The 57031-nt window shown below is 69.8% G+C and carries 54 protein-coding genes and 1 tRNA gene; 32 read left to right on the forward strand and 23 right to left on the reverse strand.

Annotated elements, in window-relative coordinates; translation table 11 throughout:
* The first annotated feature begins 133 nt into the window (after positions 1 to 133).
* The 7 genes from ACPU2J_RS20120 to ACPU2J_RS20150 all read left to right on the forward strand — a co-directional run bounded on the left by ACPU2J_RS20120 (position 134) and on the right by ACPU2J_RS20150 (position 5339).
* Positions 134 to 586 carry a MaoC family dehydratase N-terminal domain-containing protein gene (locus ACPU2J_RS20120; protein ID WP_361591156.1) on the forward strand — a complete coding sequence of 151 codons (453 nt, stop codon included), beginning with the start codon at positions 134 to 136 and terminating at the stop codon, positions 584 to 586.
* 1 nt (position 587) lies between these two features.
* Positions 588 to 1016 carry a MaoC family dehydratase gene (locus ACPU2J_RS20125; protein ID WP_136229657.1) on the forward strand — a complete coding sequence of 143 codons (429 nt, stop codon included), beginning with the start codon at positions 588 to 590 and terminating at the stop codon, positions 1014 to 1016.
* Between the two features lie 132 nt (positions 1017 to 1148).
* Complete coding sequence (locus ACPU2J_RS20130; protein WP_361591154.1) at positions 1149 to 1718, forward strand: TetR/AcrR family transcriptional regulator; 570 nt, start codon at positions 1149 to 1151, stop codon at positions 1716 to 1718.
* Positions 1719 to 1833: 115 nt separating this feature from the next.
* The gene (locus ACPU2J_RS20135; protein WP_420079923.1) at positions 1834 to 3312 is read left to right on the forward strand and encodes a DHA2 family efflux MFS transporter permease subunit; all 1479 of its coding nucleotides are present in this window, start codon (positions 1834 to 1836) and stop codon (positions 3310 to 3312) included.
* Between the two features lie 83 nt (positions 3313 to 3395).
* On the forward strand, positions 3396 to 3794 hold the full coding sequence (locus ACPU2J_RS20140; RefSeq protein WP_423833761.1) for a DUF3291 domain-containing protein: 399 nt from the start codon (positions 3396 to 3398) through the stop codon (positions 3792 to 3794).
* Positions 3791 to 4906 (forward strand): UDP-N-acetylmuramate dehydrogenase, encoded by a 1116-nt coding sequence (locus tag ACPU2J_RS20145; RefSeq protein WP_423834988.1) that lies wholly within the window; start codon positions 3791 to 3793, stop codon positions 4904 to 4906. The genes ACPU2J_RS20140 and ACPU2J_RS20145 overlap by 4 nt, the downstream gene beginning before the upstream one ends.
* Before the next feature lie 16 nt (positions 4907 to 4922).
* Positions 4923 to 5339, forward strand: a complete 417-nt coding sequence (locus ACPU2J_RS20150) for a hypothetical protein (RefSeq protein WP_361591148.1) — start codon at positions 4923 to 4925, stop codon at positions 5337 to 5339.
* Here the strand turns inward: ACPU2J_RS20150 and ACPU2J_RS20155 are convergent.
* On the reverse strand, positions 5329 to 6348 hold the full coding sequence (locus ACPU2J_RS20155) for an adenosine deaminase (protein WP_420079921.1): 1020 nt from the start codon (positions 6346 to 6348) through the stop codon (positions 5329 to 5331). The two genes, ACPU2J_RS20150 and ACPU2J_RS20155, sit on opposite strands and share 11 nt — an antisense overlap.
* Before the next feature lie 150 nt (positions 6349 to 6498).
* Positions 6499 to 7725 carry a pyridoxal phosphate-dependent aminotransferase gene (locus ACPU2J_RS20160; protein WP_420079919.1) on the reverse strand — a complete coding sequence of 409 codons (1227 nt, stop codon included), beginning with the start codon at positions 7723 to 7725 and terminating at the stop codon, positions 6499 to 6501.
* A gap of 193 nt (positions 7726 to 7918) precedes the next feature.
* Here ACPU2J_RS20160 and ACPU2J_RS20165 point away from each other — a divergent pair.
* The 11 genes from ACPU2J_RS20165 to ACPU2J_RS20215 all read left to right on the forward strand — a co-directional run bounded on the left by ACPU2J_RS20165 (position 7919) and on the right by ACPU2J_RS20215 (position 22167).
* Positions 7919 to 7991 (forward strand) — tRNA-Trp (locus tag ACPU2J_RS20165).
* Between the two features lie 106 nt (positions 7992 to 8097).
* Positions 8098 to 8379, forward strand: a complete 282-nt coding sequence (secE, locus tag ACPU2J_RS20170) for a preprotein translocase subunit SecE (protein WP_360868063.1) — start codon at positions 8098 to 8100, stop codon at positions 8377 to 8379.
* 84 nt (positions 8380 to 8463) lie between these two features.
* Positions 8464 to 9333 carry a transcription termination/antitermination protein NusG gene (gene nusG, locus ACPU2J_RS20175; RefSeq protein WP_423833762.1) on the forward strand — a complete coding sequence of 290 codons (870 nt, stop codon included), beginning with the start codon at positions 8464 to 8466 and terminating at the stop codon, positions 9331 to 9333.
* A 184-nt stretch (positions 9334 to 9517) separates the two neighbouring features.
* Positions 9518 to 9952, forward strand: a complete 435-nt coding sequence (rplK, locus tag ACPU2J_RS20180) for a 50S ribosomal protein L11 (protein WP_030773771.1) — start codon at positions 9518 to 9520, stop codon at positions 9950 to 9952.
* An 89-nt stretch (positions 9953 to 10041) separates the two neighbouring features.
* A complete protein-coding gene (gene rplA / locus ACPU2J_RS20185; RefSeq protein ID WP_365070156.1) occupies positions 10042 to 10770 on the forward strand; it encodes a 50S ribosomal protein L1 in 729 nt (242 codons plus the stop codon).
* 194 nt (positions 10771 to 10964) lie between these two features.
* Entirely contained in the window at positions 10965 to 11825 is an 861-nt protein-coding gene (locus ACPU2J_RS20190; protein ID WP_423833763.1) for an LppX_LprAFG lipoprotein, read from the forward strand.
* Between the two features lie 88 nt (positions 11826 to 11913).
* Positions 11914 to 12840: a hypothetical protein gene (locus ACPU2J_RS20195; RefSeq protein WP_423833764.1), complete on the forward strand. Its 927-nt coding sequence runs from the start codon at positions 11914 to 11916 to the stop codon at positions 12838 to 12840.
* 250 nt (positions 12841 to 13090) lie between these two features.
* The gene (gene rplJ / locus ACPU2J_RS20200) at positions 13091 to 13621 is read left to right on the forward strand and encodes a 50S ribosomal protein L10 (protein ID WP_030026650.1); all 531 of its coding nucleotides are present in this window, start codon (positions 13091 to 13093) and stop codon (positions 13619 to 13621) included.
* 111 nt (positions 13622 to 13732) lie between these two features.
* On the forward strand, positions 13733 to 14116 hold the full coding sequence (gene rplL / locus ACPU2J_RS20205; RefSeq protein ID WP_365495700.1) for a 50S ribosomal protein L7/L12: 384 nt from the start codon (positions 13733 to 13735) through the stop codon (positions 14114 to 14116).
* Positions 14117 to 14683: 567 nt separating this feature from the next.
* On the forward strand, positions 14684 to 18166 hold the full coding sequence (rpoB, locus tag ACPU2J_RS20210) for a DNA-directed RNA polymerase subunit beta (RefSeq protein WP_361591134.1): 3483 nt from the start codon (positions 14684 to 14686) through the stop codon (positions 18164 to 18166).
* Positions 18167 to 18267: 101 nt separating this feature from the next.
* A complete protein-coding gene (locus tag ACPU2J_RS20215; RefSeq protein WP_360868047.1) occupies positions 18268 to 22167 on the forward strand; it encodes a DNA-directed RNA polymerase subunit beta' in 3900 nt (1299 codons plus the stop codon).
* A gap of 100 nt (positions 22168 to 22267) precedes the next feature.
* Here ACPU2J_RS20215 and ACPU2J_RS20220 read toward each other — a convergent pair whose 3' ends face one another.
* The 18 genes from ACPU2J_RS20220 to ACPU2J_RS20305 form a co-directional block, all read right to left on the reverse strand.
* A complete protein-coding gene (locus ACPU2J_RS20220) occupies positions 22268 to 23359 on the reverse strand; it encodes a bifunctional 5,10-methylenetetrahydrofolate dehydrogenase/5,10-methenyltetrahydrofolate cyclohydrolase (RefSeq protein WP_420079914.1) in 1092 nt (363 codons plus the stop codon).
* On the reverse strand, positions 23356 to 23799 hold the full coding sequence (locus ACPU2J_RS20225) for a hypothetical protein (RefSeq protein ID WP_423833765.1): 444 nt from the start codon (positions 23797 to 23799) through the stop codon (positions 23356 to 23358). Before ACPU2J_RS20225 ends, ACPU2J_RS20220 begins: the two co-directional genes overlap by 4 nt.
* A 22-nt stretch (positions 23800 to 23821) precedes the next feature.
* Positions 23822 to 25060 carry a hypothetical protein gene (locus ACPU2J_RS20230; RefSeq protein WP_420079912.1) on the reverse strand — a complete coding sequence of 413 codons (1239 nt, stop codon included), beginning with the start codon at positions 25058 to 25060 and terminating at the stop codon, positions 23822 to 23824.
* A gap of 211 nt (positions 25061 to 25271) precedes the next feature.
* Positions 25272 to 25652, reverse strand: a complete 381-nt coding sequence (locus tag ACPU2J_RS20235; protein ID WP_401399519.1) for a DUF4913 domain-containing protein — start codon at positions 25650 to 25652, stop codon at positions 25272 to 25274.
* Complete coding sequence (locus ACPU2J_RS20240) at positions 25649 to 27418, reverse strand: type IV secretory system conjugative DNA transfer family protein (RefSeq protein WP_423833766.1); 1770 nt, start codon at positions 27416 to 27418, stop codon at positions 25649 to 25651. The genes ACPU2J_RS20235 and ACPU2J_RS20240 overlap by 4 nt, the downstream gene beginning before the upstream one ends.
* Positions 27415 to 28827 carry an ATP/GTP-binding protein gene (locus ACPU2J_RS20245; RefSeq protein ID WP_423833767.1) on the reverse strand — a complete coding sequence of 471 codons (1413 nt, stop codon included), beginning with the start codon at positions 28825 to 28827 and terminating at the stop codon, positions 27415 to 27417. Before ACPU2J_RS20245 ends, ACPU2J_RS20240 begins: the two co-directional genes overlap by 4 nt.
* A 92-nt stretch (positions 28828 to 28919) precedes the next feature.
* Positions 28920 to 30413 carry an SCO6880 family protein gene (locus ACPU2J_RS20250; protein WP_401399513.1) on the reverse strand — a complete coding sequence of 498 codons (1494 nt, stop codon included), beginning with the start codon at positions 30411 to 30413 and terminating at the stop codon, positions 28920 to 28922.
* A 26-nt stretch (positions 30414 to 30439) separates the two neighbouring features.
* Positions 30440 to 31492: a zeta toxin family protein gene (locus ACPU2J_RS20255; protein WP_420079910.1), complete on the reverse strand. Its 1053-nt coding sequence runs from the start codon at positions 31490 to 31492 to the stop codon at positions 30440 to 30442.
* Positions 31489 to 31734 carry a hypothetical protein gene (locus tag ACPU2J_RS20260; RefSeq protein ID WP_403629441.1) on the reverse strand — a complete coding sequence of 82 codons (246 nt, stop codon included), beginning with the start codon at positions 31732 to 31734 and terminating at the stop codon, positions 31489 to 31491. Before ACPU2J_RS20260 ends, ACPU2J_RS20255 begins: the two co-directional genes overlap by 4 nt.
* Before the next feature lie 17 nt (positions 31735 to 31751).
* Positions 31752 to 32807 carry a zeta toxin family protein gene (locus ACPU2J_RS20265; protein WP_423833768.1) on the reverse strand — a complete coding sequence of 352 codons (1056 nt, stop codon included), beginning with the start codon at positions 32805 to 32807 and terminating at the stop codon, positions 31752 to 31754.
* Positions 32804 to 33049: a hypothetical protein gene (locus tag ACPU2J_RS20270; RefSeq protein ID WP_423833769.1), complete on the reverse strand. Its 246-nt coding sequence runs from the start codon at positions 33047 to 33049 to the stop codon at positions 32804 to 32806. Before ACPU2J_RS20270 ends, ACPU2J_RS20265 begins: the two co-directional genes overlap by 4 nt.
* A gap of 17 nt (positions 33050 to 33066) precedes the next feature.
* On the reverse strand, positions 33067 to 34146 hold the full coding sequence (locus ACPU2J_RS20275) for a zeta toxin family protein (protein ID WP_423833770.1): 1080 nt from the start codon (positions 34144 to 34146) through the stop codon (positions 33067 to 33069).
* Positions 34139 to 34381 carry a hypothetical protein gene (locus ACPU2J_RS20280; protein ID WP_403629435.1) on the reverse strand — a complete coding sequence of 81 codons (243 nt, stop codon included), beginning with the start codon at positions 34379 to 34381 and terminating at the stop codon, positions 34139 to 34141. The genes ACPU2J_RS20275 and ACPU2J_RS20280 overlap by 8 nt, the downstream gene beginning before the upstream one ends.
* A gap of 85 nt (positions 34382 to 34466) precedes the next feature.
* Complete coding sequence (locus tag ACPU2J_RS20285) at positions 34467 to 35681, reverse strand: hypothetical protein (RefSeq protein WP_423833771.1); 1215 nt, start codon at positions 35679 to 35681, stop codon at positions 34467 to 34469.
* Positions 35671 to 36462, reverse strand: a complete 792-nt coding sequence (locus ACPU2J_RS20290) for a hypothetical protein (protein ID WP_420079907.1) — start codon at positions 36460 to 36462, stop codon at positions 35671 to 35673. The genes ACPU2J_RS20285 and ACPU2J_RS20290 overlap by 11 nt, the downstream gene beginning before the upstream one ends.
* 16 nt (positions 36463 to 36478) lie before the next feature.
* Positions 36479 to 36766 carry a hypothetical protein gene (locus ACPU2J_RS20295; RefSeq protein WP_359991995.1) on the reverse strand — a complete coding sequence of 96 codons (288 nt, stop codon included), beginning with the start codon at positions 36764 to 36766 and terminating at the stop codon, positions 36479 to 36481.
* A 180-nt stretch (positions 36767 to 36946) separates the two neighbouring features.
* Complete coding sequence (locus ACPU2J_RS20300; protein ID WP_420079906.1) at positions 36947 to 37189, reverse strand: hypothetical protein; 243 nt, start codon at positions 37187 to 37189, stop codon at positions 36947 to 36949.
* Positions 37190 to 37212: 23 nt separating this feature from the next.
* Positions 37213 to 37764 carry a hypothetical protein gene (locus ACPU2J_RS20305; protein ID WP_423833772.1) on the reverse strand — a complete coding sequence of 184 codons (552 nt, stop codon included), beginning with the start codon at positions 37762 to 37764 and terminating at the stop codon, positions 37213 to 37215.
* A 173-nt stretch (positions 37765 to 37937) separates the two neighbouring features.
* Here ACPU2J_RS20305 and ACPU2J_RS20310 point away from each other — a divergent pair, with 173 nt between their 5' ends.
* Genes ACPU2J_RS20310 through ACPU2J_RS20320 form a run of 3 tightly spaced genes read left to right on the forward strand, consistent with a single transcriptional unit; the run spans position 37938 to position 40658 of the window.
* A complete protein-coding gene (locus ACPU2J_RS20310; RefSeq protein WP_420079904.1) occupies positions 37938 to 38975 on the forward strand; it encodes a peptidoglycan DD-metalloendopeptidase family protein in 1038 nt (345 codons plus the stop codon).
* A 35-nt stretch (positions 38976 to 39010) separates the two neighbouring features.
* A complete protein-coding gene (locus tag ACPU2J_RS20315; protein ID WP_423833773.1) occupies positions 39011 to 39691 on the forward strand; it encodes a hypothetical protein in 681 nt (226 codons plus the stop codon).
* A gap of 55 nt (positions 39692 to 39746) precedes the next feature.
* Positions 39747 to 40658, forward strand: coding sequence for a hypothetical protein (locus tag ACPU2J_RS20320; protein ID WP_423833774.1), 912 nt, complete (start codon positions 39747 to 39749; stop codon positions 40656 to 40658).
* A gap of 16 nt (positions 40659 to 40674) precedes the next feature.
* Here ACPU2J_RS20320 and ACPU2J_RS20325 read toward each other — a convergent pair whose 3' ends face one another.
* Positions 40675 to 43176, reverse strand: coding sequence for a YfhO family protein (locus ACPU2J_RS20325; protein ID WP_423833775.1), 2502 nt, complete (start codon positions 43174 to 43176; stop codon positions 40675 to 40677).
* 368 nt (positions 43177 to 43544) lie between these two features.
* Here ACPU2J_RS20325 and rpsL point away from each other — a divergent pair, with 368 nt between their 5' ends.
* The 4 genes from rpsL (at position 43545) to tuf (ending at position 47906) form a co-directional block, all read left to right on the forward strand.
* Positions 43545 to 43916 carry a 30S ribosomal protein S12 gene (gene rpsL, locus ACPU2J_RS20330; RefSeq protein WP_007265893.1) on the forward strand — a complete coding sequence of 124 codons (372 nt, stop codon included), beginning with the start codon at positions 43545 to 43547 and terminating at the stop codon, positions 43914 to 43916.
* A 2-nt stretch (positions 43917 to 43918) separates the two neighbouring features.
* Complete coding sequence (rpsG, locus tag ACPU2J_RS20335) at positions 43919 to 44389, forward strand: 30S ribosomal protein S7 (RefSeq protein ID WP_007265894.1); 471 nt, start codon at positions 43919 to 43921, stop codon at positions 44387 to 44389.
* 39 nt (positions 44390 to 44428) lie between these two features.
* The gene (gene fusA / locus ACPU2J_RS20340; protein ID WP_361591120.1) at positions 44429 to 46561 is read left to right on the forward strand and encodes an elongation factor G; all 2133 of its coding nucleotides are present in this window, start codon (positions 44429 to 44431) and stop codon (positions 46559 to 46561) included.
* Positions 46562 to 46712: 151 nt separating this feature from the next.
* Complete coding sequence (gene tuf, locus ACPU2J_RS20345; protein WP_030653602.1) at positions 46713 to 47906, forward strand: elongation factor Tu; 1194 nt, start codon at positions 46713 to 46715, stop codon at positions 47904 to 47906.
* Between the two features lie 216 nt (positions 47907 to 48122).
* Here the strand turns inward: tuf and rfbC are convergent, their stop codons facing one another.
* Positions 48123 to 48722, reverse strand: a complete 600-nt coding sequence (gene rfbC, locus ACPU2J_RS20350; protein ID WP_361591119.1) for a dTDP-4-dehydrorhamnose 3,5-epimerase — start codon at positions 48720 to 48722, stop codon at positions 48123 to 48125.
* Positions 48719 to 49594, reverse strand: coding sequence for a glucose-1-phosphate thymidylyltransferase RfbA (gene rfbA, locus ACPU2J_RS20355; RefSeq protein WP_361591117.1), 876 nt, complete (start codon positions 49592 to 49594; stop codon positions 48719 to 48721). Before rfbA ends, rfbC begins: the two co-directional genes overlap by 4 nt.
* Before the next feature lie 82 nt (positions 49595 to 49676).
* On the opposite strand from rfbA, the gene rfbB reads away from it, so the two are divergent.
* The 7 genes from rfbB to ACPU2J_RS20390 all read left to right on the forward strand — a co-directional run bounded on the left by rfbB (position 49677) and on the right by ACPU2J_RS20390 (position 56889).
* Positions 49677 to 50654, forward strand: coding sequence for a dTDP-glucose 4,6-dehydratase (gene rfbB / locus ACPU2J_RS20360; RefSeq protein WP_420079899.1), 978 nt, complete (start codon positions 49677 to 49679; stop codon positions 50652 to 50654).
* Positions 50651 to 51571: a dTDP-4-dehydrorhamnose reductase gene (rfbD, locus tag ACPU2J_RS20365; protein ID WP_420079898.1), complete on the forward strand. Its 921-nt coding sequence runs from the start codon at positions 50651 to 50653 to the stop codon at positions 51569 to 51571. The genes rfbB and rfbD overlap by 4 nt, the downstream gene beginning before the upstream one ends.
* The gene (locus ACPU2J_RS20370) at positions 51568 to 52902 is read left to right on the forward strand and encodes a lipopolysaccharide biosynthesis protein (protein WP_361591112.1); all 1335 of its coding nucleotides are present in this window, start codon (positions 51568 to 51570) and stop codon (positions 52900 to 52902) included. Before rfbD ends, ACPU2J_RS20370 begins: the two co-directional genes overlap by 4 nt.
* A gap of 68 nt (positions 52903 to 52970) precedes the next feature.
* Entirely contained in the window at positions 52971 to 53660 is a 690-nt protein-coding gene (locus tag ACPU2J_RS20375; protein WP_361591110.1) for a glycosyltransferase family 2 protein, read from the forward strand.
* Positions 53657 to 54085: a DUF2304 domain-containing protein gene (locus ACPU2J_RS20380; RefSeq protein WP_389069292.1), complete on the forward strand. Its 429-nt coding sequence runs from the start codon at positions 53657 to 53659 to the stop codon at positions 54083 to 54085. Before ACPU2J_RS20375 ends, ACPU2J_RS20380 begins: the two co-directional genes overlap by 4 nt.
* Positions 54086 to 54091: 6 nt before the next feature.
* Positions 54092 to 54991 (forward strand): glycosyltransferase family 2 protein, encoded by a 900-nt coding sequence (locus ACPU2J_RS20385; protein WP_361591106.1) that lies wholly within the window; start codon positions 54092 to 54094, stop codon positions 54989 to 54991.
* A gap of 32 nt (positions 54992 to 55023) precedes the next feature.
* On the forward strand, positions 55024 to 56889 hold the full coding sequence (locus ACPU2J_RS20390) for a hypothetical protein (RefSeq protein WP_423833776.1): 1866 nt from the start codon (positions 55024 to 55026) through the stop codon (positions 56887 to 56889).
* Positions 56890 to 57031: the final 142 nt, after the last annotated feature.

The following is a 57031-nucleotide window of genomic DNA, read 5'->3' on the forward strand; positions in this document are numbered from 1 at the left end:
AGTCTCGAATACAGGCACCGTCATGAGGTCGTCCCCTTCATTGGGGGCGGCCTCGTGTCGTTTCCGTGCCCGTTCATCACGCCTGTCTTTGTTCCCGTGTGTTTCGTGTCTCTTCATCAGGAGGTAGTGAGTCATGGCTCTCGACCAGTCCTTCGTGGGGCGGAGCTACCCGCCCACCGATCCGTACGAGGTCGGCCGGGAGAAGATCCGCGAATTCGCGGTGGCGGTGGGTGACACCAATCCCGTCTACACCGACCCCGAGGCCGCCAAGGCCTTCGGGCACCCCGATGTGATCGCCCCGCCGACCTTCGTGTTCGCGATCACCTTCAAGGCGGCCGGCCAGGTCGTCCAGGACCCGCAGCTGGGACTGGACTACAGCCGCGTCGTGCACGGCGACCAGAAGTTCGCCTACTCCCGCCCGGTGCGCGCGGGTGACCGCCTCTCCGTGACCTCCACCATCGAGGCCGTGAAGTCGCTCGCCGGCAACGACATCATCGACATCCGCGGCGAGGTCCACGACGAGACCGGCGAGCACGTGGTGACGGCCTGGACGAAGCTCGTCTCCCGCGCCCCCGAGGAGGCCTGACATGGCAGCGCAGATCAAGTACGCCGACGTCGAGGTCGGCACCGAGCTGCCGGCGGCGTCCTTCCCCGTGACGCGCGCCACGCTGGTCCAGTACGCGGGAGCCTCCGGCGACTTCAACCCGATCCACTGGAACGAGAAGTTCGCCAAGGAGGTCGGCCTGCCGGACGTGATCGCGCACGGCATGTTCACGATGGCCGAGGCGATCCGCGTCGTCACCGACTGGGCCGGCGACCCGGGCGCGGTCGTCGAGTACGGGGTGCGCTTCACCAAGCCCGTCGTGGTGCCGAACGACGACCGGGGCGGGCTGATCGAGGTCACCGCGAAGGTCGCGGCGAAGCTCGACGACAACCGCGTACGGGTCGACCTGACGGCCATGAGCGCGGGCCAGAAGGTCCTCGGCATGTCCCGCGCCGTGGTCGCCCTGGCCTGAGCGCCTGAGCGCCTGAGCGTCCGGGTGTACGGGTGTCCGAGGGGGTGGCGTTGCCGCCCCCTCGGGTCGCTGCTCCCTCGCTGCGTACGGCCGGCCTTGACGAAGTTAGTGATTGAGCACTAACTTACGAACATGGCAAGGATGAGCGCAGAGGAGCGGCGCGAGAGCGTCGTCCGCGCGGCGATGCACGAGTTCGCCCGGGGTGGCTACCACGGGACGTCCACCGAGGCGATCGCCAAGCGGGTCGGGGTCTCCCAGCCGTACCTCTTCCGGCTCTTCCCCAACAAGCAGGCGATCTTCCAGGCCGCCTCCGAACGCTGCCTGAAGGACACCCGCGAGCTCTTCGCCGACGCCGTCGAAGGGCTGCACGGCGAGGAGGCCCAGCAGGCCATCGCCAATGCCTACACCCGTCTGATCACCGAGGATCCGGACAAGCTGCAGATGCAGCTCCAGATGTACGTCGCCGTGGCCGCGGCCGAGGCGGCCGGCGACCACGAGTTCGGCGAGGCCGTCCGGAGCGGCTGGATGGAGCTGTGGGACACCGTCCACCTGCCCCTCGGCGGGGATCCGGGCGAGACCACGACCTTCATGGCCTACGGGATGCTGATCAACGTCCTGGCCGCCATGGGCTTCCCGTTCGAGCACCGGGTCTGGGAGGGCTTCTACCCGGCGGCCCGCACCACCGGCCGCCTGGAGAAGTGAGGCCGGGCGGGCCCTGGCGCGGAGCGGCGCACCAGCCGCTCCCGCCTCAGGCTTTGTCATGATCACGAAAGTTAGTAAGTAATAACTAGCTAACCGCGAACCGCAGGGGGACACCATGCACGCGCAGGACACCGACACCGACACCAGACTCCGCGGGCCCGCCGTCTGGGCCCTCGTCCTCACCGGCGTGGCCAGCTTCATGGCCGCACTCGACAACCTCGTCGTCACCACGGCCCTGCCCGCCATCCGCGAGGACCTCGGCGGACGACTGGAGGACCTGGAGTGGACGGTGAACGCGTACACGCTCACCTTCGCCGTCCTCCTCCTGTTCGGCTCCGCGCTCGGCGACCGCTTCGGCCGGCGCCGGCTGTTCACCGTCGGCCTCGCCGTCTTCACCGCAGCCTCCGCCGCGGCCGCCCTCTCGCCAGGCATCGACGCGCTCATCGCCGCCCGCGCCGTACAGGGCGTCGGCGCGGCCGTGATGATGCCGCTCACCCTCACCCTCCTCACCGCCGCCGTCCCGGCCGCGCGCCGCGGCATGGCCCTCGGTATCTACGGCGCCGTCACCGGACTCGCCGTCGCCAGCGGCCCCCTCATCGGCGGCAGCCTCACCGAGCACATCTCCTGGCAGTGGATCTTCTGGCTGAACGTCCCCATCGGCCTCGCCGTGATCCCGCTGGCCCGCCTGCGCCTCGCCGAGTCCACCGTCCCCGGCGCACGCCTGGACGTCACCGGCACCCTCCTCGTCAGCGGCGGCCTCTTCGGCATCGTCTACGCCCTCGTCAACGCCAACTCCGAGGGCTGGACCAGCGCCCCCGTCCTCACCGGCCTCATCGCCGGCACCGCGCTCGTCGCGGCGTTCGTCCGGCACGGCTTCGTCCACCCCGACCCGATGCTCCCCATGCGGCTCTTCCGGGACCGCGGCTTCCTCGGCATCAACCTGGCCGGCTTGCTGATGTTCCTCGGCATGTTCGGCTCGATCTTCCTGCTCAGCCAGTTCCTCCAGGGCGTCGCGGGCTACTCGCCCACCGAGGCCGGGCTGCGCATGCTGCCCTGGACCGGCATGCCGATGATCGTCGCCCCGCTCGCCGGCATCCTCTCCGACCGCATCGGGGGCCGGCCGGTCGTCGCCGCCGGACTGGCCTTCCAGGCGCTCGGCCTCGGCTGGTTCGCGGCGATCCTGAGCGCCGACGTCTCCTACGCGGCGCAGCTCCCGCCGCTGATCCTCAGCGGGATCGGCATGGCCCTCTACTTCGCGCCCGCCGCGAACGTCCTGATGTCCACCGTGGCCGTCGCCGACCAGGGCAAGGCCTCCGGCACCAACAACGCCCTCCGCGAGGTCGGCGGAGCCCTCGGCGTGGCCGTCCTGGCCTCCGTCTTCTCCGCCCAGGGCGGCTACGAGACCCCGCAGGCCTTCACCGACGGCACCGTCCCCGCCCTGTGGATCGGCGCAGGGGCCGTCGCCGTCGCCGCCGCGCTGGCCCTGCTGGTGCCGCGCCGGACCCCGAAGACGGCCCCCGCGGCCCCGTCGTCCCCGGCCGGGCGCGCCCCGGACGCCCCCGCCGCGGTGGACAAGGTCCCGGCCGCCGGCTGACCCGCGGGCCCGCCGCCCCGCCCCCGCCCCGCCGGGAGCCCCGCCCCCGCAGCAGCCGTCACCGTACGGAAGGAGAGCCCGTCATGCCCGACATCCCCTGGTCCATACCGCACCCGCCCGCACCCGGAGCCGAGGTGTACGTCATGGCCTCCCGCTTCGAGACCGCGACCCTCACCGGCGCCGTCCGGTTCCTCCTCAAGGCGCCCGGCATCGTCCGGCAGGTCCGCAGGGCGCCCGGAGCCCACGGCGCTGCCCTGCGGGCCCGCGTCCTCGGCCGGACCTTCCTCACCCTGTCCGCCTGGGAGGACCGGGACGCCCTGTACCGCTTCGCCCGCAGCGAGCCCCACCGCACCAGCTCCCGCGCCGCCGCCGCGTACACGAAGGAATCCGCCTTCACCTTCTGGACCGTGCCCGCCGCCGCACTCCCCATCGGCTGGGAGGAGGCCGAGCGCCGCCTCACCGAGCAGCGGACGGCCTCCTGAGACGCGGTCCGTGGCCCCGCAGGGATGCGAGGGGCACGGACCGTACTCTTGTCCACGTGCAGGAACTCCACGACGCCCCCCTCGCCCCGCTGACCACCTTCCGTCTCGGTGGTCCCGCCGCCCGCCTGGTCACCGCGACCACCGACGCCGAGGTGGTGGCCGCCGTCCGCGCCGCGGACGAGAGCGGCACGCCCCTCCTGATCATCGGCGGCGGCAGCAACCTGGTCATCGGGGACCAGGGCTTCGAGGGCACCGCCCTGCGCATCGCGACCACCGGCTTCACCCTCGACGGCAGCACGCTGGAGCTGGCCGCCGGCGAGAACTGGAGCGACGCCGTCGCCCGCACCGTCGAGGCCGGCCTCGCCGGCATCGAGTGCCTCGCCGGGATCCCCGGCTCGGCCGGCGCCACGCCCATCCAGAACGTCGGCGCCTACGGCCAGGAAGTCTGCGACACCATCACCGAGGTCGTCGCCTACGACCGCATCACCGGCGAGACGGTCACCCTCACCGCCGCCGACTGCGCCTTCCGCTACCGCCACAGCACCTTCAAGGACCAGCCCGACCGCTACGTCGTCCTGCGCGTCCGCTTCGCCCTGGAGGACGCCGGCGGGCTCTCCGCCCCGATCAAGTACCCCGAGACCGCCCGCGCCCTCGGCGTCGAGGCCGGCGACCGGGTCCCCGCCGCCACCGCGCGCGAGACCGTACTGCGGCTGCGCGCGGGCAAGGGCATGGTCCTCGACCCCGCCGACCACGACACCTGGTCCGCCGGGTCCTTCTTCCACAACCCGATCCTCACCGACGAGGCCTACGCCGACTTCCTCGGCCGCGTCCGCGACCGCCTCGGCGCCGACACCGCGCCGCCGGCCTACCCCGCCGGAGAGGGCCGTACGAAGACCAGCGCGGCCTGGCTGATCGACAAGGCCGGTTTCACCAAGGGCTACGGCACCGGCCCCGCGCGCATCTCGACCAAGCACACCCTCGCCCTCACCAACCGCGGCGAAGCCACCACCGAGGACCTCCTCGCCCTGGCCCGCGAGGTCGTCGCGGGCGTCCACGCCGCCTTCGGCGTCACCCTCGTCAACGAGCCGGTGACGGTCGGCGTCAGCATCTGAGGAGCCCCGGCCGCCCATGCTCTGTCCACTGCACGGCGCCGGTACGGACCCCACCCGCCTCGTGGGCCGCACGCTCAGCAGGGTCGTCGCGTCCTGGCACATCAGCGACGGCGAGCGCTCCGAGTCCCCGCTGGACGTGTGGCTGATCGACAGCGTCGGCGACTCCATCCGGATCACCACCGGGTCCGACCAGTGCCTCATCGTCGAGTCCTCGACCCCGCACAAGCCGTACGACATGGGGGAGTGGGGCAGCATCGAGGTCGGCGAGGACCTCGGCGACCATCCCTTCCTGCGCCACCTCGGCGAGACGGTCGCCTCGGTCGCCGAGTTCGCCCTGCCCGAACAGGGCCGCACCCACCTGGAGATCGGCTTCCCCGACGGCCGCCGGGTGCGCGCCGACTGCTACGAGGGGGACCTCCGGCTCACCCGGTGAGCCAGTGGTCGATCCCCGCCAGCAGCTTGGCCTGGACCTCCTCGGGCGCGGCGCTGCCCCGGACCGACTGACGGGCCAGCTCCGCCAGCTCCGCGTCCGTGAAACCGTGGTGGCGGCGGGCGACCTCGTACTGCGCCGCCAGCCGGGAGCCGAACAGCAGCGGGTCGTCCGCGCCCAGCGCCATCGGCACCCCGGCCTCGAACAACGTGCGCAGCGGGACGTCCTCCGGGCGCTCGTACACCCCGAGGGCCACGTTGGACGCCGGGCAGACCTCGCAGGTGACCTGCCGGTCGGCGAGCCGCTTCAGCAGCCGCGGGTCCTCCGCCGCCCGCACACCGTGGCCGATCCGGGCGGCGTGCAGGTCGTCCAGGCAGTCGCGGACCGAGGACGGCCCGGTGAGCTCGCCGCCGTGCGGGGCGGCGAGGAGACCGCCGTCCCGGGCGATGGCGAAGGCGCGGTCGAAGTCGCGGGCCATGCCGCGGCGCTCGTCGTTGGAGAGCCCGAAGCCGACGACGCCGCGGTCGGCGTAGCGCACCGCGAGACGGGCCAGCGTGCGGGCGTCGAGCGGGTGCTTCATGCGGTTGGCGGCGATGAGCACCCGCATGCCGAGGCCCGTCTCGCGGGAGGCCGCGTCCACGGCGTCCAGGATGATCTCGACCGCCGGGATCATCCCGCCGAGCAGCGGGGCGTACGAGGTGGGATCCACCTGGATCTCCAGCCAGCCGCTGCCGTCCCGTACGTCCTCCTCCGCGGCCTCGCGCACCAGGCGCTGGATGTCCTCGGGCTCGCGCAGGCAGGAGCGGGCGGCGTCGTAGAGGCGCTGGAAGCGGAACCAGCCGCGCTCGTCGGTGGCGCGCAGCTTGGGCGGCTCACCGGCGGTGAGGGCGTCGGGCAGGCGCACGCCGTACTTGTCGGCCAGCTCCAGCAGGGTCGATGGTCGCATCGAACCGGTGAAGTGCAGGTGGAGGTGGGCCTTCGGGAGAAGCGTGAGGTCGCGTACGTGCTCCATCCGGTGATCCTGCCGTACCGCCGCGCCCGGCGGGAGGGGGTTTTACCGATCGGGGGCTTGCGCGAACGCCTGAGCGGTGGCGGGGCCGGAAAGGCGAGCGGCGCCGCCCCGGTCGGGGAGACGCCGCTGCGGACCGCGTGAAGCCGGGGACTAGGCCTTGGCCTCGGCCAGGAGCTTCTGGATGCGGGACACGCCCTCCACCAGGTCCTCGTCGCCCAGGGCGTAGGACAGGCGCAGGTAGCCGGGGGTGCCGAAGGCCTCGCCCGGGACGACGGCGACCTCGGCCTCGTCGAGGATCAGCGCGGCCAGCTCGACGGAGCTCTGCGGGCGCTTGCCGCGGATCTCCTTGCCGAGCAGCTCCTTGACCGACGGGTACGCGTAGAACGCGCCCTCGGGGGTCGGGCAGAAGACGCCGTCGATCTCGTTCAGCATCTTCACCATCGTCTGGCGGCGGCGGTCGAAGGCCTTGCGCATCTCGGCGACCGCGTCCAGGTTGCCCGAGACGGCGGCCAGCGCGGCGACCTGGGCCACGTTGGAGACGTTGGAGGTGGCGTGCGACTGCAGGTTGGTCGCGGCCTTGATCACGTCCTGCGGGGCGATGACCCAGCCCACGCGCCAGCCGGTCATCGCGTACGTCTTGGCGACGCCGTTGACGATGATGCACTTGTCGCGCAGGGCCGGGACCAGGACCGGGAGCGAGGTGAACTTCGCGTCGCCGTAGACCAGGTGCTCGTAGATCTCGTCCGTCAGCACCCACAGGCCGTGCTCGGCGGCCCACTCGCCGATCGCGCGGGCGTCGTCCTCGCTGTAGACCGCGCCGGTCGGGTTGGAGGGGGAGACGAACAGGACGACCTTGGTGCGCTCGGTGCGCGCGGCCTCCAGCTGCTCGACGGAGACGCGGTAGCCGGTGGTCTCGTCGGCGACGACCTCGACCGGGACACCGCCGGCGAGACGGATGGACTCGGGGTAGGTGGTCCAGTAGGGGGCCGGGACGATGACCTCGTCACCCGGGTCCAGGATGGCCGCGAAGGCCTCGTAGATGGCCTGCTTGCCGCCGTTGGTCACCAGGACCTGCGAGGCCTCGACCTCGTAGCCGGAGTCGCGCAGCGTCTTGGCGGCGATCGCGGCCTTGAGCTCGGGCAGGCCGCCGGCCGGCGTGTAGCGGTGGTACTTGGGGTTGCGGCAGGCCTCGACCGCGGCCTCGACGATGTAGTCCGGGGTCGGGAAGTCGGGCTCGCCGGCGCCGAAGCCGATCACCGGGCGCCCGGCGGCCTTGAGGGCCTTGGCCTTGGCGTCCACGGCGAGGGTGGCGGACTCGGAGATTGCGCCGATACGGGCGGACACGCGGCGCTCGGAAGAAGGCGTTGCAGAGGTCATGCGAGCAATCGTCCCAGACCCCGAAGAAGCGCCGCACACCGTTTCAGGGAACGGACCGGAGCGTGCCCGGAACCGTGCTGTTCGACGTCAGGGCCGGGTTCACGTACACTCACCTGTCGTTGGACCTCGCCAACCGCTGCAGAGCGTGAGCACTCCGTGCACTCGCCCGGATGCGGTAGGTTGGGGGACGCAAAGGGTCGTAGCTCAATTGGTAGAGCACTGGTCTCCAAAACCAGCGGTTGGGGGTTCGAGTCCCTCCGGCCCTGCTCCACACTCCTTCTCGGATGTGTGTGCGCAGGTACGTACTTTGATGCAACGCCGTGCGGCGCAACCGGGCGCGGTACGGCCACGACCCGGATTCAGGTGAGAGACGTGACGGACGCCCTGGGCTCCATCGACATGCCTGATGCCGAGGACGAGACGCGCGAGAAGAAGGCCCGCAAGGGCGGTAAGCGCGGCAAGAAGGGTCCTCTGGGCCGGCTCGCGCTTTTCTACCGCCAGATCGTCGCGGAACTCCGCAAGGTTGTCTGGCCCACTCGCAAGCAGCTCACGACGTACACCACCGTGGTGATTGTCTTCGTGGTCATCATGATCGCTCTGGTGACCGTGATTGACTATGGGTTCCAGGAAGCCATCAAGTTCGTCTTCGGCTGATCCCCGCGGAGGGCGGCGCCTTGATGGGTGCCGCCCGTTTTCGCATGTTCCACCACCTTTTGTATCCAGGAAGAAGCAGCCACCGTGTCTGACCCGAACCTGAACGTGAGCCACGACTCCGTCGAGTCCGTCGAGGACGAGCTCGACATCGTCGAGGCGGCGGACGCTGTGGACCCCGACGAGGCCGAGCTCGCCGAGGCCGAGGCGGATGTCGCTGCCGAAGAGGCCGCGCTGCACGTCGAGGACGAGGACGAGGCTGACGCCGAGCTCGCAGAGGCCGCCGACGATGTCGAGGTCGAGGCCGAGGCCGGCGAGGAGCCCGAAGAGGCCGAGCCCGTCGACCCGATCCAGGCCCTGCGCGAGGAGCTGCGCCTGCTCCCCGGCGAGTGGTACGTGATCCACACCTACGCCGGCTACGAGAAGCGCGTGAAGGCCAACCTCGAGCAGCGTGCCGTCTCGCTGAACGTCGAGGAGTTCATCTACCAGGCCGAGGTGCCCGAGGAAGAGATCGTCCAGATCAAGAACGGCGAGCGCAAGAACGTCCGGCAGAACAAGCTGCCCGGCTACGTTCTCGTCCGCATGGATCTGACGAACGAGTCCTGGGGCGTCGTCCGCAACACCCCCGGTGTCACCGGCTTCGTCGGCAACGCCTACGACCCGTACCCGCTGACGCTGGACGAGATCGTCAAGATGCTCGCCCCCGAGGCGCAGGAGAAGGCCGCCAAGGCCGCCGCGGAAGAGGCCGGCCTGCCCGCGCCCGCCGTCAAGCGCCCCATCGAGGTCCTGGACTTCGAGGTCGGCGACTCGGTCACCGTCACCGACGGCCCGTTCGCCACGCTGCAGGCGACCATCAACGAGATCAACCCGGACTCGAAGAAGGTCAAGGGCCTCGTCGAGATCTTCGGCCGCGAGACCCCGGTCGAGCTCAGCTTCGACCAGATCCAGAAGAACTGATCCACGCCTCGTGGGCCACGGCTTCTGAGCCACAGCTTCCGGACAGGTCAGACCACCCCTCGCGGGCGGTCTGACCTGCTCGGTTTTTAGCCCCGCACCGATACCCGTTATCGTGGTGCGGTATGCCTCCATCCGGATGACCGGATCGGCGGCTGAAAACTCTCACTAGGACCCGGAGAGAGCAATGCCTCCCAAGAAGAAGAAGGTCACGGGGCTTATCAAGCTCCAGATCAAGGCCGGTGCGGCCAACCCGGCTCCGCCGGTCGGCCCCGCGCTCGGTCAGCACGGCGTCAACATCATGGAGTTCTGCAAGGCCTACAACGCCGCGACCGAGTCGCAGCGTGGCATGGTCGTGCCGGTGGAGATCACGGTCTACGAGGACCGCACCTTCACCTTCATCACCAAGACGCCGCCGGCTGCGCGCCTCATCCTGAAGCACGCGGGCATCGAGAAGGGCTCCGGCGAGCCCCACAAGACCAAGGTCGCCAAGCTGACGGCCGCCCAGGTCCGCGAGATCGCCGAGCTGAAGATGCCCGACCTGAACGCCAACGACATCGACGCCGCCGTGAAGATCATTTCCGGCACCGCGCGTTCGATGGGCGTCACGGTCGAGGGCTGATCCAGCCACCCCCCAGCACCACCAGTGGTAGGGCCAAGCGCTGGCCCGCACCACGACTCCATGCCTGAATCCGAAATACAGGAGCTGAAGTGAAGCGCAGCAAGACTCTCCGCGCTGCGGACGCCAAGATCGACCGGGAGAAGCAGTACGCCCCGCTCGAGGCCGTCCGTCTCGCCAAGGAGATCTCCTCGACCAAGTTCGACAGCACCGTCGAGGTCGCCTTCCGCCTGGGTGTCGACCCGCGCAAGGCCGACCAGATGGTCCGCGGCACCGTGAACCTCCCGCACGGCACCGGCAAGACCGCCCGGGTCCTGGTCTTCGCGACCGGTGACCGTGCAGCAGCCGCGGAGGCCGCCGGCGCCGACATCGTCGGCGACGACGAGCTGATCAACGAGATCGCCAAGGGCAACCGCCTGAACGAGTTCGACGCCGTGGTCGCGACCCCGGACCTCATGGGCAAGGTCGGCCGCCTCGGCCGCGTGCTCGGTCCCCGTGGCCTCATGCCGAACCCGAAGACCGGCACCGTCACCATGGACGTCGCGAAGGCTGTCACCGACATCAAGGGTGGCAAGATCGAGTTCCGCGTCGACAAGCACTCGAACCTGCACTTCATCATCGGCAAGGTCTCCTTCTCCGATGAGCAGCTCGTCGAGAACTACGGCGCGGCCCTGGACGAGATCCTGCGTCTGAAGCCGTCCGCCGCCAAGGGCCGCTACCTGAAGAAGGCCGCCCTGAGCACCACCATGGGCCCCGGCATCCAGCTGGACCCGAACCGCACCCGGAACCTCCTCGTCGAGGAAGACCCGGCTGCTGTCTGAGCCTGACGGCTCATCGAGTGGCTGAACGGGCCCCTCGCCCCCTTCACGGGCGGCGAGGGGCCCGTTTTCCGTTTCCCTGTGCGAACCCTGTGCGATTACTGTCGGCATCGAGACGTACAGTCACTACTGGCAGCGCCCGTAGGCGGAACCGCCGGAGTTCATGCGCTGCCACGACGACACGGGGTGGGGAACGCATGAACGCATACCGCAGGAAGACCGCAGGGGCCGTACTGGCCGCCCTCCTGCTCGCCGGTGGGGTCACGGCGTGCGAGAACGGCAGCGACGCGAAGAAGGACACCGGGGCGTCCGCTCCGGCCAAGGCCGCGGAGAAGCCGGTCGAGGTCACGCCGGCCGCGTACCTGGAGAAGACGAAGAAGAAGTCCGCGGAGATCACCTCCCTCCGGTACAGCATGTCCGGTGAAGCAGCGGGGCAGAAGATCACCGCCGAGGCCGCCATGCGGATCAAGCCCACGGTGGCCATGCATATGACGATGGACTCGCCGGAGAAGCCGGGCGAGAAGGTCGAGATCCGGCTCATCGACAGCGCCATGTACATGGGCGCCGAGGGCAAGTGGCTGAAGTTCGACCTCACGACCCTCGCGCCGGACCAGGCCAAGCAGCTGGACTCGCTGGGCTCGGCCCAGCAGGGGCAGAACCCGGCCGACTCCGCCGACAGCCTGAGCGCCTCCAAGGACCTCAAGAAGGTCGGCGAGGAGACGATCGACGGCCAGAAGACGACGCACCTGAGCGGCACCGTCTCGGTCGACGACCTGCGCTCCGGCAGCACCGCCTCCACCCCGGAGGCCAAGGAGCGCCAGCAGAAGAACATCGCGACGCTGGAGTCCCAGGGCATCAAGTCCCTGACCATGGACATCTGGATCGACGAGAACGACCAGCCCAAGCAGGTCCGTACCCGCGGCGCCGGCACCTCCGGCCCGATGGACGTCACCATCAAGTTCCTGGACGTCAACAAGCCGGTCGAGATCGCCGCGCCGCCGGCCGAGCAGGTCATCGACCTCGCCGAGATGATGAAGGACGGCGAGGGCCCGGCCTGACCGCCGCGCCACGCACCACCGCCGTGCCGCCGCCCGACCGCGGCGGCACGGCGCGCAGTACGCAGAACCATCCACGGGGGAGAAACAGATGAACACGGCTGTCCGGACCCGCGCCGGCATCGCGCTGGCGGGGGCCGCACTGCTCATGGGCGGCCTCACGGCCTGTGGCGAGGGGGCCGCCGCGGGGGACGGGGGCACCTCGGCCGACGCCACGGCGCACGAGCCCGCCACGGCCCTGAAGGCCGCGTACCAGAAGGCCGTGGCGGCCAAGACCGCCCACGCCGAGATCACCACGGTCGCCGCCGACGGCAAGAGCAGCGGCGAGTCCGGCACGAAGGCCTGGTACCCCGCCGGTCACGACGTGGTCCTCAAGGGCGGTGACGAGCCCGACACCCGCTCGATCATGCTCGGCGACACCGTCTACACCCAGCTCGACAAGCCCCTCCAGGGCGGCAAGACCTGGATGAAGATGGACCTCTCCAAGGACGGCAAGCCCGGAGTCCGGCTGAACGGGGACCCGGCCGAGTACCTGGGGATGCTGCTCGGCCAGCAGAAGGCCACCCACGTGGGGGCCGGGACCACCGACGGGGTCGAGGCCCAGCACTACAAGGCCGTCCTGACCAATGCCGAGCTGGTCACGGCGGACGACTCCACCAAGGTCATGGAGGAGCAGCACCGCCAGTACCTGCACGAGGCGGTCCGGCACCTCACCGCCTTCGAGGTGGACCTGTGGATCGGCAAGGACGGCCTCCCCGTCCGCGTCGACAGCGTGCAGACCGACGCCAAGGGCACCGTCAGGACCACGGCGAAGTTCTCCGGCTACGGCACCGCCCCCGCGGTCCAGCCCCCGCCGGCCGACCAGGTCGCCGACTTCCGCGAAGTGATGCAGGGCGTCGACGCCACGCTGTTGGAAACCGACAAGAAGCTCAAGGAGGCGGGGGAGGACCTCAAGGAGGCCGACAAGACGCTGCGCGACGCCGGACTGGGCGGACTCGGCGGTCTCGGCGGCTCCTGAGAGGGCGATTTGCCTCGCCCGGAGCCCTTCGCGTACTCTTCACCAGAAGCCAAAGACCGCTGGTCGTTGCTGTGCCCGTGAGGGCGCGGTGGCCGAAGGATCCGCTTACGTCGGACGACCCGCGCAGGTGACTGTGGAGAGTTCCCGGAACACGTTCCGGTCGAGCTACGCCCTGGCGCCTGCGCCGGGGCGTTTTGTATGTCAGCCCCTTCTGAGCGGTCCTCATCACCCGGAAGGAGGCGAACGCACCATGCCGACGCCCAACAAGGCTGCATCGGTGGCCGAGCTCACGGACGCGTTCCAGAGCTCCAACGCCGCCGTGCTGACCGAGTACCGGGGTCTCACCGTCGCGCAGCTCAAGACGCTGCGTCGCTCCCTCGGTGAGAACGCCCAGTACGCCGTGGTGAAGAACACGCTGACCAAGATCGCGGCCAACCAGGCCGGGATCACCGCGCTGGACGAGCACTTCGCTGGTCCGACCGCGGTCGCCTTCATCACCGGTGACCCGGTGGAGTCGGCGAAGGCTCTGCGTGACTTCGCCAAGGAGAACCCGAACCTCATCATCAAGGCCGGTGTCCTTGACGGTAAGGCTCTCTCCGCCGACGACATCAAGAAGCTTGCGGACCTCGAGTCCCGCGAGGTTCTGCTCAGCAAGCTGGCCGGCGCGTTCAAGGGCAAGCAGTCCCAGGCTGCCTCGCTCTTCCAGGCGCTGCCGTCGAAGTTCGTCCGCACCGCGGAAGCGCTTCGCGTCAAGCTCGCCGAGCAGGGCGGTGCCGAGTAATTCGGCTCGCGCATTGATCCGCGCCGCCTAGTGCGCGGGTCGTAGCGGGCCGTTACGCCCGCCTCTATAGACACATCGGCACCTGCCGAATTAGTGGAAGGATCGCCCATCATGGCGAAGCTCTCTCAGGACGACCTCCTCGCCCAGTTCGAGGAGATGACCCTCATCGAGCTCTCCGAGTTCGTGAAGGCCTTCGAGGAGAAGTTCGACGTCACCGCCGCCGCGGCCGTCGCCGTTGCCGGTCCGGCCGGCCCGGGTGCCGTTGCCGAGGTCGCTGAGGAGAAGGACGAGTTCGACGTCATCCTCGCGGGCGCCGGCGACAAGAAGATCCAGGTCATCAAGGTCGTGCGCGAGCTGACCTCCCTGGGCCTCAAGGAGGCCAAGGACCTCGTCGACGGTGCGCCGAAGCCCGTCCTCGAGAAGGTCAACAAGGAGGCCGCTGACAAGGCCGCCGAGGCCCTCAAGGGTGCCGGCGCCTCCGTCGAGGTCAAGTAACACCTCCGAGGCCGCCTGACGGCCTCCCCAAGGGGCGATCACCCGTAAGGGTGGTCGCCCTTTGGCGTACCCGCAGTGCCTGACTTGCCCTGGTCCCGTTGGGGAGTAGGGTGATCATCGTTGCCCCGACGCAGGGTCCGGAGATGATCCGCTCGGAGCAGGGGGCCTTGACGAACGGGTCGCGGCGCGCAATTCTCAGACCCGTCGAGAGGTCGATCGCCTCGATCCGAGATCCGAGGCATGGATCGACTACGAAGAGGGCAGTACTGATACGCGCTCTGTACACGAGAGCCGCAGCGTTGGACGCAGGATCGAACGACATGGGGAAGGCCTGTTGCCGGTTTCCGGAAACGCGGTCTGGACATCAGTGAGCCAAGTGGCTACACTGACCCTTTGCGCTGCCTGTTAGCTGTCCCCTGCCCGTCGCCAGGGACATGCCCACGCTTGAGCACACTTGATTGATCCACCCTGACCTGGTGTTTTGGCCGGAATCGGGGGGCCCCGTCTTCTGTGTCTGCTGGGACCGGTACGCGCGTAGTGAGTCCGAGCCCTCGGAAGGACCCCCTCTTGGCCGCCTCGCGCAACGCCTCGACCAATACGAACAACGGTGCCAGCACCGCCCCGCTGCGCATCTCCTTTGCAAAGATCAAGGAGCCGCTCGAGGTTCCGAACCTCCTGGCGCTGCAGACCGAGAGCTTTGACTGGCTGCTCGGCAACGCCGCCTGGAAGTCTCGCGTCGAGTCGGCGCTTGAGAGTGGACAGGACGTCCCCACCAAGTCCGGTCTGGAAGAGATCTTCGAGGAGATCTCGCCGATCGAGGACTTCTCCGGGTCGATGTCGCTGACCTTCCGCGACCACCGCTTCGAGCCGGCGAAGAACTCCGTCGACGAGTGCAAGGAGCGCGACTTCACGTACGCGGCTCCGCTGTTCGTCACCGCCGAGTTCACGAACAACGAGACCGGAGAGATCAAGTCTCAGACGGTCTTCATGGGCGACTTCCCGCTCATGACCAACAAGGGCACCTTCGTCATCAACGGCACCGAGCGTGTCGTGGTGTCGCAGCTCGTCCGTTCCCCCGGTGTCTACTTCGACTCCTCCATCGACAAGACGTCCGACAAGGACATCTTCTCCGCCAAGATCATCCCGTCCCGGGGTGCCTGGCTGGAGATGGAGATCGACAAGCGCGACATGGTCGGCGTCCGCATCGACCGCAAGCGCAAGCAGTCCGTCACCGTCCTCCTGAAGGCTCTCGGCTGGACCACCGAGCAGATCCTCGAGGAGTTCGGCGAGTACGAGTCCATGCGCGCCACCCTGGAGAAGGACCACACCCAGGGCCAGGACGACGCGCTGCTCGACATCTACCGCAAGCTGCGCCCGGGCGAGCCGCCGACCCGCGAGGCCGCTCAGACGCTGCTCGAGAACCTCTACTTCAACCCGAAGCGCTACGACCTCGCGAAGGTCGGCCGCTACAAGGTGAACAAGAAGCTCGGCGCCGACGAGCCGCTCGACGCCGGGGTGCTCACCACCGACGACGTCATCGCCACGATCAAGTACCTGGTCAAGCTGCACGCCGGCGAGACCGAGACGATCGGCGAGTCCGGCCGTTCGATCGTGGTCGAGACCGACGACATCGACCACTTCGGCAACCGTCGTCTGCGCAACGTCGGCGAGCTCATCCAGAACCAGGTCCGCACGGGTCTGGCTCGTATGGAGCGCGTCGTGCGCGAGCGCATGACCACCCAGGACGTCGAGGCGATCACGCCGCAGACCCTGATCAACATCCGGCCGGTCGTCGCCTCCATCAAGGAGTTCTTCGGCACCAGCCAGCTGTCGCAGTTCATGGACCAGAACAACCCGCTCTCGGGCCTGACCCACAAGCGCCGCCTGTCGGCGCTGGGCCCCGGCGGTCTGTCCCGTGAGCGGGCCGGCTTCGAGGTCCGAGACGTCCACCCGTCGCACTACGGCCGCATGTGCCCGATCGAGACCCCCGAAGGCCCGAACATCGGTCTGATCGGCTCGCTCGCGTCCTACGGCCGCGTCAACGCGTTCGGTTTCGTCGAGACCCCGTACCGCAAGGTCATCGACGGTGTCGTCACCGACGAGGTCGACTACCTGACGGCCGACGAGGAAGACCGCTTCGTCATCGCGCAGGCCAACGCGGCCCTGTCCGACGACATGCGCTTCACGGAGAACCGCGTCCTGGTCCGCCGTCGTGGCGGCGAGATCGACTACATCGCCGGCGACGACGTCGACTACATGGACGTCTCCCCGCGCCAGATGGTGTCCGTCGCGACCGCGATGATCCCCTTCCTCGAGCACGACGACGCCAACCGTGCCCTCATGGGCGCGAACATGATGCGCCAGGCCGTTCCGCTCATCAAGGCGGAGGCCCCGCTCGTCGGCACCGGCATGGAGTACCGCTGTGCGGTCGACGCCGGCGACTCGATCCGCGCGGAGAAGGACGGTGTCGTCCAGGAGGTCTCGGCCGACTACATCACCGTCGCCAACGACGACGGCACGTACACCACGTACCGCGTCGCCAAGTTCTCCCGGTCGAACCAGGGCACCTCGGTCAACCAGAAGGTCATCGTCAACGAGGGTGACCGGATCGTCGAGTCCCAGGTCCTCGCCGACGGACCGGCGACCGAAGAGGGCGAGATGGCCCTCGGCAAGAACCTGCTCGTCGCGTTCATGCCGTGGGAAGGCCACAACTACGAGGACGCGATCATCCTGTCGCAGCGCCTCGTGCAGGACGACGTCCTCTCCTCGATCCACATCGAGGAGCACGAGGTCGACGCCCGTGACACCAAGCTCGGCCCCGAGGAGATCACCCGGGACATCCCGAACGTCTCCGAGGAGGTCCTCGCGGACCTCGACGAGCGCGGCATCATCCGCATCGGTGCGGACGTCGTCGCCGGCGACATCCTGGTCGGCAAGGTCACGCCCAAGGGTGAGACCGAGCTGACCCCGGAGGAGCGTCTGCTCCGCGCGATCTTCGGTGAGAAGGCCCGCGAGGTGCGTGACACCTCGCTCAAGGTCCCCCACGGTGAGATCGGCAAGGTCATCGGCGTCCGCGTCTTCGACCGCGAGGAGGGCGACGAGCTTCCCCCGGGCGTGAACCAGCTGGTCCGCGTCTACGTCGCCCAGAAGCGCAAGATCACCGACGGTGACAAGCTCGCCGGCCGTCACGGCAACAAGGGTGTCATCTCCAAGATCCTCCCGATCGAGGACATGCCGTTCCTCGAGGACGGCACCCCGGTCGACATCATCCTGAACCCGCTGGGTGTCCCGTCCCGAATGAACCCGGGACAGGTCCTGGAGATCCACCTCGGCTGGCTCGCCAGCCGCGGCTGGGACGTCTCCGGTCTGGGTGAGGAGTGGGCCGAGCGACTGAAGGCCATCGGCGCCGACCGCGTCGAGCCCGGCACCAACGTCGCCACCCCGGTGTTCGACGGCGCCCGCGAGGACGAGCTCGCCGGCCTGTTCGAGCACACCATCCCGAACCGCGACGGTGACCGCCTGGTCCTCCCGTCCGGCAAGGCGCGCCTGTTCGACGGCCGCTCCGGTGAGCCGTTCCCGGACCCGATCTCGGTCGGGTACATGTACATCCTCAAGCTCCACCACCTGGTCGACGACAAGCTCCACGCCCGTTCGACCGGTCCGTACTCGATGATCACGCAGCAGCCGCTGGGTGGTAAGGCACAGTTCGGTGGCCAGCGATTCGGTGAGATGGAGGTGTGGGCGCTCGAGGCGTACGGCGCCGCCTACGCCCTCCAGGAGCTGCTGACCATCAAGTCCGACGACGTCACCGGCCGCGTGAAGGTCTACGAGGCCATCGTCAAGGGCGAGAACATCCCCGAGCCGGGCATTCCCGAGTCCTTCAAGGTGCTCATCAAGGAAATGCAGTCGCTCTGCCTCAACGTGGAGGTGCTGTCCTCGGACGGCATGTCCATCGAGATGCGCGACACCGACGAGGACGTCTTCCGCGCGGCGGAGGAGCTCGGTATCGACCTGTCCCGGCGCGAGCCGAGCAGCGTCGAAGAGGTCTGACGGGCCTGACGGGGGGCTCACACCCTGAGCCCCCCGTCATCCCCGGGACCGTTCAGACCACTGATCAAGAGACACGACCCCGAAAGAGGGATTGACGCACAGTGCTCGACGTCAACTTCTTCGACGAGCTGCGGATCGGCCTTGCCACCGCGGACGACATCCGAACCTGGTCGCACGGCGAGGTAAAGAAGCCGGAGACCATCAACTACCGCACCCTGAAGCCCGAGAAGGACGGACTCTTCTGCGAGAAGATCTTCGGTCCGACCCGGGACTGGGAGTGCTACTGCGGCAAGTACAAGCGTGTCCGCTTCAAGGGCATCATCTGTGAGCGCTGTGGCGTCGAGGTCACGCGCGCCAAGGTGCGCCGTGAGCGCATGGGCCACATCGAGCTTGCCGCTCCCGTTACCCACATCTGGTACTTCAAGGGCGTCCCGTCGCGCCTGGGCTACCTGCTGGACCTCGCGCCGAAGGACCTCGAGAAGGTCATCTACTTCGCCGCGTACATGATCACGTTCGTCGACGACGAGCGCCGTCAGCGCGACCTGCCGTCGCTGGAGGCCCACGTCTCCGTCGAGCGCCAGCAGATCGAGAACCGCCGCGACGCCGACCTCGAAGGCCGCGCCAAGAAGCTCGAGAGCGACCTGGCCGAGCTCGAGGCCGAGGGTGCGAAGGCCGACGTGCGCCGCAAGGTGCGCGAGGGTGCCGAGCGCGAGATGAAGCAGCTCCGCGACCGCGCCCAGCGCGAGATCGACCGCCTCGACGAGGTGTGGGCCCGCTTCAAGAACCTCAAGGTCCAGGACCTCGAGGGCGACGAGCTGCTCTACCGCGAGCTGCGTGACCGCTTCGGCACGTACTTCGACGGCTGCATGGGCGCCGCCGCGCTGCAGAAGCGCCTGGAGTCCTTCGACCTCGAGGAGGAGGCCGAGCGCCTCCGCGAGATCATCCGCACCGGCAAGGGCCAGAAGAAGACCCGTGCGCTCAAGCGCCTCAAGGTCGTCTCCGCGTTCCTGCAGACCAGCAACAAGCCCAAGGGCATGGTCCTGGACTGCGTCCCGGTCATCCCGCCGGACCTGCGTCCGATGGTGCAGCTGGACGGTGGCCGCTTCGCGACCTCCGACCTGAACGACCTGTACCGCCGCGTGATCAACCGCAACAACCGCCTGAAGCGCCTTCTCGACCTCGGTGCCCCCGAGATCATCGTGAACAACGAGAAGCGCATGCTCCAGGAGGCCGTGGACGCCCTCTTCGACAACGGTCGTCGTGGTCGCCCGGTCACCGGTCCCGGCAACCGCCCCCTGAAGTCCCTCAGCGACATGCTGAAGGGCAAGCAGGGTCGCTTCCGCCAGAACCTCCTCGGCAAGCGCGTGGACTACTCCGCGCGTTCCGTGATCGTCGTCGGTCCGCAGCTCAAGCTGCACCAGTGCGGTCTGCCGAAGGCGATGGCGCTGGAGCTCTTCAAGCCGTTCGTGATGAAGCGCCTGGTCGACCTGAACCACGCGCAGAACATCAAGTCGGCGAAGCGCATGGTCGAGCGCGGCCGCACGGTCGTGTACGACGTGCTCGAAGAGGTCATCGCCGAGCACCCGGTGCTGCTGAACCGTGCGCCCACGCTGCACCGTCTCGGCATCCAGGCCTTCGAGCCCCAGCTGGTCGAAGGCAAGGCCATCCAGATCCACCCGCTCGTCTGCACCGCGTTCAACGCGGACTTCGACGGTGACCAGATGGCCGTGCACCTGCCGCTCTCCGCGGAGGCGCAGGCCGAGGCCCGCATCCTGATGCTGTCCTCGAACAACATCCTCAAGCCGGCCGACGGCCGTCCGGTCACGATGCCGACGCAGGACATGGTCCTGGGTCTGTTCTTCCTGACCACCGACGGTGAGCTCCGTGACGTCAAGGGCGAGGGCCGCGCGTTCGGCTCCACCGCCGAGGCGATCATGGCGTTCGACGCCGGTGAGCTCGCGCTGCAGTCGTCCGTCGACATCCGCTTCCCGGTGGGCACCATCCCGCCGCGTGGCTGGGTGGCGCCGGTCGCCGAGGAGGGCGAGCAGGAGTTCCAGCCGGGCGACAGCTTCCGTCTGAAGACGACCCTGGGCCGCGCGCTCTTCAACGAGCTGCTGCCCGAGGACTACCCGTTCGTCGACTACTCGGTGGGCAAGAAGCAGCTCTCCGAGATCGTCAACGACCTGGCGGAGCGCTACCCCAAGGTCATCGTGGCGGCGACGCTCGACAACCTGAAGGCGGCCGGCTTCCACTGGGCGACTCGTTCCGGTGTCACCGTCGCCATCTCCGACGTCGTCGTTCCCGAGGCGAAGAAGGAGATCGTCGCGGGCTACGAGGCGCAGGACGAGAAGGTCCAGAAGCAGTACGAGCGCGGTCTGATCACCAAGGACGAGCGCACGCAGGAGCTCATCAACATCTGGACCAAGGCGACCAACGAGGTCGCCGAGGCGATGAACGCGAACTTCCCCAAGACGAACCCCATCTTCATGATGGTTGACTCGGGTGCCCGAGGAAACATGATGCAGATGAGGCAGATCGCCGGTATGCGTGGTCTGGTGTCGAACGCGAAGAACGAGACCATCCCGCGTCCCATCAAGGCGTCCTTCCGTGAGGGCCTCACCGTTCTGGAGTACTTCATCTCCACGCACGGTGCCCGTAAGGGTCTGGCGGACACCGCCCTGCGTACCGCCGACTCGGGTTACCTGACCCGTCGTCTGGTGGACGTCTCGCAGGACGTGATCATCCGCGAGGAGGACTGCGGCACCGAGCGCGGCCTGAAGCTGAAGATCGCCGTCCGCGGCGAGGACGGCGTGCTGCGCAAGGCCGACGACGTCGAGACCTCGGTCTACGCCCGCATGCTGGCCGAGGACGTCGTCATCGACGGCAAGGTCATCGCGCCGGCCAACGTCGACCTCGGTGACGTCCTCATCGACGCCCTGGTCGCCAACGGCGTCGAGGAGGTCAAGACCCGCTCGGTCCTGACCTGCGAGTCCGCGGTCGGCACCTGTGCCTTCTGCTACGGACGCTCGCTCGCCACCGGCAAGCTGGTCGACATCGGTGAGGCGGTCGGCATCATCGCCGCCCAGTCCATCGGTGAGCCCGGTACCCAGCTGACGATGCGTACCTTCCACACCGGTGGTGTGGCCGGTGACGACATCACGCAGGGTCTGCCGCGTGTCGTCGAGCTCTTCGAGGCCCGTACCCCGAAGGGTGTCGCCCCGATCTCCGAGGCCGCCGGCCGCGTGCGGATCGAGGAGACCGAGAAGACGAAGAAGATCGTCATCACGCCCGACGACGGCAGCGACGAGACGGCGTTCCCGATCTCGAAGCGCGCCAAGGTCATCGTGCACGAGGGCGACCACGTCGAGGTGGGCCAGAAGCTCACCATGGGTGCCACCAACCCGCACGACGTGCTGCGCATCCTCGGCCAGCGTGCCGTCCAGGTCCACCTGGTCGGCGAAGTCCAGAAGGTCTACAACTCGCAGGGCGTGTCGATCCACGACAAGCACATCGAGATCATCATCCGGCAGATGCTGCGCCGCGTGACGATCATCGAGTCCGGCGACGCGGAGCTCCTGCCGGGCGAGCTGGTCGAGCGGTCGAAGTTCGAGACCGAGAACCGTCGCGTGGTCACCGAGGGCGGTCACCCCGCCTCCGGCCGTCCGCAGCTGATGGGTATCACCAAGGCCTCGCTGGCGACGGAATCCTGGCTGTCGGCCGCCTCCTTCCAGGAGACGACCCGAGTCCTGACGGACGCGGCGATCAACGCCAAGTCCGACAGCCTCATCGGCCTCAAGGAGAACGTCATCATCGGTAAGCTCATCCCGGCCGGTACGGGCCTCGCCCGCTACCGCAACATCCGGGTGGAGCCCACCGAGGAGGCGAAGGCCGCGATGTACTCGGCCGTCGGCTACGACGACATCGACTACTCGCCCTTCGGCACCGGCTCCGGCCAGGCGGTCCCGCTGGAGGACTACGACTACGGCCCGTACAACGGCTGAGTCGCACACGAGCAGTAACCGCAGGGCGGTCCCCCGAGAGGGGGGCCGCCCTGCGGCGTTGTCGGGGACTCTCGGGCGCGGGCGACGGCCGGGGCGGGGGTCAGCGGGTCGGGCCGCTGCTCCGCCGGACGGGAACCTGGGGGCGGGGCACCGCGGGCGTGCCGGTGGTGGGGGAAGCGGGGCCGGGAACCTGGGCGGTACCGGAACCACTGCGCAACCGGGCCGCTTGGGCCCGGGGTGACAACGGCGCGGCCGTGGTCTGTGCCGGGCCGGCCGACTGCGCGCCCGCAGTCCGTACGGCACCGGCAGCAAATGCCTCACGGGGCTGGTACGGGCCCGGGGTGACCTGCCAGGCGGGGGCCTGCGGGTCCACCTCCCGCCGGACGACGCGCTCCATCAGGGTGGCCATCTCGACGGGGCCGATGCCGCCCGGCACGGGGGTGAGGTTCTGCGGCACCCCGTACGCCTCTTGGCGGACATCGCCCAGGACGGTGCCGTCGGCCTGCGGTACGAATCCGGAGTCGATCACGACCCGGTGGTGGGGCCGGATGTGGTCGGTGCCGAGGATGCCCGGGTTGCCGGTCACGGAGATCACGATGTCGGCCTCGCGGACGTGGCGCAGGTCGTCCCCGTAGTCGAGGGTGATCGGGTCGTGCCCGTTCTCCCGGAGCAGTCCGACGACGCCTTGGCCGACGAAGCCCTTGCTGCCGACCACGGCGATTGCGGGACTGTCCCGCGCGAAGGGTTCGGCGACCCGGTAGATGCCCTCGGCGGTGGCGCAGGCCCGGTAGGGCGAGCGGCCCTTGAGGAGGGCGTCGATGTCCTTCCCGGGGTCCATGCGGTCGACGACCGGCATCAGCGGCAGGGGCGGCGGGAACTGCACAATGATCGCGCGGGTGGCGGAGTCCTTGTTGTAGCCCTCCAGGACCCGCCGGAAGCCGGCACGGTCGATCCCGGGCGGCAGGACGACGTGGTCGGCTCGGAGGCCCAGGTGCTCGAAGGCCTTCACCTTCTGCTCGGCGGACACGCGGGATGCCTCCAGCCGTATCCGCCAGTCCGCCGGATCGTTCGCGGCCGGGGTGAACCGGATGATGGCGATCTTCTGGTCCCGGGGCCGGAGGATCTCCGCGTACGGGGCGTACAGCTCGCGCGCCTGGCGCAGGACGTCCCGGCCCGATACCCGTTCCGTCATGCCAGGGGACCGAGCACGGCCAGCACCTCGGGGACGGGTGCCAGCGGACGCCCGCCGAACAGCCGGTTCACCTCGTCGGCGGTCAGTTCCCGGTCGCCCTCATGGTCGTCCGTGTACGCGTTCGCGATCACGTCGAGGGAGACGGCGGTGAAGGTCTCGGGTGCGGGGAGGTAGTGGTACGAGAAGTCGCCGAAGTGGGCGATCCACAGGACGGAGCCGAGCTGTGGGCTGAGGTTCGCGCGGAGCAGCGGAAGGGCTGCTTCCGCGACGCAGGAGAAGTCGTACGTGATCCCGCGGTCGTCCGGGTTGTCGGCGAGCTCGGAGACCACGGCGACGGCCCGGCGGGTGGCGGGGTCGTACACCGCCCGCAGCAGGGAACGGGCCTCGCCGGCGAGCGGGTGGTGCCACCGGAACAGCTGGGTGATCTGGGGAAGCTCCATGAGGTACTCCCTGGGTAGGCGGTCAGTTGTGCTTGAGCGTGGAGACCAGCAGCCCGCCGGCGGGGCCTGAGGTCAGGAACACGGCGGTGTCCTTCAGCGCCCAGCGGGGCACCACGGTGCCCGGCGGGAGGAGCTTGGGAGAGCCGGTACCACTCGCCAGGTCGACCTCGGCGGTGGCTCCGTCCTGCGCGCCGGAGACGTCGCCGTATGCGATGCCCTCGTCGTTGACGGCCTTCAGCCGGATGTCCGCCTTGCGTTCCGTGCCGGCCCCCAGGCAGGTGCCGTGGGCGCGCTGGAGGTCGAAGGCCACGGTGCCGTCGGCGATGAAGCGGCCGTTCGCAGAGGTCACGACGCCGTACGGGATCAGCTCGCAGGGGATGCTCGCTTCGAGTCGGCCGGTCGCCGCGTCGTGCACGGCCGTGGTCGGGTAGCGGAGCGCGGTGCCGTCGGCGCCGTGCCAGCGCGACAGGACGTGACCGCGCGCGGCGGACTGGAAGACGCCATCCTCGCTGTGGCGGTCGGGGGCGGTTCCGGGGGGCGGTGCCGTGAGGACCGACCAGGCACCGGAGACACCGAAGCCCTTGGGCACGAACTCCGTGACGATCCAGCCCTTGCCGGACCTGACGCGGCCGATGCCCTTCGCGCAGGCGTCCGCGCACACCTCCAGAGTGCCGCTCGCGAGGTCGACGGCCACGGCCCCGTGGGAGTTGTTCCCGGTGAGGGGCGGCCCGTTCCAGCGGACCTGGAGGCCGCCGCCGAGATCCTCCACCTGGAGGTCGTCGTCGTGGCTGCCGGTGTTCGGGCCGTACGTACGCACGGGGACGTCGATCTCCCGCAGCGGGGCCACGGCGTCGCCGGAGGCGTCCGCGGGGTAGACCGCGAGGCGGACGATCTCCTTGCCCTCGGTGAGGGCGTCGCCTCCGGTCATGCCGTGGGCCCAGAGGACGACATACTCACGGCCGTCCTGGTACGCGGTCGACACCGACGGCAGCTCCACCCGGTCGCCGTCGTAGCCGGATTTCCCGGCCTCGGACATCGGTGTCGGCGGCTGCCACGGCTTCCCGGTGAACAACGTCCGGCCGGTCGACGCCTGCCGCACCTGAGTGGCGTAGCCGTCCTCGGTGACCGTCACGTAGGCCACGACGTCGGAGCGGGCGCCGACGGCCACCGGTGGCTTCGACGAATACTTCGCGGGCATCCAGCTCAGCGCCTGCTGCCAGCCCCGGTCGGCCGCGTAGGCCGGGGGAACGGACAGCAGCACGGTCGGGGCCGTGGGCGTCGCCGCTGCCGACGGGTTACCGCTTCGCTCCGCTCCGCCCGAGGCGCCGGCCGACGGGCCGTCGCCTCCGGCGCTGCATCCGGCGAGTAGCGCACAGCAGAGCACGGCCGCGGCCGCATTCCTCCGCACAGTTCGATTCCTTCCGTGAGATCGGGCAGAACGCCGCGTACGGCGGGCTGGTGGTGCCGTTGGGTCAGAAGGGGTCGACCACCGGCGCCGGCTTGGCCCGGTGGGAGCCTTCCTTGCACCCGGCGAACGGCCCGGACGGGCTGCGCAGTTCGCCCATGACGGCGCCGAGGTGGTCGCGGTGCCACAGCGCCGGGCCGCTCGGGCCGGCAGCCGGGTCCGTCAGCTCCTGCCAGGCCAGCCACAGACCGTGGAGCCGTGCCACCGCCTCCAGGTGCTCCCACCAGCGGGGGCACCAGGGGGAGGCCGAGCCGACCTCGCGGCCGTAGACGGGCAGCAGGAGGGCGTGCACCCAGGTGACCAGCAGGCGCAGCTCCTCGTCGTACTCGTCGCCGTCGAGGTAGAGGATGAACAGCGGGGGTGCTGCCTCCTCGGCGGGGACGGTCATCGGTGAATCTCCTTCGCCGCGCGGGCCGTGATGGCCCGCACCTCCGCCTGCGCCGCCGCAGAGATGCGGCCGGCACCGGGTTCCTTGTACCAGGGCCGCAGCCGGATCAGTGCGGGCCGGACCCCGGTGGCCATGAGGAGCGCGGTGCCCTTGGGCAGGGCGCGGATCCGGTCCGCCGGAAGGATCCGTTCCAGCCGGTAGGAGGTCGAGCGGCTGCGGCCGTCCTTGCTGCGCGAGTAGCTGACCGTCTTCACGTCCTGTTCGCCGACCAGGCGGGAGATCTTCTCCACGAAGTCGGCGTCGTCGAGGCCCGCACCGAGCAGCTTGATCGTCGCAGCGCCCCAGAGGGCGTCCATACCGGCCTCGCCCCACACCCGTGCTCCCTGCCGGTAGCTCTGGAGCAGCGTGACGATGTTGATGCCGCGCGAGCCGAGGTGTGAGTACAGGTCGGGCAGGTCGGAGATCCGGCAGACGTTCGCGGCTTCGTCGAGGACGGCGGTCATGGGGGGCTCCAGGCGCCCGCCCATGCGTTCGGCTGCCCGTACTCCGGCCCGGAGTACGGAGTCGGCGACGGCTGCGATCACCCCGGCGGCGGAGCCGCCGCCGTCCTTCGACAGCAGGTAGAGGGTGTCGCTGCTCAGGACGTGCCGGTCGGGCCGGAACTCGGGGCGTGCCGGGTCCGGGCTCACCCAGGCGGCGATGCGTGGGTCGAGCAGACAGGCCACGCACTGGCGGGCCGTCTCGTAGATGCCGTCGCGGGTTTCCACGGCGCCCTGGATCGTGCCGCGCAGCTGCTCGGCGAGAGCCGTCATGCCGGCGTCGCGCAGCAGGTCGATCGGGGTGCGGTCGGCGGGGTCCGCCAGCCAGCCCAGCACCTCGTCGATGCCCTTGCCGCCCTTGCTGGCGGCGTGGAAGAGCGCCGTCAGGGTGTTCTGCGCGGCGGAGATCCAGAAGTCCCGCTTGGAGGCGTCGTCGTTGACCGCGCTGACGAAGTGCCCGGCGAGTCTGCGGGCGCCCTCGATGTCGGCCGCATCCGCGAGCATGTCCCACCACAGGGCGCGAGGCGTGTGTGCGATGCCCTGCGGGTCGAACGTCCATACCTGGCCCACGCGTTCCCGCTCGGCGCGGGTCACGCTGTACACGTCGGACTTGTTCGAGGTCAGCAGTACGCTGCCGCGGGCGCGCAGCACGCGGGGGACGGCGATGCCGGTGGACTTTCCGGCGCGGGGGGCCATCAGGTCCAGTTCCACGTCCTCGTAGCTGGAGCGCAGTTCGGGGCCGCCCGGCTCCAGATTGCCCAGCAGGTTGCCGGTGTCGTCGGGGGTGAGTTTCCCGTTCGTCAGCTTCTTCAGAACCGGACGGAGCTCAAGAGCGCGGGCGGCGGCGCCCTTGGGAAGCAGCGGGGCCAGCTCCTTGCGCCCGGCGAGGCCGTCCGACCCACTGCCGAAGCCCTTGCGTACCACCAGCACCAAGGCCACCATGAGCCCCAGAAGCCCCCCGAAGGTGACCGCGATCCCGGCACCCGACGCGCCTGCGGACACGCGGGGCCACAGGGCACCCGGCCCGTCCTGCACCAGCGTGGCGAGGGTGCTCAGAGCGAACGGGGGCGGATTCCAGCCCGCGCCCGCGGCCGCAGCGCCGAGCGTGCCGCCGAGCCAGGCCGATACGAACCCCAGGAACACGGTGGCGGCGACCGCCACGATCAGCCACGGCAGGAGCTCCTCGGCCGAGCCGCCGCCCTGCTTGCGCGGGCCACCCGCCTTCACCGGCCCTCCCCGGACTTCGACAGCGGAACGCCGGCGCTCTCGGTCCAGCGGTTGTTCGTGTTGTGCAGGGTCTTCTCGGTCTCCGTGATCGCCACCTTGATCGGAATGCCCGGGCGGCCACCCACCTTGATCAGGAAGCGGCCCCGGCCGGGCGGCTCGGCATTGGCGGTCGGGTTGGCCCAGCCGGGCGGCGAGGACCAGGAGGACACCAGGTCGATCTCCCGCTCCGACATGCCGATGACCTTGCCCAGCTCCTCCATCTCCGTGCGGGGCAGCCCGGCGCACACCACCATTCCCGCGCGCTCCACGAAGCCCCGGGCCTTGGCCCGGTCGGCCTCGCTGCCGAGTGCCTCGGCGTCCTTCAGAGTGTGGGTGATCTTCGCGTCGCCGAGCCCGAGGGAACGGTTCAGACGGGTCAGGGCGTCGATGCGCTCCACGATGCCCGATGCCGCGCGCAGCGGGCGCCACAGCTCGTCGAGCACGGTGAAGAACCAGCGCTGCGGGGCCAGCCCCGCGTCCGCGAGCGCGTGCGCTGCCGCGACCGTACCGAGCCCGTCCGACCAGGCGGCGAGCATCGCGGCGGCGGTCAGCTGGGTGTCCGCCTCACCGATGCGGGAGATGTCCACGCACACGGCGGGAGCGCTCGGATTGATGCGGGTGGAGGTCTCCGTGGCGAAGGTGTCGCCGAGCGGGCCGTCCAGGATGCCGATGAGCGAACGGTGCAGCGGATCGACGGCCTCCTGGTAGCGCTCCTGGTTGCCGCGGTCCAGGGTGACCGCGCGCACCCGGTCCGGACCCTCGTCGAGAACCCGCAGCAGGTCGGGCAGGAGCGGGGGCTTGCCCGGCGTGGCCCGTTCCTTGAGGTGGTGCAGGCACGCTGACAGCACCGACTGCTCGTGGTCGTCCATGGGGCGCCCGCGCATGATGGTGATCAAGGCCGCCACCATGTTCAGGACGCGGCCGTGCGCCTCCGCCTGGAGAACCCGGCCGGCCTCCCCGCCGATGCGTTCCGCCGCTTCCCCCATCGCGCCCGGGTCGAGGACGTTGATGCCGCCCACGCCGCGCCCGATGGAGATCACCTGGCCGCCGAGGGCCCGTACGGTGTCCGCGTAGTCCGGTTTCAGGTCGCCGAGGACCAGCGGGACCACGCCTGTCGCTGTCATCCCGATCAGCATCCGGTTGACCAGCGTCGACTTGCCCAGGCCGGGCATGCCGAGCATGAACAGCGACGGGTTCGAGATGTATCTGGCCCGGGTGAACCACGAGATCGGGTCCCCGCACACCGTCGCCCCGGTGTGCAGGTGCTGGCCGAGCGGCACGCCCGTCATCGGAGCGCCCGACCCGGCCGCGAACGGCCACAGGCCGCACGCCTGCACGGTCGTGGCCCGCCACATCGCAGGCGGGTCCATGTGTGCGACCTGCCCGCCACCGGGACCGGCCCAGCCACGCGACGGCACGACCGGTTCGCGCGGGGGACGAGGAGGCCGCGGCTGCTTCTTGCTCACAGGGTCTCCCTGAGCTGGTACGGGATGAGGGTGTGCTCCCACGGCAGCAGGCCGACGGGCAGCGTGCAGGTGAAGGCGGCTGCCTGCATGCGGTCGGCGGGGCGCATCAGGATGCGCGAGGAGGCCTGCAGGTTCCTCACGGTGATCGACGCGTCCGCGAGCTGCTCCTCGTTGGCGACCGTGACCGTCACCATCATCGAGAACTCCACCAGACCCGCCCCGGACGCCTCCTCGGCCGCGGTCTGCTCCGCGGCCCGCATCTCGGACGCGGCGCGCGCCTGGACGAGACCACGCTGCGAACCGGCCATGAAGTGGGCGGCTCGGCGGTCTGCTTCCACGATCCGCGCGGACGTCGCGGGGTCGATGGGCCGGTAGACGAGACTGACCCGCTTGCGACGCGTACCCTGTGCCGGCTCCAGCAGGCCGCGGAGCACGCTGGAGCGCACGGTGCCGCGGGGAGCGAGCGTCAGCATCCAGGTGCGCGACACGCCCGAATCGTGCTTGTAGCCGTCGACGGTCTCGACGGCGCTGGCGGGACCCGAGTCGTGCCACTGCATTCCGGTGACACCGTGCTCCGCCCGCACGTTGAGGATGTCCGGGGCGATCGCGGGGTCGTACGCAACCCGGACGATCTCCGAGATCTGCTCCGCGGACAGCGGTGAGGCCGAACCTCCGCCCGCCGCCACCAGCCCGGACAGCAGGGACGGCAGCCGCATGGACAGGTCGGTGATCACGTCGTCGGTCTTGCGGCGCGGACCGGGCACGGCTCCGTAGGTCAGCGCGATGTACGTGTGCATCTCGGAGGACGCGGAGGGGTAGCGTGCCACGACCTCCTCCATCACCGCGCGTGCCGCCGGCGGGGCGTCGGACACGATGCGCGGCAGTACCTCGGCGGCGAGTCGCGTCCCGGTGTCAGGGGCTGTCTCCACGACCACCTGCGCGCCGCGCAGGCCCGGCTCGTGCGAAAGGCGCGCCAGCCAGTCGCCCCAGGAGGCCACCCAGATGTCCACCTGCTGCGGGTCGACGAGGGAGCCGCCGTCCGGCTCGCAGGACAGGACGATCGTGAACAGGTTGCGGCCCGGGTGGTGCAGCACGCCGAACGACCGCCCGTACGCGTCGTTGCCCTCCAGCATCTTCACGCGGGCGAGCATCCCGGGCGGGGAGAAGTGCCCGCCCGGCCGGCGGGAGAGCGGGCCGGAAACGTACGTGTGCGAACCGTTCGCCTTGCGCTTCATCCAGCCGATGCGCACGGCCGCCATCTGGTAGACGTTGCGTCCGTCGGCCGTGCGCAGCGCGAGAGGCCCGACGAGCAGCGCCAGGGGTATCAGTACCCCTATGGCCGCGCCGAGCGAAACCAGCGAGGCGAGCAGTACGACCACGAGCCCGCCGAACGCGACGACGGTCCCGAGCAGGCCCAGTGGCCCGAGCCCGGGCCGGCGCGGGCGCCGCCAGTTGCCGTAGGTAGGCCGCGCCATGGATTCGGTGGCCATGCTTTTCCTTTCGGGTTGTGTCTGCGTCAGCGGGTCCGGCCGGGGGCCGGTGACGTCTGGCGCGGCAGCTGCGGGGCGGGACCCTGTGCCGGCGGAGCGGTGGGAGCTGCGACGGCCCGGGCGGAGCGAAGACGCCCGGCGGCGGCGACGCTGACACGGGTCTCGCCCTGCTGGAAGACCGGAGGCTGAGTGGTGCTCTTCGCCCGGTTCTGCGGGAAGGCCCCCCGGTCGGTGGTGATCAGACCGGTGGCGAGGCCCTTCTCCGCGAGCTTCTCGGCGTTGTCCCGGCCGATGGAGACGCCCCGACCGGTGGAGCTCTGGGCATAGAGATCCCTGATCATGCCCTCGGGGGCCATGCGACCTCCGTAGGCCTCGTCGCCCCGTTCGTACTTCTCCCGGCCCTTCATCCACCGCTCCGCGTTCTGGGCGATGCACTGTTCGAGGGGGACCTCGACGGAGAGGATGACGCGCTGTCCGTACCCGTCCTTGTCGAGCTGGTCCAGCAGGACGACGTTCTTGTCCAGGTTCTTCAGCGTCGCGTCGTACAGGAGGTTGTAACCCTGGCCGCGGGCCCATGCCTCGAAGGTGTCCTGGAGGTAGGCGGATTCCTGGTGGATGAGCGAGGCCATCTCGGACGGTGAGAGTTCACGGCCGAAGGGGAGGGCCATCTGCTCGGACTGCAGGGTGGGCAGGCCGCCGTGCCGGAAGATGGCGACCTTGAACTCGTCCGGGTCCAGAGGGACGTAGTGCCCGAGGTTCACGCCGTGCGCGTCGGCGAGGGCCCGGCCGAGCTCGGAGTCCTGGCCCTGCCATGCGTCGAGGTTCGTCTGTGCGGTGCCCTTGCCGACGCCCGGGGCACCGGCGGTCAGGAGGACGGCCCGTCCGTCGCGAGGACGGTCGGCGTACTTCGCCTGGAACTCCTCCAGCACTGCCCGGTGCAGCTGGCGCCGCTCGCGGCTCCACTGGTGATCCGTCGTGTGCAGTGCGTAGGTGGCGTTCGGGCTACCCGGGGACAGGTCACCTCCTTGCCCCATACGGCTCTGGAGCACCTGGTAGAGCTGCCGGTACTCCTCGTTCATGCCGAGTGCCGCCTACGCCGCAGGTGAATCTCGTCGTAGTCGTCGTCGGTGATGTCCCCGAGCAGGGCCGCGCCGGAGAGCACCTTGAAGGTGTTGTCCTGGTGGGTGGGCTCGCTGTGCGCGGGATCCCAGTCGTCCTCCTCGAAGTCCCACGCCGCGACGGTGTCGAGCATCTCCTCGCGGGGGATCTCGCCGGCGGCGTAGCGCTTGAGGTAGGCGCGCAGAGAAGGCTTTTCGGTCATCTGTCTTTCCTTACGTGTCAACGGGTGCGGCCTGCGGCGGGAGGAGTCCGGTCCGGAGCCTGCGGGGCGGCGCTCCGGGGGGAGGAAGTGAGGGGAGCGGCACCTGCGCGCGGCGAACGGAGGCGTCCGGCCTCGGCGATGCCGAGGGTGGTCTCGCCACGCTGGAACGTGACGGCCCGGTACGGACCGGTGGCTGCGGACACGGTGGGGGCGAAGGTGCCCCGGTCGGTGGTGATCAGGCCGGTGGCCAGGCCCGCCTCGGCGAGCTTCTCGGCATTCTCGCGCCCGATGGAGTGGCCGGAACCGGTGGTGTTCTTGTCGTAGAGGGCCTTGATCATCTGATCGGGGGACATCCGGCCGCCGTAGGGGTCCTCACCCCGCTCGTAGGCGAGTCGGCCCTTGAGCCAGCGGTCTGCGTTCTGGGCGAGCGACTGTTCGCGGGTGACCTCGACAGAGAGGATGATGCGCTGGCCGTACTTCTGCTCGCTGAGCCCGTGGAGCAGACCGGCCGCTTCCTTGTGATTGGCGAGTGTGGCGTCGTAGAGCAGGTTGTAGCCGCGCTCCCGCGCCCACTCCTCGCACTGTGTACGCAGATCCAGGGCCTCCCTGTGGAGGAGCCCGGAGAGCTCGGCGGGGGTGAGCTCCCGGCCATGTGACAGGGCCATCGCCTCGGGGGCCAGCCTGGGCGCACCGCCGACTTCGAAGAGTCGCTCCTTGAAGTCGTCGGGATTGAGGACGACGTAGTCGTCGAGGTCCAGGCCGTGCACGGCTGCCAGTCGGCGGCCGAGGTCCGAGTCCTCCCGCTGCCATCCGACGAGCTGCCCCTGGGTGAACCCCTTGCCCGCTCCCGGAGCGCCGGCCGTCATCAGGACGGCGCGACCGCCTTGGGGTTTGTGGGCACTGTCCGCCTTGAACCGCTCAACGATCTCGCCTTGTATGGCCATGCGCGCACGGTCCCAGTCGGCGTTGCGGCCGAACGCGGCGAGCGTGTCCCCAGGTCCGGGGGAGAGGTCGCCCCCTCGCTTCATCCGCTCCTGGATCTCGGCGTAGAGCCGGCGGTACTCGTCGTTCACTCCCCGTACGCTCCCCGGCGGCGCATGATCTCCTCGTAATCGTCCTGGGTGATGCGGTGCTGGAGCACGCCACCTCTGAGCACGCTGAACGTGTTGTCCTGGTGGATGGGCTCGATGACCAGCTCGTCCCAGATCTCTTCCTCGAAGTCCCATGCGGCGACGGTGTCGAGCATCTCCTCGCGGGGGACGCCGCCTGCCGCGTAGTGCTTGAGGTAGGCGTGCAGAGAGGGCTTTTCGGTCATCGGTCTTTCCTTACGTGTCAATGGGTGCGGCCTGCGGCGGGAGGAGTCCGGTCCGGAGCCTGCGGGGCGGCGCTCCGGGGGGAGGAAGTGAGGGGAGCGGCACCTGCGCGCGGCGAACGGAGGCGTCCGGCCTCGGCGATGCCGAGGGTGGTCCGCTCGCGCTGGTAGGTGGCCGCAGCCGGTGCGGCGGGGCCCGGCGCGGTGCGGGTGAAGTTCCCGCGATCGGCGGTGATCAGCCCGGTGGCCAGCCCGCGGTCGGCGAGCTGCACGGCGTTCTCACGGCTGATCGAATGGCCCTGGCCCGTCGTGGCCTTCCCGTACAGGGCGTCGATCATGCCTTCCGGGGACATCCGGCCGCCGTACGCGTTGCCGCCCTGCTCGAAGGCGACGCGGCCCGTGTGCCAGCGGCCGGCGTTCTGGGCAACGGACACGGCGTGGGGAACCTCCACCGAAAGGATCACGCGCTGCTCGTAGCGGCTCTCCTGGAGGCTCGAGAGGAGGGAGGTGGCCGCCGCTTCGTTCGCCAGGGTCGCGTCGTACAGCAGGTTGTAACCCTCCTGAAGAGCCCACGCCTCACAGCGGTCGCGGAGGATGGACGCCTCGGTGTGCAGCAGGCCGGACATTTCAGCGGGTGTGAGTTCCCGTCCGAAGGGCAGTGCCATGTCCTCCGGGGCAATCGGCGGCAGGCCCCCCGCTTTGAACAGCTCTTCCTTGAAGTCGTCCGGGTTCAGGACGACGTAGTCCCGGAGGTCCAGTCCGTGAACGGCCGAGAGCCGTCGGCCGAGCTCCGAGTCCTCGTGCTGCCAGCGCTGGAGGCTCTCCTGAATGCTGCCCTTGCCCGCACCGGGGGCCCCGGCCGTCATCAGGACGGCACGACCTCCGCGCGGACGACCCGCCTGGCCGGCTTTGAACGCCTCCACGATCTCGGTGTGCATGGCGCGGCGCTCGGGCTCCCAGCGCCGGGCGGGCCGGAACCGGGCCGCCGTGTCGGTGGGGCCGGGGGAGAGGTCCCCGCCCCGCTTCATCCGTTCCTGCAAGGTGGCGTAGAGCTCGGCGTACTCCCCGGGCAGGGTGCTGGTCCCGGCGAGATCAGCCACGCGTGTCCGTCCGTCGTTCGATGTCCCGGACGTCTTCCTCGGTGATCTGGCCCAGTACCTGGGCCGTGTAGACGATCTCGAAGGTGTTGTCCTGACGGATGGGCTCGACGACGAGCTCGTCCCAGACCTCTTCCTCGAAGTCCCATGCGGCGACGGTGTCCAGCATCTCCTCGCGCGAGATGCCGCCCTGCGCGTAGCGCTTGAAGTAGGCGCGCAGGGAGGACTCTTCGGTCATCACAGTTCCTTTCGTACGACGGTGGGCCGGGGCCGGGGCCGGGGGTCCGTGCACGGCTTGCGGGCACGGACCCCCGCCCGCGCGACTACTGGTTGTGGCCCTTCATACCGTCGTTGTCGTCCAGCGAGCCGGCGACTTCCTGCGCCGCGGCGATACCAGCCTGGGCGACCACCGCGGCGGCCTGAACCGCGACGCCTGCGGGGCCTGCCGCTGCCGCCGCACCGCCGGCCGCGCCACCTGCGGCGCCGCCGGCGCCACCGGAAGAGGCTCCGGCGCCGGCGGACGGGGAGCCCTCGGGGCCCTTGCCGCCACCGCCACCTCCGCCGCCACCACCGCCACCACCGCCGCCGGCACCGGAGGCGATGCTGACGGCACCGGAGGCGACGTTGCTCGCGAAGTTCATCGCGACGGTTCCGCCGGAAGTGCTGCCGAGGGCCGCCGTCGCGGGGACGACCAGCTTGAGCAGCGCGGGCAGAGCGAAGACCGAGAGGATCAGCAGGCCCATGCCGGCGATGACGCTGTCCAGATCCGCTTTGCCCTTGGTCATCGACGCCGCGGAGTAGATGATCAAAGCGGCGGCCGGTTTATAGAGGAGCCACGCCGTGATCCAACCGATGTGCTTCTTCCACCAGCCGTCGCCCCAGCCGGTCATCGACGAGGCCGCGGCGATCGGAAGCGTGCCGATCAGCATGATGAGCACACCCAGCCTGACGTACATCAGGATGATCTGGATGAAGCTGGACAACATGATGAGGATGCCGAAGATGATGATGATGCCCGGGCTTCTCATCATGATCGCGCCGGTCAGCTGTTCGGCGGTCTTCCCGAGATCGGCCTTCGCGTAGATCTCCTTCGCGTAGGCGTCGGAGGCCGTGTAAAGGGCCTGGGCGATGACGGGGGCCATGGCGCTGACGAGGATGACCTTCCACATGCCCATGAACGCCTGCTGCATGGACTGGCCCTTGCGCTCATAGGCCATGCGGAACGCGGCGAGGAGAAGGCATGCGACGGCGATGTAGCCGACGATCCAGTTGGTCTCGGCCATGATGGCGTTGAGCCCGGTGCCCTCGCCGGGATTCAGGTTGGAGCCGCTGCCGACGGATAGCCATACGCCGTTGAGGCTCTTGAGGATCTCCTCGACGGCCTTGCCGATGGCATTGGCGAACGCGCCGACGGCACCGTCGGCGACGGTGCTGCCGACTTTCTTGACCCCGGCGCCGAGGCATGCCATGGGGTCGCCGCCGCACTTTTTGGCCGCGTCGATGATCTCGCCGGGGCTGGGGATGTCGCTAAGAGGCACTGCCACTCCCCCAGGGAACGAACCCGTCGGGGCCGCCTACGACCGACAACCCTTCCGTCACCGATCCGTCGAGTGTGGGGCGCAGCTTCCAGTCGCCTTCCTCCCAGACCGTGGACATGGTCGCGACGCCGTAGGTTCCGTCGGACAGGCGCATCAGGATCATTCCTGTGGCCTGGTCCTTGCTGAAGGTCAGGACCCGGAAGCCGACGTAGGTTCCCCGGCTGCCCGGCGCACCGGTCGGCTGCGCCTTGGCGTCCTTGGAGTGGTCGGCGATGAACCGCTCCTTGCCCGGCCCCTTCGCCATCTGCTTCTCGCTGACCGTCTTCCAGTCTGCTCCGCCCAGCTTGGCGGAGATCGCCTGCATCGCCAGGGTGGCCCCCATCGGGGTGCGGGCGTAGCAGGACCAGACGGCTCCGTCGAACTTGAGCGGGCCCGCGGATGCGGACACCGGAAGGAGGTCGGTTTGGTAGACCTTCCACTTGATGTCCGACGGGCTCTGCTGCGGGACGCTCTGATCGCTGTCGTTCGTGCTGCACCCGGCCGGGCGCGCCTCGGCCGCACCCGAAGGAGGTGCGCTCGACGGTGTGTCCGCGGCCTTGGGCGTGGTGGCCGGGCCCTGCGGTGCTCCGGCGTTGGTGTTCGTGTCGTCGCCCGTCAACGCGACGTAGCCGCCGATCAGCACAATCGCCAACAGGAACATGGCCGAGACCAGCCAGCCGCGCTGTTGCCAGAACGGCTTCTCCCATTCGCCGCTGTTCCCGCGGGATCCTCGGAAAGCCATCGGTCAGCCTCCCGGGTCAGTTGAAGACGAACGACACGAGGGGACCGGCCGTCGCGACGAGGACGCAGCCGCCGAGGACCATGCCGAGGCGGCCCATGTGCTCGGAGCCCTCGCCGCGGCGCATCGATATCGCCATCATGGCGCCGGTGATGAGGACGCCTGCCACGCCGGCGGCGGTACCCGCCCACGCCACGATGCCGAGAACGTTGTTCACCTTGCTGGTGAGCTCCGGCGGGGCGTTCATTCCGGGCTTCGGGACATCGGCCGCAAGAATGACGGCGGCGTCTCGGACCTTGCTGAACATGACAACTCCCCCATAGTGGTGTCCGCATCGGCCGGATAGCCGAAAGAACTGCGGTGTTTACATTCGTTTGCCGGCGGCATCATGGCAGGTATCGCCGACTGGTTGATCGGATGAGTTCGGCTGGTGACCGGTCCGGAACGCGTTCCGTGCCGAAGGCTCGTGGTTCCGCCGTTCCGCCATTCAGCCGTTCAGCAGGAAGGCGACGATCGGGCCTGCCGTCACACCGATGATGCACGCGCCCAGCACCGTCGCCAGCTGGGTGAGGTGTTCGTCCGCGTTGCCGGTGCGCAGGGCGATGGCCATGCGCGAACCCACGATCAGGACACCGAAGACCCCGGCGGCGGACACGAGCCACGCCATCCAGCCGAGGACGCGGTCGAGGGGTTCGGTGACGGTGGAGCCGACGGCGAGCATCCATTCCATTGCGCTGCCCCTCTCTACGGGTGTCACTGACTGGTGAGCAGTTTGGACAGAGCCGAGGCGCCCCGGGGTGCCGGGCCCGACAGGTTGCCCATCCGCCAGTCCGGCATCCACGGGATGCGGTGGACCGCCGTGACCGAGCCGATCACTTTGATGCGGCGGGCCAGCTCGGGAGGGAGGCGGCCCGGAGCGTCCGCCACGAGAACCACGGCCTGGAGGGTGACTCCTGAGGGCTGCTCATCTCGTCTGATCATATCCAGTACCTGTGACACCGCCTGGAGCCCGGAAGCGTGGGTGCGGGCGACCAGAAGGATTTTTCCGGACTCTCCGGTCGCCGTTTCGGGCCAGCGTCCCCCGCAGTCGAAGCCGCCGAAGACCGCCGTCAACGTGCTCGCGCCCGCTCCGCCATGGGCGTTCATCCAGCTGAAGGCAGCCTCTCCGGACGCGGTGGCGGTCGCGTGAACTTCCCTTTGCGTAAAGGTCTGTGACGGTTCGGTGGAGATGTTGTCGGATGTGTCGGCGGCCCCCACCGGACCCCGGATCCAGATCTCCGGCCCGCCGGGCGTCGTTTGAGTCATGGCTACGTCTCCCCCCGCGTCGACGCATGTCGGCAACCTCGCGTAGCGTCCAGCATCGACAACTTAGTGCGAATCTCTGGGGATTGTTTGTGACAGTGTCGTGACGCTGGCGCCGGGAGCCCCCCAGGAGACTCGCAGCGGCAGTGGCATTGGAACACGTCGACGGGGGAGTGATGTCGGAAGCGGGGGGCGGCGCGGCCATGTGGGTGGTCGGCGCCGGAGTGGCGGCCGTCATGATGCCGTTCGTCATGTTCGTCGGCGTCAGCGGCAGCGGGGCGGACCCGAACATGGACGTCGTCGCGGGCGGCGCGCTCAATCCGAAGAACGTGCCCGCGCAGTACCTGCCGTGGGTGTTGAAGGCGGGCTCGATGTGCCCGCAGATCACCCCACCGGTCATCGCCGCGCAGATCGAGGCCGAGTCCGGCTGGATCAACGGCCGTACCTCGCCCGTCGGCGCGCAGGGCCTGTCCCAGTTCATGCCCGGAACCTGGGCCGGTTGGGGCCGCGACGACGACGGCAACGGCCAGATAAACCCCTTCGACCCCGGCGACGCCATCATGGCCCAGGGTCGCTACGACTGCGCCCTCGCCCGGGACGTCGAGCGGTACAAGGCCCGCGGCATAGCCGCCGGCCCCACCCTCGACCTCACCCTCGCCGCCTACAACGCGGGACCCGGTGCCGTCGAGGAATACGGCGGCATCCCCCCGTACAAGGAGACCCAGGGCTACGTCGTCGCGATCAAGAACGCGATGGCCAAGTACACGGCCATAGCGGAACCCGGTGGCGGCGGTACCGTCCCCGCCGGACAGAAGATGGCGATGCCGCTGCGCGGCAACTTCCCGGTGACCTCGCCCTACGGCATGCGGGTACACCCCACAACCGGCGTCTACAAGCTCCACACGGGCATGGACTTCGGTGTCCCCGCGGGCCACCCCGTCCTGGCGGCCCAGGAGGGCACCGTCACCTTCGCCGGCTGGAACGCCGCCTACGGGAATCGCGTCATCATCTCGCACGGCACCATCGGCGGCGCACAGGTCGCGACCACTTACAACCACATGTCCGCGCTGAACGTCGGCACCGGCCAGCGGGTCGGCGTCGGCACCGTGGTCGGGCTGGTCGGATCGACGGGCTACTCCACCGGCGCCCATCTCCACTTCGAGGTCCAGCAGAACGGCCAGTACGTGAACCCCGCACCCTGGATCGGCAGATGAGCGGGCCGAACCGGAACAGGAAGGAGAAGGCCGACGTGCGCAGAGGACTCGTCCTGGCCGTGACCGCGATCGTCGCCACCTCGCTGCTGACGGGGTGCGGTCTGCGCGATCTCGGAGACGACAAGGGCTCCGCGGCCTCGCCGCTGCCCGGCGTCTCCGAGACCTTCCCGCTGAAGGCTCCGCCGCCCGCGGGGAAGCCGCTCGACGCCCAGGCGAAGGTGCAGCCCGTACCCGCCCCTGATCCCGCCGACCCGGTCGCTGTCGCCCACGCCTGGCTGACGACGGCCTACACCTACGACACGGCTTACGACAGCAGCCCCCAGGACGCCAACCTGCGCGCGCTCGTGTACCTCACGGACCAGCAGGCCGAGGCCGAGCGTTCCTACCGGCCCGGCGCGGCAAGCGGTGCGGCCTGGGCGACCTGGGCGGAGCACAAGGCGTGGACCACCGTGGAGATCACGGCGGACGACGAGGGGCAAGGACCGGGCGACACGCCGGGTGCCTCGTACCGGACGTTCGCCGTGGACGGCAAGGCGCACGGCCGCGACGGCTGGACGGGCACAGGCCCCCAGCTGACCGCCGTCGTGAAGCTGGTCATGACCGGTCCCGGGACCTGGAAGGTCGCGGGTGCCACGGTGATCCCGGCGGCCACGCCGCCCGGTTCCGTGGCCACGTCCGCGCCGCGGTCCGCCTCCCCCTCCACCACCGCACGCTGAGCAGAGCCGAGGAAGCATGTCCCTTTTCAGTCGACGGGGTCGCACGCCGGAGCCCGTGCCGCAGCCGCTGCCGGCCGAGCCGGTCCGTGTGGAAGTGCACGTCACCGCGGACGGCCGGGTGGACGTGGCCGGCCGGCCGGTCGTTCCGGGGGTGGGGGAACCGGTGCAGGACGCGGTGCTCGACTATCTCCACCGGCAGGTGCTCTCCACGGGGGTACCCGTGCTCGCGACGGTGCGGGACGAGCGGATCGGGTGGATCACGCCGATCCAGGTCCACGCGGACGGTTCCAGCCGGTTCGCCGCGGAGCCGATACCCCTGCCGGAGCACATGCCGCGTCCTCAGGCCGCGAGCGAAGCGCCCGCGCCCGCGACCGTGCCCGCGGTGGCGGAGCCCGCGCCGGCTTCCGCCCCGCAACCCGGACCGGCACCCGTCATGGCACCCGAGCCCGATGCGAAGGCCGTGACCCCTGTGGCAGCCGGTGCGGTCCCTGCTCCGGAGCCCGCCGGTGTCGCATCGCCGCCCCCCACGTCGCCGGACCTCATCGACGGGCCCGTCGCACGCATCAACGAGGCCATTCAGCGCGGCTGGATCGAGTGGGCGGCCGGGCACGCACGGGAGAGCACGGCCACCGCTGCCGAGAGCCTCGGATGGGACGACCCCGGAGTGCTCCGCCTTCGGGAGCTGAACGCGTACGTCGCCTTCGTGGCCGGCGACGTGCGGCGCTCCTTCAACAGCTCGCTGGAAATCGCCCGGATCCGCTCCAGCCGGCAGGATCCGCTGGCCCTGCAGAGTGTCCACAACGCGGCCGCCGCATGGGCGAAGGTGGCCGAACCCGTCGAGGCCATCGCCATGGGCCGGGACCTGGTCGCCCTCTGGGTCCTCGCCGCCCCCGAGGGTTTCGACACCTCGCACCTGGACGCCGCACGGGCCAGGATCGCCCGCCTGGAGGAGCGCGCCGCCCGCTGACCCGGCGGCTGCGGGGTCAGCAGCCCGCGTCCGGCCGGCGCCGCCTGCGGAGGAAGGACGTCGTCGCCGGGGTCAGGAGGGCGAGGAGGGCCAGGGCGGCGCCTGCGAGGCCCGGGGTGAGGCCCTTCGGGGTGAAGGTGCAGGAGATCCGGTCCGTGCCCGGCGGGATCCGGACGGCCAGGAGGCCGTGGAAGTCGGTGGTGGGGGCCGAGCAGCTCCAGCCGGGGACCGCGGTGGTGGCGACGACCGCCGTTCCCGAGGCGCCGCGCGGGAGGGTGGCCTCGATGCCGTGGCCGCTCGGGCGGACCGTCGTGGCGCCCGTGGCGGTGAGGCGGGCGACGGCCGCGTCGAGCGCCGGGCGGTCCAGGCAGCCCACGGGGTGGGTGCCCGCGTCGGCCTTGTCCTTGTGGGTGCGGACGGTGATGTCGAGGGTGCCGGAGGCCGGGACGCGGCCGAGCGGGGTCACGCCGGTCCTCGCGTCTTCGAGGGCCGTCTCCGGGCCGTCGCCGGCCGCGAGGGTGCCGTAGAGGGTGGGGGAGTACCAGTAGGCCTCGGCGCCGGGGGTGCAGCGGGCGGTGTACGTGCGCTCGGATGCCGTGCCGCCGCGGGTGACCTCGGGGACCGCGTACACGGTGGCGCCCAGCACGGTCTCCTGGCGGGCGTAGACGCTGTCCGCCGGGTTCGGGGAGGCGTACGGGCCGCTGCGTACGGTGACCAGCGGGGGAGCGGGGAACCGGTCGGCCGTCCAGGTGTCCTCGGCCTGCCCCGGGCGGACCCGCGCGCCGATCGAGAAGATCGCGTCGAGCACCGGGTTGTCGGCGCCGAAGAAGGTCCGGCCGTCGTTCTTGAAGCCGTACCCGAGGGGCTCCAGGGCCCGGTAGGTGACCTCCGGGAGGTAGCTGCTGTAGTACTGCGGCCCCTCCGCCCGCAGCGCCAGGGCGTCGTTGTACGCGGTCTGCGGCGCGCCCGGGTCGGTGCGGTGGCCGGGCCAGCCCTCGACCCGGCGGACCGCGTCGAAGTGGTCGGCGATCGACCGGTTGGAGGTGGGGATCGGCTTGGCCCAGCGCTCACGGGCCCGGCGGGCGTCCGCGCCGGCCGCCGCGGCCGTGGACTCGGCGAGGACCACGCCCACCATGAGCACGGCCGCGACCGGGATCAGGTACCGGCGCTTCTCGCCGAGCCGCAGCAGGACCAGGGCCAGGACGGAGACGGCGCCGCCGCCGAGCACCGCGTGCCAGGTCCAGCCGCCGAAGTCGTCGGTGTGCCGCAGGGCGAAGGCCGCGACGGCCAGTGCCCCCGCGCCGGCGGCCAGGTGCAGCGGGCGGGGCCGGTGGGCCAGCGCCAGCCAGGCGAGCACCACCACCATCCCGCTGAAGACGAAGGCCTCGCGGTAGGGGTTGCCGTTCGGCACCGCCAGTCCGTGCCACACGTACTGGGTGGGCGGGAACTGGAAGGAGGCCGCCACCAGCACGGTCGCCGCGGCCCACACCAGGCGGGTGCGGCGGGCGATCCGGCCGTTCAGGACGAAACTCAGGGCCAGGACCAGGCCGAGCGAGGCCACGTACAGCCGGGGGCGGCCGCCCCACAGGTGGGTGGCGGGGAGCATGCCCGCGAGGAAGACGTCGAGCCCCACGGGCTGGAAGGCCGCGGCCCGGGTGGGCTGCGCGGCGCCGCTGGACAGGAAGGACGGCAGCAGCAGCGGCAGGGTCAGCAGGATGCCGGTGGCGGCGGCGCCGGCCGCCCGCCACAGGGCGCGCAGCCGTTCGCGGGCGGTCATGCCCCGGGTGGCCATCCGTACGGCGAGCAGGACGCAGGCGGCCATCGTGGCCATCATCGCCGTGTAGAAGTTCCCGAACCAGGCGAGGGCCACGAGCAGGGCGGCACCCGGCCAGCGGCGCCCCTCCAGGCACCACTCGACGGCGATGCCCAGCATCGGCAGGGCGACCAGGCCCCACAGCCACATCGGGATGTACGAGGCGTCGCTGAGCGCCCAGCCGCACAGGCCGTACACCGCGCCGAGCACGCCCCGCTGCCACCAGGGCCCGGGGTTCAGCCGGCCGAGGTACACCGTCATCACGGCGGCCGCCGTGCCCATGGTGAGCGGCGTGACGGCGAAGACGACGAGGTCGACGTGGGCGCGCGGGACGAGGACGGCCAGCCAGGAGAAGGGATTGCCGAGGTAGGTGTGGAAGTCGGACAGGAACTGCTGTCCGAAGCCGCCCCGCCAGGTGAAGAGCAGGTCCCCGGCGGCCTGCCCGTGGACCAGGTCCCACAGGGCCCGGTGGAAGGGCACGTACTGGTTGGCCTGGTCGTTCAGGGCCCGCCCGGTGTTGCCGAAGGGGAAGGCGCCGCGCGCCACCCAGGCGGCGCAGAACGCGGCCGCGGTGATCAGGAAGGCGAGCAGCGGGCCGCGGGCGCGGGGGAGGCGGCGGGTGACGCCGAGGGCGGCTCTGCGGGCGGCCGGCACCCGGCCCGGGGCGGCGGGCCCGGGGTCGACGGCGGTCGGCTCGGGTGCCACGGTGCCCAATGTGCTGCTCCCTGCTGATCGGCTCCCGGGCGCCCAGCGCCCGGGCAAGCTGTCAGTTTAGGGCGAGACGGCGGGCCGGCCGGCCCAGCGGGCCGCGCCCCGCTTGCGCGCGGCGGATTTTCGTGCTGGGCATTTGTTTTGACCTACCTCTGTGAGGTAGGTACGCTCTGACCTTGTGCCTGGGGTGTGCCCTGGGCTCCCGCGTGCGCTTAGACCCGCGGTGAGCCGAGAAGACCACACCGCGAACCCGCGCTTCCCTCGCTTCGGCGAAGGTGTGCAGGATCCGACACACCCGACCGCGTGGGTCGGCAAAGTTCCAGGTTAGCTTCACTACACGGCACACAGAAACCGGAGAAGTAGTGCCTACGATCCAGCAGCTGGTCCGTAAGGGCCGGCAGGACAAGGTCGAGAAGACAAAGACTCCCGCGCTCGAGGCTTCGCCCCAGCGTCGTGGTGTCTGCACGCGTGTGTTCACGACCACCCCGAAGAAGCCGAACTCGGCGCTCCGTAAGGTCGCGCGTGTGCGTCTGACCTCCGGCATCGAGGTCACCGCTTACATTCCGGGTGAGGGACACAACCTGCAGGAGCACTCCATCGTGCTCGTGCGTGGTGGCCGTGTGAAGGACCTGCCGGGTGTTCGTTACAAGATCATCCGCGGTGCGCTTGACACCCAGGCTGTCAAGAACCGCAAGCAGGCCCGCAGCCGCTACGGCGCCAAGAAGGAGAAGTAAGAATGCCTCGTAAGGGCCCCGCCCCGAAGCGCCCGGTCATCATCGACCCGGTCTACGCATCTCCTCTGGTGACCTCGCTCATCAACAAGATCCTCCTGAACGGCAAGCGCTCCACCGCCGAGCGCATCGTCTACGGCGCCATGGAAGGCCTCCGCGAGAAGACCGGCAACGACCCGGTCATCACGCTGAAGCGCGCGCTGGAGAACGTCAAGCCGTCCCTCGAGGTCAAGTCCCGCCGTGTCGGTGGCGCGACCTACCAGGTCCCCGTCGAGGTCAAGCCGGGTCGCCAGTCGACCCTGGCCCTCCGCTGGCTCGTGGGTTACTCCCGCGCCCGCCGTGAGAAGACCATGACCGAGCGCCTCATGAACGAGCTGCTCGACGCCTCCAACGGTCTTGGCGCTGCCGTCAAGAAGCGCGAGGACACGCACAAGATGGCCGAGTCCAACAAGGCCTTCGCGCACTACCGCTGGTAGTCCCAACCCACATCGAGACCGAGAGAAGACTGAGCCGACATGGCTACCACTTCGCTTGACCTGGCCAAGGTGCGCAACATCGGCATCATGGCCCACATCGACGCGGGCAAGACGACCACCACCGAGCGCATCCTGTTCTACACCGGTGTCTCGTACAAGATCGGTGAAGTCCACGACGGCGCTGCCACGATGGACTGGATGGAGCAGGAGCAGGAGCGCGGCATCACGATCACGTCCGCCGCGACGACCTGTCACTGGCCGCTCGAGGACGTCGACCACACCATCAACATCATCGACACCCCGGGTCACGTCGACTTCACGGTCGAGGTGGAGCGTTCGCTCCGCGTCCTCGACGGTGCCGTCACCGTGTTCGACGGTGTCGCCGGTGTGGAGCCGCAGTCCGAGACCGTTTGGCGTCAGGCGGACCGCTACGGCGTCCCGCGCATCTGCTTCGTCAACAAGCTCGACCGTACCGGTGCCGAGTTCCACCGCTGCGTCGACATGATCAAGGACCGCCTCGGCGCCGTCCCGATCGTCATGCAGCTCCCCATCGGTGCCGAGGCCGACTTCCAGGGTGTCGTCGACCTCGTCCGCATGAAGGCGCTCGTCTGGTCCGCCGAGGCCACCAAGGGCGAGATGTACGACGTCGTCGACATCCCGGCCACCCACACCGAGGCCGCCGAGGAATGGCGCGCCAAGCTCGTGGAGACGGTCGCCGAGAACGACGAGACGATGATGGAGCTCTTCCTCGAGGGCGAAGAGCCCACCGAGGAGCAGCTGCACGCGGCCGTCCGCCGCATCATCCTCGGCTCCGGCAAGGGCAAGGGCGAGCCCACGATCACCGCGGTGTTCTGTGGCACGGCGTTCAAGAACAAGGGCGTTCAGCCCCTGCTCGACGCCGTCGTCCGCTACCTGCCGTCGCCGCTGGACATCGAGGCCATCGAGGGCCACGACGTCCGCGACGCCGAGGTCGCCGTGAAGCGCAAGCCGTCGGACGAGGAGCCCCTCGCCGCGCTCGCGTTCAAGATCATGAGCGACCCGCACCTCGGCAAGCTCACCTTCGTCCGGGTTTACTCGGGCCGCCTGGAGGCCGGCACCGCGGTGCTGAACTCCGTCAAGGGCAAGAAGGAGCGCATCGGCAAGATCTACCGCATGCACGCGAACAAGCGTGAGGAGATCGACTCGGTGGGCGCCGGCGACATCGTCGCCGTCATGGGCCTGAAGCAGACCACCACCGGTGAGACGCTGTGCGACGACAAGCAGCCCGTGATCCTGGAGTCCATGGACTTCCCGGCTCCGGTCATCCAGGTCGCCATCGAGCCCAAGTCCAAGGGTGACCAGGAGAAGCTGGGTGTCGCCATCCAGCGTCTCGCGGAGGAGGACCCCTCCTTCCACGTTCACTCGGACGAGGAGACGGGCCAGACCATCCTCGGCGGTATGGGCGAGCTGCACCTCGAGGTGCTGGTCGACCGTATGAAGCGCGAGTTCAAGGTCGAGGCCAACGTCGGCAAGCCGCAGGTCGCGTACCGCGAGACGATCCGCAAGGCCGTCGAGCGTCACGACTACACCCACAAGAAGCAGACCGGTGGTACCGGTCAGTTCGCCAAGGTGCAGATCGCGATCGAGCCCATCACCGAGGCCGACGGCCCGGCGTACGAGTTCGTGAACAAGGTCACCGGCGGTCGTGTGCCGAAGGAGTACATCCCTTCGGTGGACGCGGGTGCGCAGGAGGCCATGCAGTTCGGCATCCTGGCCGGCTACGAGATGACGGGCGTCCGCGTCACGCTTCTCGACGGTGGCTACCACGAGGTCGACTCTTCCGAGCTCGCCTTCAAGATCGCCGGTTCGCAGGCCTTCAAGGAGGCCGCGCGCAAGGCTTCTCCCGTGCTCCTCGAGCCGATGATGGCCGTCGAGGTCACCACGCCGGAGGAGTCCATGGGTGACGTCATCGGCGACATCAACTCCCGCCGTGGCCAGATCCAGGCCATGGAGGACCGTCACGGAGCCAAGATCGTCAAGGGCCTCGTGCCCCTGTCGGAGATGTTCGGCTACGTCGGCGACCTCCGCAGCAAGACCTCGGGTCGCGCCAGCTACTCGATGCAGTTCGACTCCTACGCCGAGGTTCCCCGGAACGTCGCCGAGGAGATCATCGCGAAGGCCAAGGGCGAGTAACTCTTCCGAGTACACGCTTTAGGCTTGTCACCAGAACCTCGGGGGCAACAGGAGCAACCGCTCCCGTTGCCCCGGGGGGACTGGCTTTCCAGCAAAGATCACCTGGCGCCGATGAGTAAGGCGTACAGAACCACTCTCCAGGAGGACCCCCGTGGCGAAGGCGAAGTTCGAGCGGACTAAGCCGCACGTCAACATCGGCACCATCGGTCACATTGACCACGGTAAGACGACCCTCACGGCCGCCATTACCAAGGTGCTGCACGACGCGTACCCGGACCTGAACGAGGCCTCGGCCTTCGACCAGATCGACAAGGCTCCTGAGGAGCGCCAGCGCGGTATCACCATCTCCATCGCGCACGTCGAGTACCAGACCGAGGCGCGTCACTACGCCCACGTCGACTGCCCGGGTCACGCGGACTACATCAAGAACATGATCACCGGTGCCGCGCAGATGGACGGCGCGATCCTCGTGGTCGCCGCCACCGACGGCCCGATGCCGCAGACCAAGGAGCACGTGCTCCTGGCCCGCCAGGTCGGCGTCCCCTACATCGTCGTCGCCCTGAACAAGGCCGACATGGTGGACGACGAGGAGATCCTGGAGCTCGTCGAGCTCGAGGTCCGTGAGCTCCTCTCCGAGTACGAGTTCCCGGGCGACGACCTGCCGGTCGTCCGCGTCTCCGCGCTGAAGGCGCTCGAGGGCGACAAGGAGTGGGGCGAGAAGCTCCTCGGCCTCATGTCCGCCGTCGACGAGGCCATCCCGACCCCGCCGCGTGACACCGAGAAGCCGTTCCTCATGCCCGTCGAGGACGTCTTCACGATCACCGGTCGCGGTACGGTCGTCACCGGCCGTATCGAGCGTGGTGTCCTGAAGGTCAACGAGACCGTCGACATCATCGGTATCAAGGAAGAGAAGACCACCACCACGGTCACCGGTATCGAGATGTTCCGCAAGCTGCTCGACGAGGGCCAGGCCGGTGAGAACGTCGGTCTGCTCCTCCGTGGCATCAAGCGCGAGGACGTCGAGCGCGGCCAGGTCATCATCAAGCCCGGTTCGGTCACCCCGCACACCGAGTTCGAGGCCCAGGCCTACATCCTGTCGAAGGACGAGGGTGGCCGTCACACCCCGTTCTTCAACAACTACCGTCCGCAGTTCTACTTCCGTACCACGGACGTCACGGGTGTCGTCACCCTGCCGGCCGGCACGGAGATGGTCATGCCGGGCGACAACACCGAGATGTCGGTCGCGCTGATCCAGCCGGTCGCCATGGAGGAGGGCCTGAAGTTCGCCATCCGTGAGGGTGGTCGTACCGTGGGCGCCGGCCAGGTCACCAAGATCACGAAGTAATTCGTGTTCTGACCTGGTAGCTCGTTCGACGAGCACCAAGTTGCACTGGAGGGCCCCGGCCCATCGCCTCGGCGGTGGGGCGGGGCCCTTCGGCGTGTGCGGAGCACGGCCGCGCTCCGCGGTGCCGGAGGGCCGGCTGCGGCCCCGTACGTACGAGAAGGGCCGCACCCCTGGACGGGGTGCGGCCCTTCTCGTACGTACGGCGGTGGCGTCGCGTCAGCGCACGCGCAGGGACTCCGTGAACTCCACGCAGGCGGCGTGGTCCGGCAGCAGACCGGTCGCGAGGGCCTCGGCCAGCGAGGGCGCGGCCTCGTCGCGGGCGGACAGCTGCGGCACCTCGGCCGGCCACTCGATGCCGAGGTCGGCGTCGAGGGGATGGACGGAGTGCTCACCGGTCGGGTTGTACGTCTCCGAGCAGAGGTACGACAGCGTCGCGTCGTCGGACAGCGCGCAGAAGCCGTGGCCCATGCCCTCGGGGATGTAGACCGCGCGGCGGTCGACGTCGTCGAGGCGGACGCCCTCCCACTGGCCGAAGGTGGGGGAGCCGACCCGCAGGTCGACGATGACGTCGAGGACGGCACCGCGCACGCAGGTCACGTACTTGGCCTGGCCTCGCGGGACGTCGGCGAAGTGGATGCCGCGGACCACGCCGGCGGAGGAGACGGAGAGGTTCGCCTGCGCCAGGTTCAGCGGGTGGCCGACGACCTCGGCGAGACGGTCGAAGCGGTACCACTCGGTGAACAGGCCGCGCGGGTCGCCGTGCAGCTGCGGGGTGACCTCGAAGACGCCCTCGAGGGAGAGTTCGCGGAACTTCACTTGGCCGCCTCCTCGTCGAGGAGGGTCAGCAGGTAGGTGCCGTAGCCGCTCTTGGTGAGGGGCTCGGCGAGGGCGCGCAGCTGCGCGGAGTCGATCAGGCCGGCCCGCCAGGCCGCCTCCTCGATGCAGCCGATCTTGAAGCCCTGGCGCTCCTCGATGACGCGGACGAACTCGGAGGCCTGGACCATCGACACGAAGGTGCCGGTGTCGAGCCAGGCGGTGCCGCGGTCGAGGATGGTGACGTTGAGCTCGCCGGCCTGGAGGTACGCGTCGTTGACGGCGGTGATCTCCAGTTCGCCGCGGGCGCTGGGCTTGAGGCCCTTGGCTATCTCCACGACCTGGTTGTCGTAGAAGTACAGACCGGGCACCGCGTAGCGGGACTTGGGGCTGACCGGCTTCTCCTCGATGGAGATGGCCTGCCCCTTCTCGTCGAACTCCACGACGCCGTAGGCCGTCGGGTCGGCGACCGGGTACGCGAACACGCGGCCGCCCTTGGCGCCGGTGTGCTCGGCGAGGCGCGTGCCGAGGCCGCTGCCGTGGAAGATGTTGTCGCCGAGGATCAGCGCGACGGACTCGTCACCGATGAAGTCGGCGCCGAGGACGAACGCCTGGGCGATGCCCTCCGGGCGCTCCTGGACGGCGTACTCCAGCCGCAGACCGAACTGCGAACCGTCGCCGAGCAGACGCTCGAACTGGTCGCGGTCTTCCGGGGTCGTGATGATCAGGATCTCGCTGATACCCGCCATCACCAGGGTGGAGAGGGGGTAGTAGATCATCGGCTTGTCGAAGACGGGGAGCAGCTGCTTCGAGACTGCCCGGGTCAGCGGCCAGAGTCGGGATCCGGTACCACCGGCCAAGAGGATTCCACGCATGGGGAGAACCCTATGCGAGAGCCCGTGGGGGAGCGGAGCTCAGGGCATGTGACGTTCGGCGGCCCGCTAGACTCTTCGTATTATGCGCATCCTCGTGACCGGCGGCGCCGGCTTCATCGGTTCAGAATTCGTTCGCCAGCAGCTCGGCGCAGATGCCACGGCGCAGATCACTGTCTTCGACAAGCTGACCTACTCGGGCGTCGAGGCGAACCTCGCACCGGTCGCGGGTCACTCGGGATACGCCTTCGTCAAGGGCGACATCTGCGACGCGGACGCCGTCGACCAGGTGATGCCCGGTCACGACGTCGTCGTGCACTTCGCGGCCGAGTCGCACGTGGACCGTTCGATCGCCGGTGCGGGCCCGTTCGTCATGACGAACGTCGTCGGCACCCAGGTCCTGCTGGACGCCGCGCGCAAGCACGGGGTCGGCCGCTTCGTCCACATCTCCACCGACGAGGTCTACGGCTCGATCACCGAGGGCTCCTGGACGGAGGAGTGGCCGCTGGTGCCCAACTCCCCCTACTCCGCGTCCAAGGCCTCGTCGGACCTGCTGGCCCTGGCCTACGCCCGTACCCACGGCATGGACGTGGTGGTCACCCGCTGCTCCAACAACTACGGGCACTACCAGTTCCCGGAGAAGGTCATCCCGCTGTTCGTCTCCAACCTGATGGACGGCCGGAAGGTCCCGCTGTACGGCAACGGCGGCAACGTCCGCGACTGGCTGCACGTCTCCGACCACTGCCGCGGCATCGACCTGGCCATGCGCAAGGGCCGGGCCGGCGAGGTCTACAACATCGGCGGCGGCACCGAGCTCACCAACAAGGAGCTCACCGGCGTCCTGCTGGAGGCCGCGGGCCTCGGCTGGGACATGGTCGAGCACGTCGAGGACCGCAAGGGCCACGACCTGCGCTACTCCATCGACATCAGCAAGATCGGCTCCGAGCTGGGCTACACCCCGCAGGTCACCTTCGAGGACGGCATCAAGGCCACCATCGACTGGTACCGCGAGAACCGGGCCTGGTGGGAGCCGCTGAAGGCGAAGGCGGCCCTGCAGAAGTGAGTACCGACTCGCCCGCCGGCCGCTGGCTCGTCACCGGCGCCGCCGGGATGCTCGGCCAGGACGTCCTGGCGGTCCTGAAGAGCGCCGGCATCGACGCCGTGGGCCTGCGCCGCGGCGACCTCGACATCACCGACCCGGACGCCGTGCGCGCCGCGGTCGAGGGTGCCGACGTCGTCGTGAACTGCGCGGCCTGGACCGACGTCGACGGCGCCGAGACCGCCGAGGAGGCGGCAACGGCCGTCAACGGCACCGGTGTACGGGTCCTCGCCGCGGCCTGCGCCGCCGCGCGGGCGCGGCTGGTCCACGTCTCCACCGACTACGTGCTCCCCGGCGACGCCGCCGAGCCGTACGCCGAGGACGCCGCGACCGGACCGGTCAACGCCTACGGGCGCTCCAAGCTGGTCGGCGAGCAGGCCGTCGCCGAACTGCTGCCGCAGGACGGGTACGTCGTACGGACCGCCTGGCTGTACGGCGAGCACGGGCCGAACTTCGTCGCCACCATGCTCAAGCTGGCCGCCCAGCGCGACAGCCTCGACGTGGTCGACGACCAGCACGGCCAGCCCACCTGGTCCCACGCGCTCGCCCGCCACCTGGTCGACCTCGGCCTGGCCGCGTCGGCGGGCCGCGCTCCCGGCGGGGTCTACCACGGCACCGCGAGCGGCCGGACCACCTGGATGGGGCTGGCCCGCGAGACCTACCGGCTGAGCGGCCTGGACCCCGAGCGGATCCGTCCCACCACCTCCGAGGCGTTCGTGCGCCCCGCCGTCCGTCCCGCGTTCAGCGTGCTCGCGCACGATCGGTGGGCGCGGGCCGGGCTGGCCCCGCTCGCCGACTGGCGCGAGCAGCTGGCCGAGGCCCTCGCCACCCCGGGCTTCGCGGCCCTGGCCGAACAGGCCCGGGGCGGCCGAGCGGGATGAAGGCCCTGCTGAACAAGTTGAGCGCGGCGCTGCCGCCGGGCACCGTCGCGGTGGCCGGCGGCACCGTCGTGCTCGGCGCGGCCTCGTACGTCCACCTGGGCGTGGCCGGGCACAGCCTGTCCACCGAGGCCATGGCGAACGTGTCGGTGCTGTGGACGATCGTGATGTCCATCGGCATCGGCGTCTTCTTCCCCATCGAGCAGGAACTGACCCGGATCGTCTCCGCGCGCGTCGTCCTCGGCGCCGGCACGACCCCGGTGCTGCGCCGGGCCACGCTGCTGACCGCGGGGATACTCGGCACGACCCTGCTGCTCCTGGCGCTCGCCGCGGGCCCGATCGCGGACCTCCTCTTCCACGGTGACCGGTCCCTGGTGGCGGCCCTCGGCGGGGCCTTCACGGGCATGGCCGTGTGCTACCTCACCCGCGGGGTGCTGGCCGGACTCGGCCGGTTCGGGGCGTACGGCACCCAGCTCGCCGTCGACGGCGGCCTGCGGATCGTCCTCGCCTTCGGCTGCGCGCTGCTCGGCTCGGACTCCGCGCTCGCCTTCAGCCTCGTCCTCGCCGTCGCGCCGGTCGTGGCGACGGCCGTCACCCTGCCGGCGCTGCTGCGCGCGGTGGGTCCCGGCGAGCCGATCGCCTGGCGGGAACTGTGGGGCGGGCTCGGCCTGCTGGTCTGCGCGACCCTGCTGTCCCAGCTGGTCGTGAACGCGGCCGTGATGAGCACCAAGCTGCTGGCCCCCGCCGACAGCGCGCTGATCGCCGCGCTGATGAGCGCCCTGGTCCTGGCCCGGGTGCCGCTCTTCGTCTTCGGCTCGCTCCAGGCCTCGCTGCTCAGCGGGCTGACGGCTGCCTTCACCGCCGGGGACCGGGCCGCCTTCTGGGCGATGCTGCGCCGCATCGCCCTGGTCGTCGGCGCGCTCGGCCTGCTCGGCGGCCTGCCGGCCACGGCCCTCGGCCCGTGGCTCATCGAGGTGCTCTTCGGCGCCGAGGATCCGGTGCTGGGCCGCTTCGACTTCTTCCTGCTGTCCGCCGGCACCGTGGCGTACATGTTCGCGATGGTCCTCGGACAGGCGCTCATGGTCTTCAGGCGGCACAACCTGCAGCTGCTCTGCTGGGCCCTGGGCACGGCCGTCCTGGTGGGCGTCACCCTGCTCCCGGGCGACGTGTCGGTGCGCGTGATCGTGGCCTACGCCCTGGGATCCACCGCAACCGTGCTCGCTATGCTGGCGTCCCTCAGGCTGAGCTTCCCCGGAGCCTCGGGCGCGGCCGGCGGAACCTCCCGGCCGATGGCCGAGGCGCACGGCCCGGGCGTGGGCGCCGTCGGGAAGTGAACATGCCGCCCCAAGACGTCACACCGATCACCGAGCACTCGCACGTGCCACATTCCGCTGGAGCTACCGTGTCCCAATACGACGATGTCTGGCTGGTCATACCGGCCTTCAACGAGGGCCAGGTGATCGCCGACGTGGTCGAGGGGGCCCGCAAGACGTTCCCCAACATCGTCGTCGTCGACGACGGCAGCACCGACGACTCCGCCGAGCACATCGCGGCCACGGGCGCCCACCTGGTCCGCCACCCGGTCAACCTCGGGCAGGGCGCGGCCCTCCAGACCGGTCTGAAGTACGCGCTCGCCCAGCCCGGTTCGCGCTGGTTCGCGACCTTCGACGCCGACGGCCAGCACCAGACCAAGGACGTCGAGACGATGGTCGGCGTGCTGCGGCGCGACGAGGCCGATGTGGTGCTCGGCTCCCGCTTCATCGAGCAGAACGGCCAGGTGCCGTGGATCAAGCAGGTGGTCCTGCGCACGGCCGCCGCCGTCAGCCCCACCGCCCGCAAGCTCAAGCTCACGGACGCCCACAACGGTCTGCGCGTCCTGAGCCGCAAGGCCGCCGAGCAGCTGAACATCACGATGAACGGCATGGCGCACGCCTCCGAGCTCGTCGGATTCCTGGCGGGCTCCGACCTGCGCGTCACCGAGGTCCCGGTGGACATCCTCTACACCGAATACTCGCGCTCCAAGGGACAGTCCCTCATCAACGGCGTGAACATCATCTTTGACATTTCGCTGCGGGAGCGTGGGCGTCGATGAAGTACTTCTGGATCCAGCTCGTCCTCATCGCCGGCTCCGTGTCGATGGCCCTGATCTTCATCCGGACGTGGAGCCAGGCGAAGAACCGGGCCTGGAAGCGCATCGCCTTCTCGCTCTTCGTCATCGTCAACGTCTACGCCGTGCTCCGGCCCACCGACGTCACCTGGCTCGCCCAGCAGCTCGGCGTCGGCCGCGGCACCGACCTGGTGCTCTACGTGATGGTCCTCGGCATGGGCTTCCTCACGCTCAACACCTTCCTGCGGTTCCGCTCGCTGGAGAAGAAGATCACCGACCTGGCGCGCACCGTCGCCATCAACGAGGGCGTCCGGCACAACGACGAGCGGCTGAACGGCGAGGTCCCGGCACCCGCCGCGGCCGCCGCCGAGTCCGCCCCCGAGCCCGCCTCCGACTCCGTGAAGGCCTGACGCCCCGTGGTGACCTTCGACTTCATGCTTCCCTACTACGGGGACGTGCAGCTGATGCAGGACGCCGTCCGCAGCGTCCTGGCACAGACCGACCGCGACTTCCGCCTCGTCGTCATCGACGACGGCCGGGAGCCCGACGTACCCGGCTGGTTCGCGGCGCTCGGCGACGACCGCGTGCACTACACGCGCAACGAGCAGAACCTCGGCATCACCAAGAACTTCCAGAAGTGCGTCCGGCTCTCCGAGGCCGACTACGTGGTCATCATGGGCTGCGACGACCTGCTGCACCCGCACTACCTGGAGACCGTCCGCGGCATCGTCGAGGGCCGGCCCGGCATCGGCATGGTCCAGCCCGGCGTCGAGGTCATCGACGGCGCGGGCCGGGTCACGGCCGGACTCGCCGACAACACCAAGAAGCGGCTGTACGCGCCCCAGGTGAAGGGCAGCCGCCTGATGGGCGGCGAGGAGCTCGCCGCCAGCGTGCTGCGCGGCAACTGGCTCTACTTCCCCTCCATCGCCTGGCGCGGCGAGGTGCTGCGCGCCGTGAACTTCCGCGACGACTACTCGGTGATCCAGGACCTCGCCCTCGTGGTGGACCTGCTGGAGGGCGGCGAGCAGATGGTCGTCGACAACTCCACCACCGTCTTCCAGTACCGCCGGCACGCCGTCAGCGAATCGTCGGTCCAGGCCTTCTCCGGCACCCGCTTCGCCGAGGCGGAGCGCTACTTCTCCGCGGTGGCCGCACGCATGGACGCCCGCGGCTGGCCCAAGGCGGCCCGCGCGGCGCGCTTCCACAGCGCCTCCCGCCTGCACGCCCTGACGATGCTCCCTGGCGCACTGCGCCGCGGGCACCGCGAGGGCGCCCGTACGCTCGCCAAGCACGCCTTCACTTCCGGGCAGGGCTGAGCCTCCTCCCGTATCCCACGAAACGGACTGAGATGACACACCTCGCTCCCGAACAGGCCGGTGAGGCGGGCACCTCCGTGCCCGCCTCCGCCGAGGCGGCAGAGAGGAAGACCAGTCCGTCCCCCTCGGGGAGACGGGCGTGGCTGTCCAACCGGTGGGTGCCGCGGCTGGCCGAGGCCGTGGTCAGCGTCGTGGCGGCCCTCATGGTCACCCTGCTGAGCACCCGGATCGGCATCAACCCCGTCGTGCGCATCGGGCAGGTCAGCGGCCTCGCCCAGCTCCAGCAGTACGCGGCCCTGCTCGGCCTCCCGCTGCTCGCGGTCCTGCTGTACACGGCGTACCGCAGCACGCCGGCCCGGCACCAGCTGGCCAAGCGGCTGGTCTGCGCGGCACTGGCGGGCCTCGCCACCGGCGTGGTGGCCGGCGGCGTGGTCGTCGCCCTGCAGGGCACCCCCTGGGGGCTCGGCGGCCAGGACGGCGACCCGGGCGCGCTCATCAACATGGCCAACTCCTTCCTGCACGGGGAGGGTGTCTCGGGCATCTACCCGCCGCTCTTCCCCGGCCTGATGGCCGTCTGGGCGAAGCTGCGCCACGACGTGCCCGGCGGCACCGGCTACGCCCTGAAGGACTTCCAGATCTTCTTCACGGCCGTCGCCGGCCCGATGACGTACCTGGCCTGGCGCATGCTGCTGCGGCCCTTCTGGGCGCTGCTGATCGCCGTGCCCTCGGCGGTGCTCTTCATCGACCCGATCCGCCCCTACAGCCACGCCAGCATGCTCGTGACGCTGCCGCTGCTCGGCTACTGCATGCGCGAGCTCCGCCGCGCCGGCCACCGTCCGCTGCGCGGCTCGCTGGTGCGCGGCGCGGCCCTCGGCGTGGTCTTCGGCCTGGTGTTCCTCTGGTACTCCGGCTGGTACGTCTGGGCCGCCCCGGGCGTGGGGCTGCTGGCGCTGGTCCTCTTCCCGTGGCGGGGCGGAGCGCAGGCCCGCAAGCGGGCCGGCGCCTTCGTCGGCGCCACCCTGCTGGCCGCCGGGATCGTCGGTGCCCCGCTGCTCTACCAGATGGCCCGGCTCGGCTCCCAGCACCCGGACCGCTACGCCTTCCTCACCGTCTACACCGACCCCGCGTACGTCCTGGGCTGGACGTCCGACCGGTCGGGGTCGGTGGAGTACCAGGACTGGCCGGTGGCCGGCGAGATGGCGGGCCAGACCGGCTTCGCGCTGCTCCTGCTGTTCGCCGTGGGCCTGGGCGTCGGCCTGGCCCTGCGCAACGCGATGGTCCTGACCGCCGCCGCCACCCTGGCGGGCGCCTGGCTGCTCCGCTTCTGGTTCGCCGGGAACATGGAGCAGAGCCAGACCGTCCAGCTCTACCCGCGCACCACCTGGATCATCATGTACTGCCTGATGATCATGGCGGTGTTCGGCATGATGGCCGTGGTCCACCGCGGATCCGGATGGGCCGAGCGCACGCTGCGGCGGCCCGGCGCCGGCGCGGAGGGCACCCGCGTCGTCCCCCGGCGGGCCGTCGCGCAGCTCGCCGCCGGCATGGTGTGCGCCATCGCGCTCTTCGCCACCATGGGCGCCTCCTGGTCGGTCAACCGGTACATGCCGCAGTCCGACACCACCTCGATGGGGATCGACGCCTACCGGGCCCACAACGTGCGGACGTCCGACGGCACCTGCCCGCGCTACGCCGCGGACGGCGAGTGCCAGAAGATCCGCAACAAGAACTGGAAGCAGGCTCCGGACAAGGGCTTCTGGTGCGGTGGCATCGACCCCGTGGACTGGCCCGTCGTCTGCGGCATCAAGGCCCCGCAGGAGGAGCTGGAGCGGGCCGAGAAGGAGAAGCAGGAAGAGGAGTCGAAGGACAAGAAGGCGCAGGAGAAGGCCAAGAAGTAGCCCTCGCCCCCCTACGGGACCCCCGCGCAGTCCGCTGCGGCCGGGGGTCCCGCTGTGTCCGCACCTTCGTTCGAGCCGGGGTCACCCCCCTGTCCCGACGGTGATCGCCGGCCAGTAGCATCCGCCCCATCAGGCATGTTTT

Source organism: Streptomyces manipurensis (assembly GCF_049570255.1).
GTDB classification, from domain to species: domain Bacteria; phylum Actinomycetota; class Actinomycetes; order Streptomycetales; family Streptomycetaceae; genus Streptomyces; species Streptomyces manipurensis.

Coding starts and splice junctions, on each gene's coding strand:
- ACPU2J_RS20135 (WP_420079923.1), top strand. CDS start 1,834: ATGCACGCGCAGGACACCGACACCGACACCAGACTCCGCGGGCCCGCC.
- ACPU2J_RS20125 (WP_136229657.1), top strand. CDS start 588: ATGGCAGCGCAGATCAAGTACGCCGACGTCGAGGTCGGCACCGAGCTG.
- ACPU2J_RS20370 (WP_361591112.1), top strand. CDS start 51,568: ATGAAGGCCCTGCTGAACAAGTTGAGCGCGGCGCTGCCGCCGGGCACC.
- ACPU2J_RS20280 (WP_403629435.1), bottom strand. CDS start 34,381: ATGACCGAAGAGTCCTCCCTGCGCGCCTACTTCAAGCGCTACGCGCAG.
- ACPU2J_RS20300 (WP_420079906.1), bottom strand. CDS start 37,189: ATGGAATGGATGCTCGCCGTCGGCTCCACCGTCACCGAACCCCTCGAC.
- ACPU2J_RS20305 (WP_423833772.1), bottom strand. CDS start 37,764: ATGACTCAAACGACGCCCGGCGGGCCGGAGATCTGGATCCGGGGTCCG.
- ACPU2J_RS20290 (WP_420079907.1), bottom strand. CDS start 36,462: ATGGCTTTCCGAGGATCCCGCGGGAACAGCGGCGAATGGGAGAAGCCG.
- ACPU2J_RS20270 (WP_423833769.1), bottom strand. CDS start 33,049: ATGACCGAAAAGCCCTCTCTGCACGCCTACCTCAAGCACTACGCGGCA.
- ACPU2J_RS20295 (WP_359991995.1), bottom strand. CDS start 36,766: ATGTTCAGCAAGGTCCGAGACGCCGCCGTCATTCTTGCGGCCGATGTC.
- rplK (WP_030773771.1), top strand. CDS start 9,518: ATGCCTCCCAAGAAGAAGAAGGTCACGGGGCTTATCAAGCTCCAGATC.
- ACPU2J_RS20120 (WP_361591156.1), top strand. CDS start 134: ATGGCTCTCGACCAGTCCTTCGTGGGGCGGAGCTACCCGCCCACCGAT.
- rplL (WP_365495700.1), top strand. CDS start 13,733: ATGGCGAAGCTCTCTCAGGACGACCTCCTCGCCCAGTTCGAGGAGATG.
- ACPU2J_RS20260 (WP_403629441.1), bottom strand. CDS start 31,734: ATGACCGAAAAGCCTTCTCTGCGCGCCTACCTCAAGCGCTACGCCGCC.
- ACPU2J_RS20235 (WP_401399519.1), bottom strand. CDS start 25,652: ATGACCGTCCCCGCCGAGGAGGCAGCACCCCCGCTGTTCATCCTCTAC.
- ACPU2J_RS20245 (WP_423833767.1), bottom strand. CDS start 28,827: ATGGACCCGCCTGCGATGTGGCGGGCCACGACCGTGCAGGCGTGCGGC.
- ACPU2J_RS20150 (WP_361591148.1), top strand. CDS start 4,923: ATGCTCTGTCCACTGCACGGCGCCGGTACGGACCCCACCCGCCTCGTG.
- ACPU2J_RS20130 (WP_361591154.1), top strand. CDS start 1,149: ATGGCAAGGATGAGCGCAGAGGAGCGGCGCGAGAGCGTCGTCCGCGCG.
- ACPU2J_RS20160 (WP_420079919.1), bottom strand. CDS start 7,725: ATGACCTCTGCAACGCCTTCTTCCGAGCGCCGCGTGTCCGCCCGTATC.
- ACPU2J_RS20225 (WP_423833765.1), bottom strand. CDS start 23,799: ATGGAGCTTCCCCAGATCACCCAGCTGTTCCGGTGGCACCACCCGCTC.
- fusA (WP_361591120.1), top strand. CDS start 44,429: ATGGCTACCACTTCGCTTGACCTGGCCAAGGTGCGCAACATCGGCATC.
- rplJ (WP_030026650.1), top strand. CDS start 13,091: ATGCCGACGCCCAACAAGGCTGCATCGGTGGCCGAGCTCACGGACGCG.
- ACPU2J_RS20155 (WP_420079921.1), bottom strand. CDS start 6,348: ATGGAGCACGTACGCGACCTCACGCTTCTCCCGAAGGCCCACCTCCAC.
- rpsG (WP_007265894.1), top strand. CDS start 43,919: ATGCCTCGTAAGGGCCCCGCCCCGAAGCGCCCGGTCATCATCGACCCG.
- ACPU2J_RS20255 (WP_420079910.1), bottom strand. CDS start 31,492: ATGAACGAGGAGTACCGGCAGCTCTACCAGGTGCTCCAGAGCCGTATG.
- rfbA (WP_361591117.1), bottom strand. CDS start 49,594: ATGCGTGGAATCCTCTTGGCCGGTGGTACCGGATCCCGACTCTGGCCG.
- ACPU2J_RS20140 (WP_423833761.1), top strand. CDS start 3,396: ATGCCCGACATCCCCTGGTCCATACCGCACCCGCCCGCACCCGGAGCC.
- ACPU2J_RS20390 (WP_423833776.1), top strand. CDS start 55,024: ATGACACACCTCGCTCCCGAACAGGCCGGTGAGGCGGGCACCTCCGTG.
- ACPU2J_RS20310 (WP_420079904.1), top strand. CDS start 37,938: ATGTCGGAAGCGGGGGGCGGCGCGGCCATGTGGGTGGTCGGCGCCGGA.
- ACPU2J_RS20250 (WP_401399513.1), bottom strand. CDS start 30,413: ATGGCCACCGAATCCATGGCGCGGCCTACCTACGGCAACTGGCGGCGC.
- ACPU2J_RS20220 (WP_420079914.1), bottom strand. CDS start 23,359: ATGACGGAACGGGTATCGGGCCGGGACGTCCTGCGCCAGGCGCGCGAG.
- ACPU2J_RS20195 (WP_423833764.1), top strand. CDS start 11,914: ATGAACACGGCTGTCCGGACCCGCGCCGGCATCGCGCTGGCGGGGGCC.
- ACPU2J_RS20380 (WP_389069292.1), top strand. CDS start 53,657: ATGAAGTACTTCTGGATCCAGCTCGTCCTCATCGCCGGCTCCGTGTCG.
- ACPU2J_RS20190 (WP_423833763.1), top strand. CDS start 10,965: ATGAACGCATACCGCAGGAAGACCGCAGGGGCCGTACTGGCCGCCCTC.
- rfbB (WP_420079899.1), top strand. CDS start 49,677: ATGCGCATCCTCGTGACCGGCGGCGCCGGCTTCATCGGTTCAGAATTC.